This is a genomic window from Levyella massiliensis (assembly GCF_000308275.2).
In the GTDB taxonomy this organism is placed as follows: domain Bacteria; phylum Bacillota; class Clostridia; order Tissierellales; family Peptoniphilaceae; genus Murdochiella; species Murdochiella massiliensis_A.
In genome coordinates this window covers 877,329-934,449 of sequence record NZ_HG529490.1, presented here as the reverse complement: position 1 = coordinate 934,449, position 57,121 = coordinate 877,329, and the positions used below count along the sequence as shown (strand labels likewise).

Here is a 57,121-nt window from a genome sequence, read left to right as displayed (position 1 = left end):
TTCCAATCTTGTGTAGAGAAACATTCCTCAAGACGGGGAAATAGAATATTTTCTTCTTTGAATACCATTTCTTTGGCGCGTTTGAGATTTTCTTTCATCGCTTGATTCCAGCTCTCCTCGCGCTTTTTTGCTTGGTCCAGGCTGGAGAAGACGGTTCGAATTTCGATATCCACGCCCCACATGACATCGGAGGGGCCGGAGATATGGTATTTGTTCTTGAGAAGCGGATAGATGAGATCGCCTTTTTTATGATAATGGCTGGCAATTTTTTTGAGCTCCTTCGTATCGATGGTTTGGCTTTGGCCGTTAGCCACACTTTTATCCGCTTGATGCAAGAGTTTTTGGATGGCGATGTTTTCCAAATGAAGAATATGCAGCGGATGATCGGCAATTTCATAAGAGGGAAGGGATACGGCCTCGTGCGATACACAGTCATGAAAAAGTGAAGAATGAATATCACAGAGCTTTTGCACCTCTTCAATCGGCGTTCCGGATTCGAGAATTTCCTGCTCGGCTTGCATGATTTCACCGCTGTCGACGTTAGCAAATTTTTCATTGAAATCTGCCTGTACCTTCTCGAGCGATTCGCCGTCATTCACGCGCTGCAAGTATTCTTTAATCGTATTTACTCTTTCTCGTCGCTCGAGATCTTCTTCTCCTTTCACGATCGTAAAACCGGCATTTTCAAGACCAGCTTGAATGCGTTGTGGGTCCAGCTTCATAAAGGCGATTCCTTTCTCCAGGGTCATAAATTTTCCGGCCGTTTTCAGCATGAGCGGATTTTTGAGTTGCGTAAAGCCGAGAGAGATCAATACCTCTTTCAATGCGGGATATTTTTCTATTAATTGCGAAACGGGCGTTTGAAAATCCAGTACTTTGCTCATAAGTTTCCCTTTCTGTTAGTGAGCGCTAGCTTATATCTTTATTTTACCCCGTGCAAAAGAAAATATCATTTTTTTAAGGACTAAGAAATGGAAGATAATCACAGGTAGAAAAACGAAAATCTGACGAGTTGCGCAAGTGGATTAAAAAGGGTATACAATAAATTGACTATAGTTCTGTTCTTCTGTTTCAACACAGCGCCTGATGGTGGAGGCGGAGAGGCTAAAGACCTGGTTTTCGGGAACGGATGGTGGAAAAGGAAGGAGGGCGTATGGCAAAAGAGGCAATTCAGGAAGTGCTGGCTGCTGAAAAGGAAGCGGAAACTATTCTCCTGGAAGCAAAGAAACAAGCCGGAGAAAAACTCTCCCGAGGCAGGGAAGACTACCGCAAAGAAGCGGCAGAAGTTCTGGAAAAAGCGGAACAAGAAGCCGCGGACTTGTTGGAAGCGTATGAAAAGCAGGCCAGAGATTCCATGCAAGAGCGATCACAAGCGGCAGAGGCCGAAGTGGAAAAAATTCGCTCGACCGATGCGAAGCACATTCAGGCAATGTCAGATCGCATCGTAGAAGAGGTGTTGCATTATGGCCATCGTTAAGATGTCAAAATTTAAGCTGGCGCTCTTTGCCTCCGAAAAGGATGCGCTGCTGGAACGCTTGCAAACCTTTGGTGCCGTGCATGTCATAGAACAGACAGAGCCTGATAAAGAACTTCTGCAAGAAGCGCCGATATTGCCGGAACGATCCACTTTGCAGGCGCGTCGTGTGCGCCTGGAAGAAGCCATCGATACGTTGCGTGCGACATTGCCGCCACCCGAACATCTGACGGATAAATTGGGCAATGCCTTGCCGAAGGCCGATGTCAAGGAAGAAAAAGCCGTTTCTGTCGGAAAAAAAGATGTTGATGCGGCGCTGGAAGCCGTGCAAGTGGAAAATGAGGCAATGCGTCGGGCCGGCGAGAAAATAAAAAGCAACGCCGAAAAGAAGGTGGAGCTTTCACACTGGAAGAAGTTGGATATTACGCGAGACGACATCAATGCCATGCAAAGCGTCAAAGCGATGATCGGTACGATCCCGCAGCGCTGGGCAGATGAAACCAGACAATTTATTGCGAAAGAAGCGCAAGGAACGTATCTGGAGTTCTTGAGTGGCGATGCCCGCGTGTATTATGTGTTTTTATTGACCGACGGCAGGGATAAAGAACTGGCGAATTGGTTACGCGATGTGAATTTTCAACCCTTTTCTTTAGAAGGGGAGGGAACGATTGCCAAACAAATAGAGGAGCTGGACAAGGACACGCGTGAGCAAGAAAAAGCCATAGCAGACGGCAAAGTACATTTAAAACGACTTTGTGAGTCATCGCTGAAGACGCTGGAAATTGCGTATGAAGAAGATGCTCGTCGCCTGGCCCTGTTGGATGCGCAGGATCAAATGCTCTATTCGCAGTATTTAACGTTCTTGGAAGGCTATGTGCCGACCGATCGAGCGGACGACTTTCGTCAAACGGTGGAAGGGGATATGCCGACATCGCGCTATGCATTGGAAATAGAGGCGGCGGATCCCGAGGATCCGAATGTGCCGATTTTGTTGAAGAACAATGCCATCGCTAAGCCATTTGAATCGATCGTCAAAACCTATTCCTTGCCGCTGTATAAAGAAATGGATCCCACGGGACTCATCGCGCCCTGGTATATTTTGTTTTTCAGTATCATGCTGGGCGATTTCGGCTATGGCGCTCTGCTCTTTTTGGGAACCACGTTGGCGCTGCGCTTTTTTCACTGGAAGGAAGCGACGGAAACATCGCTGCGTTTCTTCCAGGTGCTGAGTGTGCCTACGATGCTTGTCGGCCTGTGCTTCGGCTCCATTTTCGGAGGACTCATCCCGATGAAAGCGTTGATCATCGATCCGACAAAGGACTTTATGACCATGATTGTCGTATCAGTGGCGCTGGGCTTTATCCATATTTTGGTCGGCTTGGGGCTTAAGGGATGGCAACAAATTCGGGAAGGCCATCCGATGGACGTTGTCTATGATGTGATCTCCTGGATGCTGATCTTGGTAGGGCTGGTCATGGTAGCCCTGGTGATGCTCTTTAAGGGACCGGACCTATTGAAGACCATTGGCTTTGTGATGGCCATCGTGGGAGCGGTTCTGATCTTTTTGTTCTCGGCAAGAGAAGAAAAGGGCATCGGTCGTTTCACCTGGGGCCTTTATAATCTCTACGGTGCCACGGGATACATCGGCGATCTTGTCAGTTATACGCGCTTGACGGCGATTATGCTGGCTGGCGCCTATATCGGCTATGCGATGAACATGATCGGCGGCATGCTGACAAGTTTGGGTGTTCCCGGCTATGTATTGGCAGCAGTTATCATTGTGGGCGCGCATTTGTTTAATTTATTTTTAAGTTCCCTCTCCTCATATGTTCATGCGATGCGTTTGATCTATGTGGAGTTTTTCGGAAAGTTTTTTGAAGGCGGCGGGAAACCCTTCCGCGGTCTGCAACCGGAACCGAAATATGTGGATCTCTCCACACAGAAGAAATCATAAGATAAGCACGAATGTGCGGACGTTGAACAAGGACATCCCAGAGGGGAATGAAGGAGGAGAAAATGACGGAGTTTTTCTTACAGCACGGCGGAATGATTTTTAGTTTTTTGGGCATTGCTATTGCGGTAATTTTTTCGGGCGCCGGGTCGGCAAAGGGCGTTGGACATGTCGGGGAGGCGGCAGCAGCGGTAGTTATTGATGAGCCGGAAAAATTCGGTAAGTCCATGGTGTTGCAGCTGCTACCGGGTACGCAGGGGCTTTATGGCTTCGTTATCGGTCTGGTGGTGCTCTTAGGCTTATCCTCGGACATGGAATTAGCCAAGGGACTGCACCTGCTCTTTGCATGCATGCCGGTTGGCTTTGTCGGCTATTTTTCCGCTATTGCACAGGGCAATGTGGCCTATGCCGGTATTGAAATTCTGGCGAAAAATGAAGAGCAATTCACGAAAGGCATTGTTTACGCAGTTATGGTCGAAACGTACGCCATTCTTTCCTTTATCATCTCCTTGATTTTGGTTTTACAGGCGTAATTTCTCCGTGACAGAAAGGGGGAAGTTATGGCCCAATTGGAACAGATCACCGAACAGATTCGAAAGGATGCCAAACAGCAGGCGGAGGCAATTCATGCGGATGCCCAAAAGAAATTAAACGAAGAACGCCAACAGGCGCTCGAAGAAGCGCAGAAAAAGGCGAATGCAATCATTGAGCATGCGAAACGGCAAAAAGGAGCCATTCAGGATCGCGTGTTGGCCGAAACGGAACGCAAGGAACGCAATGCGTGTTTAGCGGCAAAACAGGATTTAGTGCGCCGTGTGTTTGAAGAAGCAGAAGAAAAATTACGACACCCGGATCCGGCTAAGGTCAAGGCGATTCTGGAGGAATACCTCCGGGAGAATCCGCTGGAAGAAGGTGGCGTAGTGGAGCTGCCGGAAGGCTTTCCCGCGTTATCGGATGCTTCTGTGCCGGTCGAATATGCGTCGGACCTTGTGAGTGGTTTTCGCATCCGCAAGAACGGTATGCGAGAGAACTTTGATTTTCCGGAGATTATGCATTATTTGCGTCAATCTTTGGAACAGGAGGTCCTTCAAGCGATGATGGAAGGGGAGGAATGATGGAAAATCAGGCCTTTGCTTCAATGCGCATACACATGTGGGAAAAAGAATTTATTAAACCGGGACAATGGGAACGCATGATCGATGCCGAAAATTATGAAGCGGCACTGGAAATTTTAAAAGAAACGCGTTTCGGTGCGTTGTTTCCAGAAGATGATGCGAACTTTACGCTCTCGGAGGTATTGAAGCGTGAGTTGCAAAAGCAGGCGGATGCCGTATTGGACTTGGTCAAAGAGCCGGCGCTCAAGCGGCTGCTGTTTTTGCGCTACGACTATCATAATTTAAAAATATTGGTCAAAGCGTCGACGGATCCGGATCGCTTTTCGGCCCTGTTTTTTCCGTTTGGCAGTTTGTTTTTGCCTAACGTGAAAAAACAAATTTTAGCCAAAAAAACCTTTGGGAAAGCTTCACGCGCTGAAGAGGCTACGGTTCATGCCGCAAAGATATGGGACGAAACCGAAGATGCGCAGAAGGTGGATAGCATTTTGGATCGCGCCTATTTTGAAGATATGCACGAGTTGAGCGCGAAAACCGGCAGCGTATTTTTCAAAGCCTATGCGCGAGAAATAACGGATTTTACGAATCTGCTCTCCTTCTTTAGGGCTCGATGGCAGAATCAGCCGCGTCATTTTTTGACCGAAGTGTTTTTGCCCGGCGGCAGCATCTCTCTATCGGATCTATTGTCATCGCGACTGGCCAGTCCGGCGCAGGACGATGGCAAAGATAGCTTAAGTGGGGTCTCCATGGAAAACTTGTTGGCCATGCTGCATCGTGGTGGGGCTTCTACGGTGACGACCCAGGCCTGGGAGCAATTCGGACACGATGGCGACATCAATGCTTTGGAAAAAGCGCGCGATCGTGTGGCGTTGCAGTTGGCGGAAGCAGGCGGTCGCCGAGAATCCGGCGAAGCGCTTTTGTTCGCCTATATTGTAAAGGTGCGAACAGAAATACAGGATTTAAATATTATTTTTGGCGGCAAACGCATCGGTCTATCCCCGGAAGAAATCACTTCTCACGTGCGCTGTGCGGCATCCGCCATGCAGATAGAGAGGAGCAGTCATGCATAAGGTAGCGGTGATCGGTGATCGCGGATCCGTTTTGGCCTTTCAAGCGCTGGGCGTGGACGTATTCACGCCGGAAGAGGATCATGAGATTCGCAACACCATTGAACACCTGGCTCGGCAGGACTATGCGGTAATTTTTATGACGGAGGAACTGGCAAAGCGCGCGTCAGAGACCGTCGAGCGATACCAGACGGCGGCCGTGCCCGCCATTATCATGATTCCAAATAGTCGCGGCTCTCAAGGCATTGGTATGGCAGAGATTTCCGCCAATGTTGAGAAGGCCGTCGGTATGAATATCTTTTAGATCGGAGGGCACATTGAAAGAGGGAACGATCATTAAGGTCTCCGGACCGCTGGTAGAAGCCGGCGGTATGGAAGACGCCAACATTCAGGATGTTGTGGAAGTATCAGAAAAAGGATTGATCGGCGAAATCATTGAAATGAAACGCGATGTCGCCTTTATTCAGGTCTATGAGGAGACCACGGGGATCGGGCCAGGTGAGCCCGTCACGTCTTTGGGATCCCCCCTGTCCGTCGAATTAGGTCCGGGTCTGGTGGGGCAAATTTACGACGGCATTCAGCGACCGCTGGACGATTTAGCAGAGATTGCCGGTGATTTTTTGGAACGTGGCGTTTCAGCGCCGGCCATTTCGCATGAAAAGAAATGGGATTTTACCGCCACAGCTGCCGTCGGTGATGTCGTAAGCGGTGGCGATGTGTTGGGCACGGTGCAGGAAACGGAAGTGGTACAGCATAAAATCATGGTGCCGCCGCAGATGAAGGGCAAGATTACGGCGATCTCCTCCGGCGCCTATACCGTTAAAGAAACCATCGGCACGCTGGAAGATGAAAACGGAGAAACACAGGAACTGCACCTGTCGCATCGCTGGCCGGTGCGTTCGGCGCGTCCGGTGAAGCAAAAAATGGACCCCGAAGTCCCGCTCATTACGGGCCAACGTGTCATCGATATGTTTTTCCCCGTTGCGAAAGGCGGTACCGCTGCTATCCCGGGCCCCTTCGGCTCCGGCAAAACCGTCATTCAACATCAGCTCGCCAAGTGGGCCAATGCGGATGTGATCGTGTATGTCGGTTGCGGTGAACGTGGAAACGAAATGACCGACGTATTGAATGAGTTTCCTGAAATTATTGATCCGAATACCGGGAAAAGTTTGATGCAGAAAGTCATTTTGATTGCCAATACCTCCAATATGCCGGTGGCCGCCCGTGAAGCGTCCATTTATACCGGCATGACCATTGCCGAATACTATCGCGACATGGGCTATTCCGTCGCATTGATGGCGGATTCGACGTCCCGCTGGGCAGAAGCCTTGCGCGAAATGTCCGGCCGTTTGGAAGAAATGCCCGGCGATGAAGGCTATCCGGCGTACTTGGCCTCGCGTATTGCCAGCTTCTATGAACGCACGGGCATCGTAAAGTGCCTGGGCGCTGAGGATCGCGAAGGCTCATTGACGGCTATCGGTGCTGTGTCGCCCCCGGGCGGCGATCTTTCCGAACCGGTCACTCAATCCACGATGCGCATCGTCAAGGTGTTCTGGGGGTTGGATTACGATCTTTCCTATGCCCGTCACTTTCCGGCAATTAACTGGCTGAAGAGCTATTCGCTCTACCAGGCTAAGATGGATGAATACTTTAGTCGAGAGATTCACCCCGATTTTGCTAAGAATCGTCAGCAGGCCATTGCGCTTTTAACGGAAGAGCAAAGCCTGCAGGAAATTGTCCGTTTGGTCGGCCAGGATGCGCTGTCAGCGCAAGATCAGCTGAAACTCTTTACGGCAAAGTCTTTGCGCGAAGATTTTCTGCAACAAAACGCGTTTGATGATATTGATACCTATTGCTCGGCGAAAAAACAGTATGCAATGCTGGATGTCATTTTGGCATTCCACGACAAAGCGGCAGAGGCATTGGAGCACGGCGTGTATCTGCGTGAAATTGAAGCCATGCCGATTCGTCAGCGCATTGTGCGTATGCGCCAGATTCCCGAGGATAAACTGGAGGAGATCGACGCCATTTGCGAAGAGCTGGCAAAGGACTTTCAGGCGTTGATACAGGAGCAGGAGGTCACCAATGATTAAGGATTATAAAACCATCCAGGAAATTTCCGGCCCCATCATGCTGGTCTCCGGCGTCGAGGGCGTGAAATACGAAGAACTGGTAGAAGTACAGATGCAGGATGGAACGCTTCGCCGCGGCAAGGTGCTTGAAGTGAGCAAAAGGGCCACTTTGGTGCAGCTGTTTGAGGGATCATCCGGTATCAATATGCGGGATACCTCGGCGCGCTTTTTGGGGCATCCGCAGGAGATCGGTGTGTCGAAGGATATGATTGGTCGTATCTTTAACGGCATGGGCGAGCCCATTGATGACGGACCGCAACTGCTGCCAGAGAAACGGCTGGATATCAACGGCTCCGCCATTAACCCGTACTCGCGTCTGTATCCTTCCGAATTTATTCAAACCGGCGTATCCGCCATTGATGGCTTAAACACGCTGGTCCGTGGTCAGAAGCTGCCGATTTTCTCCGGCAACGGTTTGCCGCACAATCAACTGGCGGCACAGATTGCCCGTCAGGCGACGGTGCGCGGCACCAATGAAAAATTTGCGGTTGTCTTTGCCGCCATGGGCATCACCTTTGAGGAAGCGCAGTTCTTCATTAAAGACTTTCGGAAAACCGGGGCGATTAACCGAGCCGTATTATTTATGAATCTGGCAGACGATCCGACGATCGAACGTATCTCAACACCGCGTATTGCCTTAACAGCGGCAGAGTATCTGGCTTTCGAGCAGAATATGCACGTCTTGGTCATCCTGACCGACATGACCAACTATGCGGAAGCTCTGCGTGAAGTGTCGGCAGCCCGTAAGGAAGTGCCTGGACGCCGTGGTTTCCCGGGTTATCTTTATACGGACCTTTCCCAGCTCTATGAACGCGCAGGTCGTATCAAAGGCCGCGAAGGCTCCATCACGCAGCTGCCCATCCTCTCTATGCCGGAGGACGATATCACCCATCCGATTCCGGATCTGACCGGCTATATTACCGAAGGCCAGATCATTCTGAATCGATCGCTGTATAATCGCGGCATCAATCCGCCCATCGATATTCTCCCGTCGCTGTCGCGTTTGAAAGACAAGGGGATTGGTGAAGGAAAGACGCGAGTGGACCATGCTGCCACGATGAACCAAATCTATGCGGCCGTCGCGCGCGGACGCAACGCCAAGGAATTATCGACGATTCTGGGTGAAGCGGCATTGTCGGATGCGGATATTGCATTTGCTCATTTCTCGGATGCCTTTGATGCGGAGTATGTGAACCAGGGATTCCAAACCAATCGCTCGATTGAAGAAACACTGGACCTCGGCTGGAAACTGTTGCGCATGTTACCGCGCGAAGAATTGAAGCGTATTAAAGACGACATGCTCGACGCTCACTTGGGCAAGGAGGCCGAAGCATGACCCGTCTGAATGTCAATCCGACGCGTATGGTGATGACGGACCTGAAGGGGCGCCTCACCACCGCAAAGCGCGGCCACAAATTGCTCAAAGATAAGCAGGACGAGCTCATGCGCCGCTTCATCGCTTTGGCAAAGGAGAATCGTTCGCTACGGGAGCAGGTGGAACAGGAATTACAGGAAGCCTTTCATGCTTTTTCGATGGCCAGTGCCGTCATGTCCGATCCCATGCTGGAAAATGCGCTGCTTAGTTCCAAGCAGCGTATCGGCGTGGAGGTGAAAGTGGACAACGTGATGAGCGTGCGTATTCCGGATTACACGTTTCGACGCACAGGACGCGAGAAGGGGGAAGAAGCCAATGTGTTTCCCTACGGCTTCGCGCAAACATCGGTAGAATTGGATGTGGCTTTACAAAAATTAAATGCAGTTATGGATCGTCTGTTACAGCTGGCCAAATTAGAGAAAAGCTGTCAGTTGATGGCAAAGGAGATTGAGTCAACAAGGCGTCGTGTCAATGCGTTGGAGTATCGTACGATTCCCGACCTGGAAGAGACCATCACGTACATTCGGATGAAACTCGAAGAGGAAGATCGTGCCACGATCACGCGCCTGTTAAAGATCAAAGATTTGATTTCCGAGGCACGCACGGAAGGGCGGCATGATATTGATGTACTTCTGCAGACGAATCAATAGCGGGGTGGCCTCATGCGCGCTTCGGAATTAGGACGAGCGTTGCTTTGGGCACTCGGATGGCTGTTGACGGATCTTTTGGCATGCGCCATGCTGAAGGATCCGTTTGTCTGCTATTGCCTGTCCCTGGCAGTGCTGACGCTCTCTGTGTACTTTCTCAGTGGTCTAACCATGCTTGCTATGACCGTGTTTCATCTTTTCATGGTGGAGGCGGTGTCCTTTACTGTGCCCGGATTTTTCTCGGATACCACGCTGGCCTGGCTTGCCGTGGGGCTTTTTTCTCTCTGTGCCCGTCTCATGGATCGCGAGAAAGTCGCTTGGAAACGGCATTTTCTTTGGCCGGGCATCAGTGCCATCATTGCTTTGGCAGTAACCTTATTGCCGTTACGCTAGCGATGGCTTTTTCATCGTTTCAAATCGTCTTCTACGTTTTTTTATGGCGTTCATGCACGCTTCATAATTGCATGATATAGTAGTACGGGATCGAGAAAAGAGCCACGAAGTGCTCTTTCGGATCGCCGGAAAGGAAAGCTATGAGAATTGCTTGTATCGGTGACGTGCATTATACTTCGATGCTGTTGCACGGCGCAGCCAAGAGAAAATTAAATAAGAGCTTTTATACAAAATTTTTTCAGACCTTCTTTTCGATTGAGGCAGATCGTTATGTGTGTTTAGGCGATTTTACGCATTTTGGTACAAAACGTCAGTTGCGTGAAATCTTTTCGATCATTCGCGAAACCAAACGCGAGGATCAACGCTTTGAGCCGGTCATCGGGAACCATGATATTCTTTTCGGTGGGAAAGAAAATTTTCGTCAGATCAGCGGCTTGCCGTCCCTGTATCGCGCCGATGATTTGGAAGAGGTGCGTCTGCTGTACTTAGATACGGCGCGTGTCGCCGCGTTTCGCAAGAACTCATCCTATATGGGCATTGAACAGTCGCGTTGGATTTGCGACCAGTTGCTCAGTGCGGAGGATAAACCGGTGGTGGTATTTGCCCATCATCCTTGCAATAATGTGCGCATGACCGACAGTGAGGGGCGCTATCTTACGCATATGTCTTTGAATGACGTTTTGGCGTTGAAGAAGGGCACTGCCATTTATATCAATGGTCATAAACACCGCGATCACTTTCATGTGGATAAGAACTGGGCATTTTTGCAGTTCAGCGATATTTTGGACGAGCCCGTGATCCGTGTACTGGATCTGGACAAGGGCAATTTGAGCATGGAATCCGTTGCCATTACGGATCCCAACATGCTGCGTGCAGCAAAAACCATCATTCGTTCGGTGGGGACGTTCATGAAAAAGAAAAATGATGCCTCCTTTGCGGATGTGGATGATTTGATTTTGCAGCAAAATAAGGATGAGAGTGGTTTTCAGTTGGACTTATCGCCTGATCCGGCAGTACGGCTGCCAAAGATGTTATAAAAGATATCGCGCTGCGGCGCGATTTTTTTCGGAAGGAAAGAAAACGTTATCCAAACGGAAGAGCGGGTATAACCATGAGGGAAGATATCCTATAGGAACCAGAGGAGTGCTTATGATCGGACAACACATCAATGCGAATGACGAAGAAAGGGATACGGCAGAGACAGCTGAAACCGCTACGATTGCACAGCAATGGGAGCATCGCTCGATTCGTCGATTCACAAATGAAGCTGTGGATTTGGCATTGCTGAAACAGATACGGGAGGTAGCCGATCGGACGGCTACGTCCATGGGCATGCAGATGGCAAGCGTTGTGCGCGTTACGGACACGGAGATTCGTCAGACTTTTGCCGCGGTTACCGGACAGGATTATGTGGCCGAAGCCCCGGAATTGTGGGTTTTCCTGGTAGATGGCCATCGCAATGCCGCAATCTATCGACAAAAAACACAAAAAGGGGCATCACTTGGCATGGGAACCTTCTTTCAGGGCTTTTCCGATGCTGTTTTGATGGCGCAAAATGTAATGAATGCCGTAGAATCCGCCGGGCTGGGTGGGGTATTTATCGGCAGCATTTTAAATGATCCCGCGCGCATCGCGGAAGCGTTGCGTTTGCCTCGACTAGTTTTTCCGGCGCTGGCGATTTTGTTCGGCAAACCCGCGGAAAAGCCGACGCTCAAACCGCGCTTGCCGAAGGCAGCACGATTTTTCGAAAACATCTATCCGACGGACGAGGTACTGTTAGCCGATCTTGAAAGTTACGATGCAGCCATGCGACAATATGTGGATTTACGCCATCCTGAGCGAACGTTGCCTTCCTTCACGGAGCAGGTGGTGCCGTATTTGGAAACGCGCACCAAAAGCCGTGACGCTCTGCTCTTAGCACTGAAGGCGGTTGGCTTTCGTATTGATGTGGATACGCCGGAGGAAGCGCAGTGATGTGGTCGGATACCCCGCATACTTATACGATGGGAAAAGACACGGCAACGGAGGCGATACGCGCTCTTCCGCAAAAGAAACGGGCGGAGGCGTTTCGGCATCGTGCTGCGAATCTGATCGGAGAGCAATACTGGCGAGATTATGCCGTATTCATGCCGTGGGTCAATACGCCTAAGGGCCCCTGCCTTATTTTGGAGAAGCGCGCGCATCATCTCCATGCACAGCCGGGAGAAATTTGCTTTCCAGGCGGCGCTGTGGAGAATGGGGAAACATTCTTGGAAGCCGCCGTGCGTGAGACCTGTGAAGAACTGCTGGTGGACCGCACACAATTGGAAGTGATCGGACCGGGAGAAATCTTTATTACGCCGACACAGAAGCGCTTGGATTCGTTCTTGGGGATTTTGCATGATTTTGACGGGCGATTCAGCACAGCAGAAGTCGCATCCCTGTTGTGGGTGCCGGTATCGGATCTTTATGGCCTAACGCCCGAAGTCTATGAGCACACATTGCATTTGGAGCAGGACCCCTCCTTTCCGTTGGGGGATGCGAATCGGCCCTATACCTGGAAAACGGGCAGCTATCACACGCTCCTCTATCGATGGAAAGGCCATTGCATATGGGGCATAACCGCACGTCTTCTGGAAGCCGCGTTAGCCCTGATCCGTGATTACGAGTTGGAATCTATCCTTGTAAACGAAGGAGAAAGCAGTGAAAATACCTCTATTCAGCTATATTGATGATGCCATTGCTTTGAAACATGAATTGCGTTTTGAGATTGAAGAAGCGCAGCACGCATTGGATTCGTTTTTCGAACAAAGCTTTGAACACAAGGATTGCTTTGTGAATTACACCTCACGCGTTAAAGCAGACGACAGTTTAAAGGAAAAGATTATTCGGCAAAATTTATTACATATGGTCTCGGCAGAAGGCCTTTTTGCCCATATTTCCGATCTGATCGGCAGCCGTATCGAATGCCGTTTTATCAGCGATGAAGAAAAAATCTATCGGGAATTGTTCAAACTGTTTCCGAAAAAGCGTTCGGACGGTTTCTACCAATGCGATCGCGACCCGCGCATTGAATTGCGCTTGGACGAGCCGCAACCCAAGAGTCAGAAAAACGGCTATCGTTCCTATCGCATTGACGGGCATTTTTTGGGCGAACGTGTCTTAAACTTTGAGTTACAGATTAAAAGCATTGTCAATGTATTTTGGAATGAAATCGATCATAAAATTTTATACAAAAACTACAACTATGTGCTGACGGAAAAATTTGTGCATGACATCATGGATTCCATCATGGGCGATCTTGTGATCATTGATCGTCAGATGGAAATGCTCTATGATCAGCTCCGCACGCTGGACTCGCCCCAACAGTTTCAAGCCAGGGATCAGTTGAAGATTATGATCGGACGACTGGTACAGGATGCGTATTTATTGCCGCTTCGCGAACAATACGGGGTGAGCTTTGATTTTCGCTTGGCCATTGATCTCATCACGGATTTTTTGTTCGCTCGTGTAGAGTATGAATCACGCGAACAGTATGCCACAGAGTTTTTGCGTATTATGAACGATGCGTTCAGCGGCCAACGTGTGTTAGAACTTTTCGGTGAAAAGATCGTTTTTGATCCTCCGGTGCATTATCATGATCCTATGACCCAAGATTTCGGCAAACGCCTGGAGACCGTTGCCAATGAGGACATTCTGTGGAATCTGCTCGTACATATTCTGCTTGACCTGAATACGCATATGAAGCCGCGCTATCTCTATCGCACGTTCGTGGATTACTTATATTTCCGCGTGATTGATTCGGTGCGTGAGGCGTTTCGTGAGGAAGGGATTTCGATCGAAGAACAAGAAGCGCTCATTGATGCGATGACAAGCGGTTATCTTGAGCATGCCACGGCGTATCGTCTCTTGCCGCAGGATTTTACAGCGGCAGGCACGGCTTCCCTCAAACGCAATGTGGCGGTTACGCTACGTACAGAAAGCGTAGAGGATCCGGAAGCCGTATTATCCCACTTCCGCCGTTTTTATCCCTTACGTCGTAAGAAAATGACAACGGAGGAAGAAAGGGAAGAAGCACCAAAAGAATCGGAGAATTCGGCTGAGGCCGGCTCCGAAAAGGATTTGAACCAAAAGGAATAAGCATGAAAACACGATTTCAAAATGCTACCGTTTTAACCATGAATCATGCAGGCGATATTCTTCATCATGCGCAAGTGGACGTGACGGACGGAATCATTACCGCGATTTCGCAAAACGCAACGGAAGAGGATGCCGTCGATCGCGTCATTGATTGTAGGGAAGATGTTCTGATGCCTGGCTTGATTAATGCGCACACGCATATTTCCATGAGCTTGTTTCGCAATTTCGGAAATGATGTGGCGTTAAAATCGTGGCTGGAAGACTATATCTGGCCGCTGGAAGATCGCATGCAACCCGAGGACATGGTTGCAGGGGCAAAGCTCAGTATGCTGGAGATGCTGCGCAGCGGCACCACAACCTTTGTGGATATGTATATGGAAGAAGATGCCATCGCCAAGGCGGTGAAAGAAATCGGGATGCGAGCGGTACTTTGTCCTGGTTTTACGGACAACAGTGTCCAAGAAGAACGTCCGGCCGAAGTGAAGCGCCTCATGGCGTACCATCATGGTGCGGAGGATCGCATTCGTGTATTATTAGCCCCGCATGCGGTCTATACCTGTTCTCCGGATACATTACGAAAGGTCAAAGCGTTGGGCGATGCCTTGGGCGTTGGCTTTCACATCCATGTTGCGGAAACCAGACAGGAGGATGAAGCGTGCCGTGCACGCTACGGCGTATCGCCCACGACATTACTGCACGAAGCGGGGCTATTAGGTCCGACGACGATTTTGGCGCATGCTGTATGGCTGGATGCGCGGGATCGCGACCTCATTGCCGAAAGTGGTGCCACCTGCGTCTACAATCCCGTGAGCAACATGAAATTAGCCAGCGGCTTCATGCCGTTCATGGAACTAGCCGAGCGAGGCATTCCTTTGGCGATCGGCACGGACGGCGCCAGTTCAAATAACACACAGGATCTGTTCCGCGATATGATGGTCGGCTCTCTGCTGCAAAAGGGGCATACGCTGGATCCGACAGCAGCATCGGCGCATCAAATGCTCTACTTGGCTACCAGAGGCGGGGCGCATGCCATCGGCCAGGAGGATGCCCTAGGAAGTATTGAAGTGGGCAAAAAAGCGGATCTCATTCTGGTTGATTTTAATAATGTGCGTCATACCCCGCGACCGGAGGACGTGGAAGCGGCACTGGTCTACGCCACGTCTTCTGCGGATGTCCGTTTAACGATGGTAGATGGGCGTATCCTGATGCAAGACGGTGCCTTTCCGAACACGGATGTGGAAGACATTCGTCAGCGCGCCGAAGCGTCGCGTCATGCCTTACTGCAAAGGAAGGAAGCGCAGGCATGATTGGCGTCGATGTTGTACAAATTGCGCGTATGGAAAAAACGTACGCTAAGCCGCACTTTCAACATAGCATTTTCACGGAAGCGGAACGGTGCTATATTGAACATAGCCCGCATCCGATCGCCGCTGCCGCGGGGATTTATGCGGCTAAGGAGGCCCTTGCTAAAGCGCTTGGCGTCGGCATGTATCCGCATCTTTTTAGCGATGTGGAGGTAATGCATGCGAATAACGGGCGTCCGGCACTACAGGCGAAAGGCGTTTTTGGCGACATGTTAGCGAAGGAAAACAAAACGGCAATGCTTTCCATCACCCATGATGCAGGCGTGGCCGTAGCCGTGTGCGTTTTGGAGAATAAAAACAAGGTACAAATGCTACCGGCACCTTTTGTGCAAGCAAAAGATCTAATCTATCATCAGGAATTGGCGCTCTCCTTGCTGCGAAGGGATCGCCGCGGGTATAAAACACAATACGGCAAAGTGGCTCTGGTAGGCGGTTCACGCGGCATGGCTGGCTCAATTTGCCTAGCAGCCTATGCGGCTTTGCGCAGCGGAGCGGGGCTGGTGTATGTGGTCGTACCCGAAAGTTTAGTGCCGATTGTGCAAAACAAGATGCTTGAAGGCATTGTAAAGGGCGTCTCGGATGAAGGAACCGGGCATTTTACGCAAGCGAGCTTGCCGGACATCCTTGCTGCTATCAACGATTGCACCAGTGTGGCCATCGGTCCGGGCATGGGTCGTTTCCCGGACGCCAGCAATTTGATTGCCACTCTCTTGCAGGAACAAAAGGCACCGTTCGTCCTGGATGCCGATGCGTTAAATGCCATTGCGAAACAAACGGCAGCATTACGAACGGCTTCGCAAGCGGTTGTCTTAACTCCGCATGAAATGGAGATGAGTCGCTTGATCGGCCTTTCGGTCAAGCAGGTACAGGAAGCGCGTGATACGGTTGCGTCTCGTTTTGCCAAGGATTATGCTTCTTATGTGGTGCTAAAAGGGGACCATACCGTCATTACCGACGGCAATAGTCTACATCATAATCCGTCGGGGACGCCGGGCATGGCTACGGCAGGTGCCGGTGATGTGTTAACCGGCATGATGGCTGCCTTTTTAGGCTATGGCTATCCGACGATGACTGCCGCGCGTTTAGCCTGTGACTTTCATGGCATAGCGGGGGAGTTTGCTGCAGCGGACAAGGGAGAAGAAAGCATGATTGCGTCAGATATTGTGGCGCATATTCCGAATGCGTTTCGATGGTTTGAGGCTTTGCGAGCCGAAGGAGAGAAAGGGGAAGAGCATGCAGAAAGTGATGCGAGGGGATCTCTTTTTTGCCGATCTTGACCCCGTGGTGGGTTCCGAACAGGGAGGCATACGCCCGGTGGTGGTACTGCAGAACAACATCGGGAACAAATATAGTCCGACGCTGATCGTTGCCGCCATCACCTCACAAACCAACAAAAACCGCATGCCGACACATGTCCGCGTATCGGATCGGACGGATTTGCCGAAAAACTCGGTTGTTCTGTTGGAGCAGCTGCGCACCATTGATAAAAAACGCCTGCAGCAAAAGCTGGGGGCTTTTGATGAAGAAACTATGGAAAAGATTGATGAGGCATTGGGCGTATCCATTGGCCTGGTGTCCATGAATCAACGCAAACGATAGGAAGTCACATGATTACGATTAAAACAGAAGAACAGATTCGAGGAATGAAAGAAGCAGGGGTTATTCTCTGCAAAACGCATTTGGCCTTGAAGCGCATTTTGCGACCGGGCCTTCGAGCATTGGACGTGGATGCTTTTGCGGAGGCATTCATGCACTATAAAGACGCCACACCAGAGCAAAAAGGGTATGAAGGTTTTCCCTATGCCCTTTGCATGAGCGTTAACGACGCCGTGTGCCACGGATTTCCGGATGAGCGCCGATTAGAAGATGGCGATATTCTTTCCATCGATAACGTTGTACGCTATCACGATCATTTAGCTGATTCTTGCTGGAGCTACGGCATTGGCAAAATGTCGGCGGAAGACCAAAAACTGATGGACGTGACCAAGGAAGCGTTGTATCGCGGCGTTGATGCGGTACGTGCCGGCAATCGCCTGGTGGCCATTGGTCAGGCCATTCAGCCCTTTGTGGAAGCGCAGGGATTTTCGGTGGTGCGTGACTTTATTGGTCATGGTATCGGTAAAGAGATGCATGAAGATCCACAGGTACTGCATTACGTGACCAAACATCGCGGCATTCGTCTGCAACCCAATATGGTGCTGACAGTGGAACCGATGATTAATGCAGGGACTTGGCATGTGAAAATGGATGATAACGGCTGGACGGCGCGTACGGCAGACGGCAAAAAATCTTGTCAGTATGAGCACACTATGGCCGTACGTCCTGACGGCCCGCCGGAAGTCCTGACGGAGCAGTCCGAGACTTCGCTTACCGATGAGGAAATAGCCTGGATCGATTCCTATCCTTTCGATTGAAAAATCGAGAGGGAAAGGAAACGGATTCGCCTCGAGAGGACAACAAGAAAAAAGAGTCGGCATGCCGACTCTTTTTTTATTTGCTTTTGCCGTGGTACAACAGTGGCTGCATTTGTTGTTTTACTCTTCTGATTTAGCAAAGGGCAAGTCTTTTCCCATGCCTTCAAAGCGATGAAAGAGGCGCATAAAGGTTTGTATATCTAAAACGAGCCCATTGCGTTCGTTGTAGATATTGCGAATCATATCGCCGATTTCAAACAAGGCTTCACTGCTGAGAAAGTTATCACGGATATGGAAGGTATATTCAATCTTATCTCCGCTGAGGTTCGGGTGTGAAAAATTTGTGATGAGCAAATCAATCGTTTTGGGCGCTCCCGCTTCTTCCAAAGCATCGGTATACAATTCAAAATCGGCAAAGCTGTTGAAGAAGCGCAGTAGCGTCTCCTTTACGAAATGTTCATGCGCCGGTCCTAGGTGACTTTCGATCTTAACATGTAGTTTTTTATATTTAAGACGCAGATTGCGTAACAGATCAGGCCATGACCCAAGTAGGATATAAAACAGATAAATGGAGCTAGCCTGGTTGCTCGTTTTGTTAATTTTCTCTTGTAAGTCTTGGAGATGGCGCAGGGCGCTTTGTGCAAAAACTTTATGATTATGCCAGGCACTCATGCATAAAATGGCAGCCCCATTAAAAATGATTACCGGATGAAAACAGCCATAATTTGCCAAGAAGAGACCATTGCTGATGCTGTTGGCAAGCTCTGTTGTCCTTGTTAGAGGAATATCATTCTCTTGCGCTAAGTCATTGAGCATCTGTTTGATGATCTGATCCGCCTTGGTCTCTTTGTTCGGATGATTTTGCAGGCGATACCCCTCATTGAGCGTAGGATAGAAAATATCAACTAAACTTTCCTCTGTGATTTTAATTCCCAAGCAGCGCTCATAGTGATTCTGAATCGCTTCAAAATCCGGCTTGTTAGAGAATTCTGCATACAGTTTTCTAAAATCTTGCGATGGCTTCAGATCTTTGATGCGATGCCCTTGCAGGATGCGAGTGACGGCGGTTGCAATCATAAATCCTAGCGTCATGCGTGGACACAGATGTGTCAGTTCCTGCAGGAAAGGGGAGAAGTCTTTGATAAACTCTCGACAGGCATGCAAGATATCCACGGAAAACGGCTGACTTTCTCCCGTATAGACCTCCAAAAAGAAATCGCGATAGAAGGCACGAATGGCGTTTTCGGTGCCTACCATGTGGCATGGGTTGTTCTCAATATGTACCTGATATTGCTTTTCGGCAATAGCATTAAAGTCATGCACCACACGATAGGCTGAAGAAACCGAAGCGTGTTCCTGGACGGCCAGTGTCGTTAGCGACAGATTCTCTTCGAAAAAGATGCGTGTTACCAATCGAAAGATCAACTTATTCTGTGTAATCGGAACATAGATTGACGGCGCTTGAAAAGTGGGTGCAAAATAGGCCCGAATCTTGCCGTCGGAAATACTGAGCGAGAGATCCGGATACATGGCTTTCATTTTCTCAATGTCGGCAATTAAGGTGCTGTCCGACATGTTTAAGGTTTTTTTGAGATCTTCTACAGCGACACACGGGCTTCCATAAATAAAGTATTCCAATAGAAATAAACGCCTGTTTTCGGCGTTTGAAATCAACTCTCGCATAACTTACCTCCCCGTAATGTATTCGGTGGTATAATTTACATTTCAATATGTATTTACTCGCGCATTATTCCCGTTCATTATATCAAGGCGTTATGTAGAGAACAATAATTTCATAATTTGATGAAATCAGTAGAATAAGCAGGAAATAATACGCATAAATATCTAGTTTTGATAATGTCACCCGATGTTCTAAAAAAAGAACGCGTAAAAAAGACATAAAAAAATTTTGACAACCTGCCATCACATTGCTATACTGTTTGAGTAACTTTAATTGAGGCCCTATGGTCAAGCGGTTAAGACATCGCCCTTTCACGGCGGTATCCCCGGTTCGAATCCGGGTAGGGTCAATTAATGGGCGCTTAGCTCAGTCGGGAGAGCATCTGCCTTACAAGCAGGGGGTCACAGGTTCGAGCCCTGTAGCGCCCATTTTCAATTCAATTTTGGCCCGGTAGTTCAGATGGTTAGAATGCCAGCCTGTCACGCTGGAGGTCGTGGGTTCGAAGCCCATCCGGGTCGTTTTCATTTGCGGGTGCAGATGAAATGCTGGTGTAGCTCAATCGGTAGAGCAACTGACTTGTAATCAGTAGGTTGAGGGTTCAAGTCCTTTCACCAGCTTTTGATGATGTAAGGCGTAAGTCTCCATCAGCAAAAGACAATGGGCAAAGGAATGAATCGACCGATGGCCTTTCATCTTCCTATGCGCCCATAGCTCAGTCGGATAGAGCAACGGCCTTCTAAGCCGTGTGTCCGAGGTTCGAATCCTCGTGGGCGCGTTGATGGGGTATAGCCAAGCGGTAAGGCACCAGACTTTGACTCTGGCATTTCGTAGGTTCGAATCCTGCTACCCCAGTTGACAATTAAACAGTCTCAATGATGGGGTATAGCCAAGTCGGTAAGGCACTAGACTCTGACTCTAGCATTTCGCAGGTTCGAGTCCTGCTACCCCAGTATGATCCATTAGCTCAGCCGGTAGAGCACCTGACTTTTAATCAGGGTGTCCGGGGTTCGAATCCCCGATGGGTCAGCCTTGGAGAGATACCGAAGCGGTCATAACGGGGCGGTCTTGAAAACCGTTAGGGCGCAAGCTCACGGGGGTTCGAATCCCTCTCTCTCCGCCATTCGGAGAAGTACCCAAGTGGCTCAAGGGGCTCCCCTGCTAAGGGAGTAGACCGTGATGAGCGGTGCGAGGGTTCGAATCCCTCCTTCTCCGATGTTAGGGCCATTAGCTCAGTTGGTTAGAGCAGCCGGCTCATAACCGGTTCGTCCCGGGTTCGAGTCCCTGATGGCCCAAATTGATATCCATTCGCGTTGCTTGCCCCTCGGCAGAGCACGTGGTAAAATACAACAGATATTTGCCCAGATAGCTCAGTCGGTAGAGCAAAGGACTGAAAATCCTTGTGTCGCTGGTTCAATTCCTGCTCTGGGCATAAGGAAAAGCTCCGCTTCGGCGGAGTTTTTTTCGTACTCGGATAGCTCACCAGACGGCGTTAAGCTGTCTAGGCTTTGCAGGCTGGCCTTCACGAGCGGTATTCACATCAGACCTGTCGGCTTAATCTGTTGTGCGGTCCAAATTACGGGGGGGCAAATGGGAAAAGCGCGGAAAGCCGCCGTAAAAGCTGCCTCCCGATTACGGCGGTAAAATGCATAATTTCGAAAAGCCGTCGTAATGCGCGTTCCGAATCTTCATAGATTTTTAACAAGAGGGTATGATAATCATAGAAAGATTAAGCCGATAAAGATCGGGCAGGCGGACGATAGAAATGAGGACGATTTGATTTTATTAATCGCATGCGACAATCGATTTGCCATTGGTAATAAGGGCGATATGCTCTTTCACATCCCCGATGATTTGCATCATTTTAAGAACACGACGATGGGCCATATCGTGGTGATGGGGAGAAAGACACTGGAATCTTTGCCTGGCGGTAAGCCATTGCCGGGCAGGCTTAATGTGGTGATGACACGTCAGGAACGTGAGGAGAGCGAAAACTTGCGTGTGGTGCATGATCGGGAGGCATTAGAGACGTTGTTGGCGGAGGAAAATCCGGACGAAACGAGAAAAGTGTTCCATGTAGGCGGCGGCGGATTGGTAAAAAGTTTGTGGGATTTGATTGACGAAGCGATTTTGACCCGTGTGGATGCCACTTTCCCTGAGGCAGATACCTGGATTCCCGATTTTGATACCTCGGAAGAATTTCAACTGGTGGATAAAGGCGAAAGCGGAGAATACAAGGGTTTGCACTGGCAAATTTATCATTACAAGCGCATTGCTGTAAAGAACCGGAAAGAAGCCGAAAAAGATCATGGCGTGCCACAACAAGCACAGCATGCCGTCGGAAAGGAGAAGGATGCGGATGAACGATAACGAGAGAATGCAAAAAAGAAAACCGCATGAGAAGTTTACTGCGCGAGCGTTATTTCAAATGTTTGGCCCATATCGCGAAACCATCCAGAAAGACGGATGGCGACTCTGCAAGGTGATACTATCGGCGCTATTATGTGCGATTGGCGTCAATGTATTTCTGCATCCTTCCGGCATGCTGCCCGCAGGATTCGGTGGCGTTTCATTGCTATTGCAGAATATTTTGACCACCTTCTTTCATATCGATATTTCCTTCTTCGTGCTCAATATGTCTCTCAACGTCCTGCCGGCGTTATTGGCATTTTTCATCGTGGGAAGAAAGTTTTTTGCCTTTTCGATCGTGTACATAGTGGCTTTTTCGCTTTTTGTCGACATGCTGCCTAAATTTCACTTGGTGGATGATCTTGTGTTGAATATGATCTTTGCGGCAGTATTTAATGGTGTTTCCGCAGCGCTGGCTCTGAATGCCAATGCCAGTGGTGGCGGTACGGATTTTGTAGCGATGATTGCTTCAACCAAGTACAACATCGCTACCTGGAACTATATCTTCCTGTTCAATGTGTGCATTCTGATTATTTCTGGTGTGCTGTTTGGGGCGAAGCCGGCGATGTATTCCATGGTGTATCAATTCGGCTCCACCATGATCGTGAATCAACTGCATTCACGCTATCAAAGAAAGACGCTATTTATCATTGCGAATGAGCGCGAGCCGATTGCCCGCGATTTACGAGAACTTACGAATCACGGCGTGACGGTGTTTGAAGGCATTGGCAATTACAGCCAGGAACCGCGTTATCTGATCTATATGGTCGTGAGCAAAACGGATATGCCTGCCATTCGTCGCTATCTGAAACAGACGGACCAGACCGTGTTTATGAATATTGCGGATTCGGAGGAGTTGGAAGGGCGCTTCTATATTGAACCGCTCGAGTAACGAACGAGACGAAGGGAACGCTATGGAAAGTGAGGATCGCTTCTACGATCTGGCTGCACAATATGCGGAGACAGGCAGCGATACAGAAACGGATTTCTTAATGCCGGAGGAACTGGCGACGTTTCGAAACATCCAATCCCAATTAAGCTATGCCTCGCCGCGCGTGGTACCGGAGGACGGAGAACGCTGTTGTGTGCATTTTGGCAATGGCGATGCACAACTTGCCGTGCTGGAAATTGTGCCGGATGGTGCGGTGACGCTGCGCCATTCGGATATTTTGGGCGCCTTAATGGGGCTTGGCATTGAGAGACGGGTGGTAGGCGATATTTTTCCGACTGACAAGAAGGCGTATGTGGTCATTAAGCGCGCTATGGCGGATTTTTTTCTGACGCACTGCTTTGCCATCGGCAGGCATGTGGTCCACACGGCGATCCTTCCATCACTGCCGGAGGAAGCCACTCCCAAGTTTGCCGAGGAAGAGGTGGTGTTAAGCTCGCTTCGGCTGGATCGATTTGTCTCCACGGTATTTCATATCGGGCGGGCAGCGGCACAAGAAGCCATTCGGGGAGGCTTGGTTTTCATCGATGGGGCGGAAGAAAAACGCGTTGCTGTCACCATAAAACCGCCGTGTCGCGTCTCCTTTCGCCATCACGGTAAAGTGCAGTGCGGGAGTATTTTGCGACGCACTCGAAAAGAATCGTTTGTGATGGGAATTCGTCGCTATCTGTAAGGTTTTTTCTATCTACGGGAAAACGTTAAGATTTTGTTAAATCCACGATTTCTGCTTGACAGACATCCTATTGGCAGATTATACTCAACTTGAAAATATTATTTAAGCGCAACTTAGAAATCTCATGATAACGAATTATTTGGGTGATAGGTATGGAGTTTTCAAAAGGCGAGTTAACGGTAATGCAAGAGTTTTGGGAAGGGGAGTGCTTAGATGAAAATGGCGAAATTCGCGCATCTGAGCTATATCAATGGCTTAATAAAAAGTATGGATTCCCCAAAACGTCTTGCTATACTTTTTTTGGAAGATTACTAAAAAAAGGAGCCCTTGTTAGACGAAGCCCAAAATACATATTGAAGGCAAGTATTTCAAGCGAAGACGCTTTGAAGAAGCAGAGAACGGATGCCATCCGATTTTTATTTCAAGACTCTCTTTTAAACGTTTGTCAGTCGTTTTTAAACGAAAGAAAAGTCTCGAAGGACGAACTTCAAGAAATGCGACATCTGATTGATCATTTTGAAACTGAAGAAGAATGATATGACTTCAATTATTGTCGTTTCAACATTAAGCAAAGGCATAAGAGGTACATTCCTCATTATTCTAATTCTTTTGCTTAGAAAAAAACTAAATGTAATCAGCTTCAGAAGAGCTAATTGGTTTCTTTGGATGCTTCTGTTCGCATATCTAATTGTGCCATACGAAGTTTTTTGTCGTATTCAAGTTTCAGAAGCAACTTTACCACGACTGTTATTGAACCCACTATTATTGATGCACGAATTTGGGCAGACTATAGAGAGGGTGTTGGGCGGCATATTATCAAAAATGAACAGACTCGTTGTCGCTTCTTTGATGGTGGCATACACCTTCCTTCAGATACGGAAAAGAAATAAGGCGATGGCAGGCGCTTCCATACTCAACGAGGATAGCAGGATAGAGAAGGTAGTAAAACAGTTCCATTTAAGACGGAAGGTAACTCTACTCATTAATGATGATATCAATGTCCCAGTTACATATGGCGTGCTTTATCCAAAAATCGTTCTGCAGAATCAAGTATTAGAGGACAATACTTTATTACAGCATGTATTGATGCATGAGCTAATACACATAAGAAACTTTGACATGGTATGGAAACATTTAAAGAATTTGATTATTTGTTTCTACTGGTTTAATCCGATTATCTGGGCAGCGCTGAGATATATGGAAGAAGATATAGAAATTCTATGTGATAAGTTAGTGATTCAAAATATAGGCGATAGTGTATCTCATCGAAAGCAATACTGCAACTCTATGCTCAATTTGTTGGGAAAAAAAGATTATCTCGCAGAGGGAATGAAATTCCATCCAACAATGGAAAGGATGATAGTCATGAAACAATGGCATGCGACTAGAATAGGAACATACGTTTTCCTTTTTGTGTTTTTAATTTCATCCACCGCCTTTGCTGAAGTAAGCCAAGTAGATAAACATCAGGTTGTATCAATCGTCAAACCTGTAGAAGACCTGAGTCGTGAGAATTCTAGAGTCAGACTAATAAGCGAAGAAGAATATAACAATTTACATTTGAGTCGTGTTTTCTTCACCGAAATCAGAGCGGCAAACATTGACTCCAGTAATACGTTGAAAGGCTTGGCTTATCAATCCTATCAATTTAATATGGACTCTTGGACCGGCTCGAAACACGAAGGTTTTACGGTTAAGATGAGCAACATGAAATGCACGGATGGGCTAAAATATTCACTAATTATTAAAGAAAATGATAATACGATATATAATGAGCGATTCAACAAGGCAACCATCCTTGCTGTAAATGCAGATAATAATAGCGTGTATGAAGTCATCGTTAAAAACGATTCCACATATTCCTTGACTTATCAGATAAAAATCAACAGCTATAGAAAATGAGGGGGGTCAAAAATTATTCTGCTAGTGGATCGCAAGAAAAATGATTTAATCACGCGAATAAAAACAAGAGATGATGCTATTTGAATAGGATCAGAGTCTTATAGACGAATCGACAGCAAGGGAAAAAACGGACGTAACAATTGGCACAGGAAGGTGTTAAAAGCAGAAGCGGGCTTAAAGAGGGAAAAAGTTTTGTGAAATTACTTTTCATACGCAGTGAAGGCTACAAAAAGCAGAAAATCTTCAACTATAAATGAATGGAGAAGTTCTATGTATCGAAAACAAATCAAAAAATTGTTAGTTATTACTTTTACCGTCACATTGTTACTGGGGGGTATAGGAGGGGCATATGCTTTTTCAAAGACTGCTAACGTTCCAAGAGATAAAAGTAACTCTTTGAGTGGGAATAGCATGTATGTGGGATATGACTATGGCACTTGGCGACCCAATGATGATGCTTGGCTGAAGGCGGAAATTTATGGAACTTCGTACAAAAAATCATATTGCCTTGCCATATCAGGAAACTCTAGTGAATCGGACTCCGGGCCACGGGCTATTGTTGAAATTCCAGGCGTCGACTTTTTTGATGACGGCTCTTATGCGGAAACAGTTAATGGCTTAGGAGATTTACATCTTTACGTTAAGTAATTATAAAGGAGGAGGGAGGGGGATCCCCGCCCTACAATTCTATGAAACTGCGATACCGTTATTTTGAGATCTTAGCGCGCCCTCTTTACGTGCCGCTCGTCATAATGCTCAGCTTTTTCATCTCCTATTTTGTACTGCTTTCCTCAACGAATCAGGATATCGTGCATTTTGTCCGGAGCGTGTTGAACGAGAACGGAAATTATCGGTTTCCGGTTCGTTTTACGGTGCCGGATTGGAAGAAGGGAAATCTTGCTAAAATTACGGAGCAAAAGGACATTGCCTATTATGCTTTCGCCGTTGGCGAAATAGCGGAAGGAAGCCAATTTCTAACAACAACAGAGCCTTTATATGAGAGAGAAAATCGCGCCTTGAAAGGGCATTCGGAGGGGATTATTGCGCCCAGAGGGTACAAGAAATTATTTCAAACACAATCTATAGACTTTGGTAAGAAGACGTTAGACATCGTTGGAGAAGAAGGCCTTCGCTCGTTAGACACGAAGGACATGCCCAAGCAATTTTTTATGAGCGGCGCTTTGTTTGATGCCCTTGCCGATGAACCGGTAGCGGTGAAACTGTATCTGGAAGGCTTTCCAACGATGTATCAAATGGAACAGCTTATCGATGCGATCCGGCAGACCGGGGTGACGATAGAAAACGTGGAACTGCCATCGTTTGAGACGGATTTATTGCCGCAATATCAATTGACCATGCTGATGTTCCTATTTTTTATCTTTGGCTTTTTATTGTTGAACTTGCTTTTTGTGTTTTACTACTTTTTGGAATCGCGCAAAAAGAATCTTAACATCTTCCGTCTGGCAGGAATGTCTAAGCGCTTGGCCTCGGCGTTGATTGGGGAAGAGATGACGATTTACAGCATGATTGCCTTTTTGGTGGCAGCGGGCACCAGCTGGATCATAACCCGCGGCTTTTCTCCTTATTTTCCGCTGGCAGAGGTGTTGGTATTGTTTGTGACAAGTACGGCTTTGGTGTATGTGGCAACGCGCATCATGGCAAAAATTGGCCTATCCCGTGGCATGCTACTGGATTTAAAGGAGAATAGCGATGTGTAATTTTCTATCTGTCATTGGACGCCTGATGCGTAAAAATTGGGTGTTTACGATATTGTTTCTCTTGGAAACACTCCTAGCTCTCTTTATGATTATCGGCGCGTATAATCGCTACCGGGAATTAGATGATCGCCTTGCCTTTGTACAAGAAAGGCCGGCTCTGTCGCGCGCGGTTATCGCCTATTCGCCGTCTTCCGATTTGAACCGGGGGCAGGATAACGTAGTGCCTCTGCTTCAAAACGCGCAAGGCTTTCGGGGAATCGCGGAAAATTACAGCGATAATTTACCGCCGGAAGTGGCTGATGCTATGATCAGTATCTATGATTCCTTTACGGCAAAACTCTTTTTCCCGCCGGTTTCGAATGGACGACTTCCGGTTCCGGAGGTAAAAAAAGGGGTGCTCGAAGTGTTAATGGTACGCAATCGTTCAGATGGAAAGAATAATTTTAAGATAGGTGATGTGTTGACGGTGCATCAACCCTATGCAGAGCAATTACGCATTGTCGGAGAAGCCAAGGTCGATGAGGCGTTGCTTTTGGCCGATGGGCGAAGAATGGTCACAGGTTCAGGTTTTGATGTATCCATCCTGTTTGAAAATCGCTTTCTGTATCCAACGTATTTTTTAGCCTGTTCGCAGTCCATTAAGGGCAATAGCCAAGCGTTTCATCTGTATTATTTTGATCCGTCGATAACGCTAAGCGCCTTGAACAAGGTGGTGGAGGCGAGTGATATCCAATTTCCGACGTATTCTATTCCGCAATTGATCGAAAATTCGCACAAAATCATTGCCGATCGTATTCAAACGGATATGCCGCTTATAGCCACGGTTTCCTTGTTGCTGTTTTTCGGCTTCTTGAGCATGACTTTTCTTAATACACGAAGAATCTATGGGGACTTTAAAGTGTATCGGTTGTGCGGTGCATCGCGGCGTCTCTGCGCGTTGGCTTACTTTTTCATGACATTTTTCATCATGCTCTTTGCCATCCTCATTCTTTTTATCGGCATGCAGATCCTATATCACTTGGACACGGCAGGAAGACAGTATCGCTACTTGCTGGATGGCAGTACGTTGCTGCTTCTCGTGATAGGTAGTTTCCTTATGTCTGTTGTTTGTTCCTTACCAATCTATTATCGTTTGCGGGGAGAAAATTATGATCCAATTAGAAAACGTCAATAAAGTATATCATCCGGGAAAACACAATGAAAATCATGTACTGAAGGACATCTGCTGTACCATTCATGATGGTGATATGGTAGCGATCATGGGAAAATCCGGCTCCGGCAAGACCACCCTGCTAAACGTGTTGGGACTCTTGGATAAGCCGACATCCGGTATCGTTCGTTACGGAAAAGAAGATGTCACGCGCTTTAAAGAGCATCAAATGGCCGGTTTTCGCGCCAAACACGTAGGCATCGTTCTGCAGAACTTTGCGCTGTTAGCCAATGAATCGGTAGCGAGCAATGTCACATTGCCACTCCTTTTTGCGCATAAAAAGAAGACACCTGCGCTTAAGGAGGTTTTGAAACTGTGTCAAATTCCCGATTTTCAAAAGCGCAAGGTGCGGGAACTATCCGGCGGGGAAATGCAACGGGTGGCCATCGCTCGGGCGCTCATCACGGATCCCGAAATCATTTTAGCGGACGAGCCCACGGGCTCTTTAGACAGTGCGACCTCACGCGGTATTATGGAATTGCTGTTACGGTTGCATCGTGCCGGTAAGACCATTCTGCTTGTCACACACGATGAGGAAGTAGCCGGTTACTGCGAGCGTATCTGGCATCTGAAGGACGGGCGCATGACCGAAACTGCGGGGAGTCACACCGCGTTTGCAGAGAAAATGTAAATGCTTTGGGGCAACGGCAAAACATCCTCCGTCTTGACAGCAAACCGGGAACTTCGTAAAATACGGGTGTTATCATCACTGTGTTCGAAGGAGGAACCATGGATTATTTGGAAACCGTCATTGATCTTATTTCCAAGAATTTGGAAGTGCCCAAGGAAAAACTCAATGCCGATACGGATATCATCAACGATCTGGATGCGGATTCATTGGATCTGGTTGAGATGGTGATGAATATTGAGGATGAATTTGATATTGAGATTGATGACGACGTGCTGACGAATTTGCATACCATCGGCGATGTGGCCGAGGAACTGGAAAACTTGGACAGCAACCGTTAAATTTTCGTAAAGAAGTCTTGCATGACGTATTAATCTTTGGTATACTCTACAAGTCAACTCAATTGATACGCGGTTGAGAGGCACCTCTTGAGCGGTATAGGGGCATAGTTCAGTGGTAGAACGTCGGTCTCCAAAACCGAATGCCGGGGGTTCGAGTCCTCTTGCCCCTGTCATGGGCCTGTAGCTCAGGTGGTTAGAGCGCACGCCTGATAAGCGTGAGGTCGCTGGTTCAAGTCCATTCAGGCCCATACAGAAATCCTACACCGTACGGTGTAGGATTTTTCTATGCCTATTTTTATTGGCGTAATGGTGCCGACAGGCCGAGGAGCATGGCGTGCAAATTCTCGGCAAAAGCCCCCTCCGGCGAGGAAAGCGTAATAAAGGGCTTCGGAAGGGGAGGATTTGCCACATCCGGAGCATAGTCCGGATGCACGGCGCAGAACCGAAGGGCATCCGGATTGCCGGGATCGGGTATGCGATGCACGGGAAGCGTCATCGTGAGGTGATGCTCTTCCCAAGAGAGCTTTCCAAAGCTATTTTCCAGATCCCAAACCGGTTGTGCTTGCTTTTTGCTGTAATAAATAGCGGTGGCACGATCGCCTTTGATCATAAAGGACTCCAAGAGTGCGTCGAAAGGAGCAGGTGGGCGCAGCCGGCCTTTTTGGGCTTGAAAGAATGGCAAGAGCTTTGTCGTTCCGCGCACATCGTCTGCATTGTGTTTAAGGACAGCGTCACAGGCCGCAGGGTCCTCCAGCGATTGCGCCAGTTTTGCCACTTCGGCGCCGGATAATACATCTTCGCGCGTTACGCCGGCGCACTGCTCCAAGGTTTTAAGCTTTAAATTAGCAAAGCGATAAAAGAGGCGCATTTTTCGGAAAAAGGCATACCAATCCTCGGAGAGACATTCGGGGAACGGCAGTTGCCAATGGGCAGCGCGCTCCTTTAAGAACGGCAAATCAAAGAGATCGCCGTTATAGGTAATGACGGTTTTATCGCGCAGACGGGAAAAGGCAGCTTCAAGTAAGGCGCCTTCATCCTGCGTCGTAGGCGCAAGCCATTGCGTTAACGCCTCATGATCTTGGATACCGATCAGAAAGACGCTGTCCGTTTGGCGACGTAATCCGGTGGTTTCAATATCCAATACAACGTTCGAGACGCCAAGCAATGGATGGGTTTCTTTGTGGGATACAGTTTGAAGCATAAGCACTCCTTCGCTAGAATAGAGGAAAAGAGCCTGTGAGGGATCTTCCTCGTAACGGCGGATACAGTCCGCCCTTGGCATCAGTATAGCCAAACGCGCCAGTGCGTTGAAAGGATTTTATGATTTATTTTGATAATGCCGCCACAACGCCGGTTGCAGCGGATGTAGCAGAAACGATTGAAAAAGCATTTCGGGAGCAATGGGGGAACCCCTCATCGCTCCATCGCGTGGGCTTCCAAGCGGAGAAAGTGCTGGAAGAGGCCCGAGGACGTATGGCGGAAAAACTCGGCATCCCGCTGAAGAGTCTTATTTTTACGTCCGGTGCTTCGGAAAGTTTAAATACTGTCTTGCGCGGCGTGGCTACGCAGGCGCTTCTTTCACAGAAGATGCGTGCGCAAACGGGTAGCCCGACGGATGCTCCGAATATCGTCATCAGCGCCGTGGAACATGCGGCGGTTTATCAAACCGCACAGATACTTGCGTCGTATGGTATTGAGGTGCGGGAAATCCCCGTGGATGCGACGGGACAAGTCACGGTTGAGGATGTTGAAAAACGTGTGGACGCGCATACACTTCTAGTCGCCGTCATGCATGTCAATAATGAGCTGGGTACTATTTTTCCGGTGGCGGAGATTGCAACCATGCTGCATCAGAAATCCCGTGCTCTCTTTTTAGTCGACGGCACACAGGCGCTGGGCAAACTCCCCGTGAATCTGTCTAAAATCGGCTGTGATTTTTATGTGGCCAGCGGCCATAAAATACACGCGCCTAAGGGCATCGGCATGCTCTATGTGCGCCCGGGCGTGACGGTATCGCCCCTCATTACGGGTGGCCCACAGGAATACGGACGGCGCGCCGGCACAGAGAATGTGCCCTATATTTTGGGCTTTGTCCAAGCCTTTTTAGCCATGGAGAAGCGTCGTGGCACTTCGTTTGATCCGGCGATTGTAAAACTGCACGAAAAGGCGCTTGCCCGTGCGAAAGTCATCACCGGCTCGCGCATCAACAGTCCCGCTGCAGGCAGCCCGTATATCCTGAATATCGCTTTTACCGGCATCAAAGCAGAAGTGTTGATGCACTTTATGGAGATGGAAGAAATGTATCTTTCCTCCGGTTCTGCCTGCAGTAAGGGAAAAGTCAGTCGCATTTTGCAGGCCATTCATTTGCCGGAAGCCTACCTGGACGGGGCATTGCGCCTGTCCTTTAGCCGAGAAAATCGAGAAGAAGAGGTCGATCCCTTCTTTGACCGCCTCGAAACATCCATCGCTCAAATTCGCAGTATCACAGGAGGAAACGCATGACAACACCGGCCATGGAATGGGTGGTTTCCGTTTCATACGGAGAACTCATCTTAAAAGGAAAAAATCGCGGTAGTTTCATTGCTGCGGTCAAACGACACCTGCATCACGCATTGAAGGGTATTCCCGTCAAGGAAGAATTAGAACAATTTGGGAAACTTTTTTACGTTGTCGACGAGGCAGATGTGGAACGCACTATCGCCGCCTGTCGCCGCGTCTTTGGATTACTGTATGTCACGCCCAGCCTGCGTGTTCCCTGCGAAGCAGATGCCATACGCAACGCATGTCACTTTTTGGTGCAGCGAAAATTGGATGCTCACAGCAATAAAAACAGCGTAGATCCCCTCACGTTTAAAGCCAAAGTCAAGCGCAGCAATAAAGCCTTTCCGTTGACATCCCCGGAAATGGCGCGCCAGGTAGGTGATTGGATGCTCTCTGATTTTTCGACGCTATCCGTCGACGTGCATCACCCGGAGTTGGTGTTATCGGTGGAAATTCGCGACGACGCCTTTGTTTCCGTCGATCGCTATTCGGGGCAGGGCGGTCTTCCCGCAGGTTCCGGCGGCCGCGGTCTACTGCTGCTTTCCGGCGGCATTGATTCGCCGGTTGCCGGCTATGAAATGGCGCGCCGCGGCTTAGCACTCGGCGCCGTACATTTTCATTCCTATCCTTTCACCAGCGAAAGAGCCCAGGAAAAAGCAACCCGCCTGATGGAACAACTCGAACGCTCCGTTGGTCCGATGCGCCTCTATCGCATCAATTTGGTGAAAATCTACACCGCCATCGCTCGAAACTGCAATAAGAAAAACACCACCGTCCTCAGCCGTCGCATGATGATGCGCATTGCCGATCGCTTGAGCGAGCGCTTCGGCTACGACGCCATGATCACCGGCGAAAGTCTCGGTCAGGTTGCCTCTCAAACCATCCAGGGCATCCATGTGGTCAATAACGCCGCGTTCCGTCCGATCCTCCGACCTCTGATTGCAATGGACAAGACGCAAATCATTTCGATGGCTCGCGATCTTGGCACCTACGATATTTCCATCGAACCCTTCGATGATTGCTGTTCCCTTTTTGCCCCCGATCATCCCAATACGCGTCCGACCCTTGGACAAATTGCACACGATGAAGAAAAGTTGGATATCGATGCCCTCGTCGAAGAAGCCATGGATACGCTGGAGATGATTGACGACAAGGGGAGAGTGCGGGAATAGAGGAAAGAGAGTTTTCTATGCGTTACATGGATGCGCTTGCGATTTTTGAGATGGCTGTTGAGCTTTTTGCGGTTTATTTTTGTGTTTCTTATTTGTTTCGCATGCATAAAGATAAGCCTCTGTATGTTGTCGTTCTTTTGGGCGTTGTTTTTTTGTCTTTTCTTTTTTCACCCGGTTCTCTCACTTCTATTTCAAGAATGGCATCTTCCGGAGAAACCGGCAAGAACAGCCATGATGGCAGCGATGACCGCAGGCATGGTAGACATACTATGGGAAGCGATTAAAAAGAAAAAAGCACAAAAAAATGGAAATGGGCAGAAAAAATAAAAAGCATCGCAGTTTGGCGCATTTTATAGAAAAAGAAGGCGACCCGTTGGGTCGCCTTCTTAATTATGGGTTAAAAACGAAATCGCAAAAAGAATTGTCATCTGCGTCGTCTTACGAAACGATTACTTTAATAACTTCTTTGCCGCCTCCAGTGCTGCGTCATAGTCGGGATGTTCGGTGTTCTGCTTGACGTATTCGACATAGGTGATCGTATTGTCTTCATCCAGGACAAAGATCGAACGGTTGAGCAGCATCAGACCGTCTATCAGTACGCCGTACGCTTTGCCGAAGGAACGCTGCTGATAATCCGAAGCGACGATGGCGTTATCGATGCCCTTGGCAGCGCAGAAACGTGCCTGGGCAAAGGGCAGATCCACCGAGACGGTCAATACGACCGCTTTGTCACCAAATTTGCCGGCTTCCTCGTTGAAGCGAATGGTTTCGAGTTCGCAAACCGAGGTATCGATGGAGGGAACGGCCACAATCAATTTTACTTTTTTGCCGAGATCGGCCAGTGTCAGGGGGCTTAAATCTTGTTTTGCCAGGGTGAAATCCGGCGCGATATCGCCAACTTTACGCTCTTCGCCGAGCAGGGTCAGTGCAGTATCGCCCATTTTGAATCCGGTTCTTGTCATGATGTTCTCCTTATCTGGTTCATTCATTCCTACAACAGGCTTATACCCAGCTTTTAAAAAGAAAAGCTGTGTCACAGAGGACTGTGACACAGCGGCAGGGTCAATACCGAATTCTCACACGATGATGGTAACAAGGGAAGAATCCGAAGAACCACCAAAAATCTTTAGAACACGATCAGCAGCAGAGCACCGGCTAAAATAATACTTAAAATAACACGTTCCACCCAGATCACGAGATAATCTGTGAATTTAATGGGAATATCGGTGCCCATCATGCAAGGGATCGAAGCGGAGAAGAACAAAATCTCCGAAACACTGACGATAGCCACGAGCATGCGTGTGACGATAGCCACGCCCTCACCGGCAACAAGCGGCGCCGGCAGAAGCATTTCTGCAATACTTAAGGACAATGCCTTCGCGGTAACCTGTGCTTCCGGAATTTGTAATAAAGCAGTGAAGGGATAGAAAATATATCCGATGATGTCAAAGACCGGCGTATACGTAGCAATGAGAAGCCCGGTCATACCGACGCCCAAAAGGGACGGTGCAATATTTAATGCCATCTTGAAGCCATCGATAAAGTTGCTTTTAATGACTTCCGCCAGCGACGGAGCTTTGTGGAAAGCTTCCATACCGGCATCCATAGCCGCTTGGAACGTCACTTTTTTCTTCGGCTCCTGAATCATGGGTTTGCCGGAGAAATAAATATCTTTCTTTTTATTCAACGGGTAGATCCGAACGGTAATAGCGGTCACGATAAAGGTAATAATGAGTGTAGCCCAGAAATAGAATAGCCAGTGGTCCATTAAATTCAGCGTTTTGGCAACGATAATCATAAACGTCGCGGAGACGGTCGAAAAGCCGGTAGCAATGATGGCGGCTTCTTTTTGCGTATACGCATCTTCACGATAGACACGGTTTGTAATCAGCAGCGCCAAGGAATAGCTTCCCACGAAAGAGGCAACAGCATCCACCGCACTGCGACCCGGTGTTTTAAAGACCGGACGCATGACGGGCTCCATGAATACGCCAATAAACTCCATCAGACCAAAGCTGACAAGAAATGCCAAAAATATGGATCCGATAGGAACGATGGTGGTGACCGATACCAAGATAGCGTTAAAAATCATCGGAAGCATACCTTTCGCATGAATTGCGGCAGGCCCCCAACCGGTCAGCTGCATCACCAAAAATACCAAGGCAACCAATTTAAGGGCAAAGAATACCTTGCGAACAAGATCGCCCTGCCATTCCTTGTTTTTAATCGCATAAGCAAGACCGGCAAGCACCATAAAAGTCCCAAAAATAATGCCATAATTCGGAATGCCTTTAATCGCATTCACAATGTGGTCAATGGGGATAGTGTTGTTCTTTCCGATTTGAATCGGAACAAAGAACATGAAAATTCCGAACAGTGAGTAGAGGACAAAAAGGCAAACGTCTTTCGTCTTCCATTTTTTGTTTTCCATAATTACCTCCTCTTAAGTTCGACAGTGCGTCTTAAGACCCTGTAATATTATTATACTCGAGTACGACGAATGGGAAAGGTTTTCTCGAAAGAGAACGAGTTGTTAAAGCATGTTTCCAAAAGCCGCAATCTCATATAGAATAGAGCCGATCGCTATCCGTGGCGATGACGCATCCGAACGGATTGTTCCGAGAAAGGAAAGGCATTGAAGCAAATTGAACTCAAACAAATCTGTAAATCTTTTGACGACATGGCGGTCCTGAAAAATTTGGACCTCACGATTGAAGACGAAGAGTTTTTGACCCTTTTGGGTCCTTCGGGGTGTGGAAAAACCACAATTTTACGCATTATTGGGGGATTTGAAGAGCCGGACAGCGGACAGGTTCTGTTTGAGGGGAAGGACATTACGAAGATTCCACCCCATCTTAGACCGATTAATACGGTGTTTCAGCAATATGCCCTCTTTCCGCACATGAATGTGGAAGAGAATGTCGGCTTCGGCTTGCGCATGAAGGGTGTCAACAAAGAGGAGATCGAGAAGCGCGTGGAACGGATGCTTAAGCTGGTGAATTTGGCCGGCTACGGCAAACGGCGCGTGGACCAGCTTTCGGGCGGACAAAAGCAGAGAATTGCCATCGCCAGGGCGCTTGTGAACGAACCGGAAGTGCTGCTGTTAGATGAACCGCTGGGCGCATTGGATATGAAATTGCGTAAGGAAATGCAGTTGGAGCTGAAACGTATGCAGCAAGAGCTGGGCATTACCTTTATTTTCGTGACCCATGACCAGGAAGAAGCGCTCACGATGTCGGATCGCATTGTCGTGATGAATGAAGGTGTGATTCAACAAATGGGCGATCCGAAAGATATCTACGATGAGCCGCAAAATCGCTTCGTAGCGGATTTCATTGGCGATTCCAACATTGTGGAAGGCGTGATGCACGCCGATTATGATGTGAGCTTCTCCGGGCATCGCTTCGTATGCGTGGATAAGGGTTTTGCGCCGGAAGAACCTGTGGATATAGTATTGCGTCCGGAGGATTTGGAGCTCGTTGCGCCGGAGCAGGGCATGCTCGTTGGAAAGGTGGAAAGCTGCTTGTTCCGCGGCGTGCACTATGAAATGGAGATTGATGTGCAAGGTGAAATCTATAAGAGCCAGAGCACTAAATCCATGGAAGTGGGTGCCTTGGTCGGTATTACGATTGCGCCAGATCTCATTCAGGTCATGCATAAATCCACGAAAAAAGGAGCGATGGCATGAAACGATATCGCTCGCTAAGCACGCCCTATCTGCTATGGGCGTTTATTTTCGTGCTCGTGCCACTGGGCATGATTTTCTATTACGGCTTAACCTCCGCGGAGGGGCAGCTGACCTTGAACAATTTTGAGAAATTTTTTGCCGGCCATGCCACAGAGACGTTGCTGAAATCGGTGCGCATTGCGTTTCTGTCGACATTGGTGTGCTTTTTGCTGGGCTATCCCATGGCATACTTCATGGCTAAGAGCAGTCCGCGCCTGCGTCCTTTGCTGTTGATGCTGGTGGTAATTCCCATGTGGATGAACTTTTTGCTGCGTACCTATGCCTGGATTACGATTCTCTCGCGCAAAGGCATCTTAAATACCTTTTTGACAAGTCTGGGCCTGCAACCCATGGATCTACTGTACACCGAAACGGCTGTCATTTTGGGCATGGTTTATAACTTTTTGCCCTTCATGATTCTGCCGATTTTTACGTCGCTTGAGAAGATGGACCACAGCCTCTGGGAAGCCGCAGCGGATCTGGGCGCCAATAAAACACAGACCTTTTTGAATGTCACGCTGCCCTTGTCCTTACCGGGCATCGCGTCGGGCATATCCATGGTTTTCATTCCCGCCATCGCCACCTTTGAGATTACGTCCCTACTTGGTGGCAATAAGATCAATCTCATTGGCAATGTCATACAACAGCAATTCACGGTTACGGGCAACTGGCAATACGGTTCAGCCATGGCCATGATATTGATGGTGTTTTTAATCGTATCGCTACTGTTCGGGCGCGAGAAGGAAACGCATGCGCAGGGCAGTATGCCGACGGCGCAGGATCCGGGCGCGGAAGTGGAAATGGAAGAGGAGGTAGCTGATGTCTAAGGGATTACGCCGCCTGTTTCTTTTTCTCATCTATGCCTTTTTATATGCACCGATTCTCGTGCTGATCGTGTTCTCGTTCAATGAAGGACAAACACGAGGCGCATGGGAAGGCTTTTCGTTGCATTGGTATGCATCCCTGATGGAAAACGAGGCTATTTTGAATGCGCTGAAAAACACGGTAAGCGTTGCCATCTTGGCTACACTCATCGGCACCGTTGTGGCGACTCTCGGCGTCATGGGCGTGCATTATTTTAGTCGGCGGCATCGCACGGAAATGCAGCTCATCAATCAGGTTATCGTCCTAAACCCGGATATTGTGACCGCCATCGGTTTCATGGCGCTCTACGGCTTTTTCCAGCTTACGCCGGGCTATGGCACGATTTTGCTCTCGCACATTGCTTTTGAGATTCCCTACATCGTCCTTTCCATTATGCCGCGTCTGCAGCAAATGCCGCCGGAGCTTGCCGAAGCGGCTATGGATTTGGGAGCAACACCGTGGCAGACGTTGCGCTATGTGATTTTGCCGTTTTTAAAAAGCGGGATTCTTTCCGGCGCCCTTATGGGCTTTACGATGTCCATCGATGATTTTGTCATCACATTCTTCAATGCCGGTAACGGGGTGGAGACGGTTTCGACGATGGTCTATTCCATGGCGCGCCGCGGTATCAATCCGGAAGTCAACGCCCTGTCTACGCTCATGTTTGTCGCCATGTTTATCTTATTGCTGGCCATGAATTGGCGTACCTTGCACGGAAAGGAGGACGTATGAAGCTCGGGAAGTTGTTTCTCATGCTGCTTTTTGTAGCGGGCGTTCTGACCGGATGCGATGCCGGTTCCAGCCGATCGGCGCAGCAGGAAGTAAATGTCTATAACTGGGGCGAATACATCGATCCGGAGATACTGACGCGTTTTGAGCAGGAAACGGGCATTCATGTGGTTTACTCCAACTTTGCCACGAATGAGGACTTGTACGTCAAACTCAAAAACGGAGGCGCCACTTACGATGTGATCGTACCGTCGGAATACATGCTCCAGCGCATGGTGCAGGAAGATATGCTTTTGCCGATGAATTATAAAAACATTCCGAACATGGCAAACATTGATCCGCAATTTATGCATAAGGCCTTTGACCCGGAGCAGAAGTATTCAGCACCGTATTTCTGGGGCACGGTGGGGATTTTATATAACAAAAAACTGGTGTCGGATCCGGTCACATCGTGGGATATCCTCTGGAATCCCAAATACGCACGCCAAATCATCATGCTGGATTCTTCGCGGGATTCCTTTATGATTTCCCTGGTGCGTGCCGGAGTGTCGTCAAATTCCACGAAACGTAGTGATTTGGAAGCGGCCCGCGCCGATCTCATCCGCCAATATCCGCTCGTCTACGCCTATCTGATAGACGAGATTCGCGATCTGATGATCAACGGAGAAAATGCGCTGGCCGTGATGTATTCCGGCGATGCCTTTGCGGCGATGCAGGAAAATCCGAATCTGGATTATGTGGCCCCGCCGGAGGGCGGCAATCTGTGGTTTGACCTCTTTGCCATTCCGAAAGGATGCCGCAACAAGGAAAATGCCGAAAAATTCATCAATTTCATGTTGCGTCCGGACATCATGGCGAAAAACGCGGCATGGGTGGGCTATTCCTTGCCGAGCGAAAAGGGGCGTGCGCTGTTGCCGGAAGAAATCCAGCACTCACCGGTGGCCTATCCGGATCCGTCGGTGTATAAAAATTACGAAGTGTTCGAATACATCGGCGACTTCGTTTCCGTGTACGATCAAATGTGGCAGGATGTGAAGAACCAATAGGTAGGGGGCTACTATGAATTACGTGGACTGGATTCGCCGCGTGGATCGCGGGGATCCTGGACATTATTTGCTTTGTACCATTCAGGAGCCCTATCTTTGGGACGGAATGAAGCAGGTCTTACAGAAAGACGTGCTGGGCGGAAAGCTGCTTTCTTTTAACTATGAACATCTCCAAGCGCGTTCCTTAACACCGGAAGCACTCATTTCTGTATTAGAAACCTACCCTCTGCAGCAGGAACGTCGTGTGGTGGTGCTCGAAAATCTGCCTTTGCAAAAAGAAGAAGTGAGCAAATTTGAGCCGTTTTTAGAAGCGCTGGCGGATTGTGTTGCGCATCCGGCCCCCCATGTGTTACTCGTCTTGGGCTTTGACGGAGAGAAGCCTTTCCGCGGTAAATTGTTGAAGAGCATGGAAACGGAGCTCGAACGCGTGGATTTGGCGCCGCTCTCGGCGTCCGAACTCAACCGTTTTATCACAAAGCAGTTCCAAACCCGTGGCATTGCTGTCCAACAGGGCGTGGTGCCATTACTCATGCAATCAAGCGAATATATGAATCGCTCTGCCGGTAAAACGCTCTATGATGTCGAAAATCTCGTGGCCTCTGTTGCCGGTCTGGCTCGTGACATGCGCCTGTATCTGGCCGATGTCGAAGACGTCATGATTTCGCCTGCCGAGCGCAATATCTTTGCCCTGATGGACGCTATGAATGCGCGCAATGCCTCGGAAGCGCTGCGTCTGGTGCGCGGCTATGAAAGTCTTGGCGATGATCCATACCGTTTGTTTTATATGCTCGTGCGTCAGGTACGCAATATGATTGGCGTAAAACGCGCCCAGAACCACAACACGTCTCCCGGCGATGCCCGCTTGCGCCTCAAACTGTCATCTTTTGAATTTAGTAAGCTGCAACAAGGGGTGCGACACTACGACGAAAAAGAATTGCTCGCGTTGCATGATGCCTTATTCTCCATGGAGCGACGCATGAAAACTGGCCCGTTTCATCTGACGGAGGAATTGGAGCGCTTTGTGCTGCGCATCGCCGGATAGCACAGAAAAACGAAAATTTGATGCGACAATTGCTTCGAATTCCTGAAAAAGAATTGCAAGCCTACGAAGAGTATGGTATACTCGCTTGGTATCGTAAAAAATAATCTCTAACACCGAAGGAGGTGAGCGAATTGGCCAATATTAAATCGGCAAAAAAGAGAATTGACGTGGCACAGCGCAATCGTCTGCGCAATCGCAGCAAACGTTCCGAGATCAAAACTTATATTAAGAAGTTTGATGCAGCATTAGAGGCGAACTCACCTCAGGAAGCACAGGAACTGCTGAAGGTGATTGATCGCAAGCTGAAGAGAGCGTCTTTGCAGAGCGCATGCTCCAAGAACGCTGCCAGCCGTGCTGTCAGCCGTTTGCAGAAACGCCTGAACGTCGCTTCCGCAGAATAATAGCGGATCGTATATAAGAGCAGTTTTCTTTGAAAATTGCTCTTTTTTTATGCTCATTTTCCAAGGCTTGCTGTGCTATACTTAAATATATGAAACTAATCTAGAGAGGCAGTATGCAATGACGAAAGAAACGAACAACAAACGCCCTCTGTCGCTGGATTCCATTTTTATGGGAACAGAGGAGGAACAGGACGATCAGACCGTTGCTCTCTCTGCTGAAGAAATGAGATCGGCACAGAATAGAGAGAATGAGGAAGAAAGCAGTGCATCCGTTTCATCCACAGAGAAAGCCGAGGCGGAAACGGCAATAGAAGCGGATGCGGAGGAAGAAGCCTCTGTTACTGCGGAGGAAGAAGCCCCCGTGGTTGCGGAGGATATTCGCCGGATTCGTCGCTATATTAAAGATCATGTATCGGATCAAACGCGGCAGAAGCTGGAACGGGACGAACGTACGCTGCGCAATGAGCTTTCCTTTGAAGCTATGCAGGAGGAAGCGCCCATTCCGACGGGCTCGTATTCCGACTTTATTAGGGATGACGAAGGGGCGCCGGAGCCCCCTTCGGAAGATACGGAAGATCTAACCAAAGTATTGCCGACGTTGACGACGGAAGAAGAATTGTCGGAGACGCGTGTTTTTCCGAAAGTGAAGAGCAACGAGACGACATGGGATGCGGAGGCGCTGCCGATGCATCGTACGTCAAAAGAATCCAACCATCGGCTTACGAACGAAGAAAAGAAGGAAACCTCCTCCGTACAAAAACCGGCATATAGCGATGAAGATGCCGAAGAGGAACGTAAAAACAAGGGACTCCGCGGCTTTTTTTACAACTGGATTTTGCCCGTTGCCATTGCGATTGTATTGGCGATCATCATTCGTTTCTTCATTGGCGGTGCCACCACGGTGAGCGGCACATCCATGGAGCCAACGCTTAATAACGGGGATTTCCTTTTGGTGAGCAAGATTCCGACGTATTTCAAAAAATATCATCGCGGCGATATTTTAATTATTGATTCGCCGGATTTGGATGAATATTATGTGAAGCGTCTGATCGGTCTACCGGGTGAAACGGTCGAGATCAAAGACGGTAAAGTGTATATCAATGGCAAGTGGATGAAGGAATACTATACGTCCGAAGACACGGCCTCGTATGCTAACACCAAATGGAAACTGGGTAACAATGAGTACTTCGTGATGGGAGATAATCGCGCGAGCGGCGCCAGCAATGACAGCCGTTTGTTCGGACCGATTCCTGCGGAACACATTAAGGCTGTCTCTCGTTTCCGGATCTGGCCCATTACGAAATTCATGTCCATGTATTAATCGTAAGGGGAAGGAATGAAACAACCGATTCCCGGCCATGCACCCAAAGAGCATGCCGCAAAAGAATTTAAAGCGACAGAAGCCTTGCGCATTATTGTCGCGGCGATTCTGATCGCCTTTCTGATTACACATTTTATTGTTGCGAGCACCGTCGTGGAGGGATCTTCCATGGAAGATACCCTTCACAGCGGCGATCGTCTTTTTGTTTTTAAACAGGGGATCACGGCGGATGGATTGCATCGCGGCGACATTGTCGTATTTCACGCACCCGATGAAAACCGGGATTACATTAAGCGCGTTGTGGCTCTGCCGGACGAGTACGTGCAAATTGAAGACGGCATGGTGTATATCAATGGCAAACGTCTCGAGGAATCCTATATCAATACCAGCTTTACGCATGCTGCTAAGAATGCCTCGTGGCTGGTCGGAAAAGATCAACTTTTCGTGCTTGGCGATAATCGACAGGAAGGTGCCAGTCGGGATAGTCGCTACTTCGGCACCATTTCAGTGAAGTCCATCGTGGGGCGAGCTGTATTTCGCTATTTTCCCTTTGATGCATTTGGCGGATTTTAGGAGGATCTATGGGTGATATTCAGGAAAACATCAGAAATTTTTGCATTATCGCGCATATCGATCATGGAAAGTCCACCTTGGCGGATCGCCTGATTGAAACAACCGGTGCGGTAACCTTACGCGAAATGAAGGAACAGCTGCTCGACTCCATGGATTTGGAACGCGAACGCGGCATCACCATTAAATTAAAAGCCGTGCGCCTCTTCTATGAGGCCGATGACGGCATCACCTATACCTTAAATCTCATCGATACACCGGGCCATGTGGACTTTAACTATGAAGTGTCTCGGTCCTTAGCGGCTTGCGAAGGCGCTGTCCTGATTGTGGATGCTTCGCAGGGCGTGGAAGCGCAGACTCTTGCCAACACATATTTAGCCATGGAAGAGGATCTGGAAATTTTACCGGTGATCAATAAAATCGATCTGCCCAGCGCGAACATTCCGATGGCAAAGGAAGAGATTGAAAATGTGCTGGGTTTTGACGCTGAAAACGTACCGCTGATTTCCGCCAAAGATGGCACCAATATCAAGGCGGTTCTGGAAGACATTGTCCAAAACATACCGGCCCCTTCCGGCGATCCGAAAGCGCCGCTGAAGGCGTTAATTTTTGACTCCTACTACGATCCCTATTTGGGCGTAGTGATGTTCGTGCGCATCAAAGACGGCAAAATCGTACCCGGCATGCATATCCGCCTCATGGCGACGGGGAAGGAATACGAGGTCGACGAAGTCGGCTACGATGCCCGTGGCCATATCAAAACGGATGAACTCTCCACCGGCGATGTCGGCTATGTCGTCTGCTCCATTAAAACGGTTGGCGATGCCGAAGTGGGCGATACGATTACCGATGCAGAAAATCCCGCAGCCACACCGCTGCCGGGTTATAAAAAGGTCATTCCGATGGTCTACGCCGGCATCTATCCGAGTACGAACGAAGATGTGAACAGCGTACGCGATGCTTTGGAAAAGCTCCAGGTAAACGACGCAGCTCTAGTGTTTGAAAAAGAAAATTCTGTGGCGCTTGGCTTCGGTTTCCGCTGCGGTTTCCTTGGCATGTTGCACATGGAAGTCATTGAAGAGCGTCTGGCACGCGAATTTAATCTGGATATTTTAGCCACAGCGCCCAGCGTCATCTACCATATTACCTGCAACGACGGTTCGGAATTGAGTATTCAGAACCCGACGGATTTTCCGGACCCCACGGATATTCGAGAAGTGGAAGAACCGATGGTTCGTGCCGATATTATGACGCCCAAGGAATACATCGGTACCATTATGGAATTGTGTCAAGATCGCCGCGGTGTGTACAAGAACATGGAGTATATGGATGAAAGACGTGTCTCCATGCATTATGAGATGCCGTTAAACGAAGTGATCTATGATTTCTTCGATGCGTTAAAGTCCAAGACGCGCGGCTACGCCAGTTTGGATTACGAATTGGCCGGCTATCAAAAGTCGGATCTGGTGAAACTGGACATTCTTGTTAACGGCCAAATGGTTGATGCGCTTTCCCTCATCGTGCATCGCGATAAAGCCTATGAACGCGGTCGTGTGATTTGCGAGCGGATGAAAAAGGAAATTCCGCGCCATCAGTTTGCCGTGCCCATTCAGGCGGCCATCGGCGCCAAGATCATTGCGCGTGAAACCGTATCGGCCTTGCGCAAAGACGTGTTGTCCAAGTGCTATGGCGGCGATATTTCCCGTAAGAAGAAGTTGTTGGAGAAACAGAAGGAAGGCAAGAAGCGGATGAGCCAGGTCGGCAATGTCAGCATTCCGCAAAGTGCATTCCTGAATGTATTAAAATATGATGATGAAAACTGATTACACCTGCGAGGGGGCGCCTGCGTCTGCAGAGCGCTCCCTCGGCTTGTATATCCATATTCCTTTTTGCCTGGAACGTTGCTATTACTGTGATTTTTTGACCTTTCCGCATGCGGAGCGCTTCCATGCGCCCTATGTAGAAGCCCTGAAAAAAGAAATTCGGTGCTTTCCGTTTCCATACACGCAAAAGGAGGGAGCGATGTCGGAAGCTTTCAGTGCTACGTCGTTTTGTGTGGATTCCGTCTACATCGGCGGCGGCACACCCACGCTGCTGCCTGCCGCCTCGTTGCGAGAGATTTTGGATACTCTGCGTGAGCGATTTTGTTTCTCCCCGTCGCCTGAAATTACCGTGGAAGCCAACCCCGGCACTTTTTCCTCGAAAGACATCCAAGATCTGTTGGATGCCGGTGTAAATCGTGTTTCCCTCGGCGTCCAGTCCTTTTCGGATCCCTTGCTTGCGCGGATCGGGCGCACGCATACGAAAGCGCAGGTAGAAGAGGACATTGCGCTCTTACGCGATGCCGGCCTTACAAATTTGAATTTAGATTTAATCTTGGGACTTCCCGGTCAGACAACGGAAGATATTCAGCACGATCTTTCCGCACTCAAGCGATGGCATCCGGAACATGTTTCCTGGTATTCGCTCATTTTGGAAGAAAAAACCTATTTTCATTATCTGGTTCAAAAGGGGCGCCTTGCCCTTCCCGACGACGAAATGCTGGTGAATTGGTTGACATACGTCGTGCGGGGCTTGCAGGAACAAGGCTATGATCGCTATGAAATCTCAAATTTTGCCAAGCTCGGCTATGCCTCGCGCCACAATTTAAAGTATTGGAGTGCGAAAGATTATCTCGGCTTCGGCGTGGGTGCCGCCTCCTATTTTCAGGGGGAGCGCTATCGCAATACAGATGGCATTCATGCTTATGTTGACGGCATTACCGCCGGCACATCACCACGTGCCCTCATTGCCCGTACCTGTGAGGACGACCTCTTTGAGCAGATCATGATGGGGCTTCGTAAAATAGCCGGCATGGACCGTGCCGCCTTCCTTACGCGTAACGGCAGCGATGTCACGGCTTTCGCGCCGCACACCATACGACAAGCCTGTGCAAAAGGCCTCATGACCCTGACCCCGTCGCATCTGGCTTTTACGGAAAAGGGATTTTTTATTCAAAATGATGTTCTGTCGGATATGCTGTTGGAGCATGAAGAGAATTAACACAAATTTAATCAAAGGCGTCTTTTTTTTGCCAAAAACATTCTATATTACTGGTATCAGAGAATTAATACTAAAACGCTCCGATATCGTCTCCATGCACTAAGACGGTTCGGCGTGCAGAAAGAGAGGCGGCTATGAAAAAGAGTGTGCTGCGTACGGCGCTATTGTTATCCATGCTGGGAGTCGTACTGGCGGGCTGCGGGGGAAATCGGAAATCGGACGATGCGGCGAAATCCGAAGTTTCGTCGGAAGTTGCGACTTCGGCATCGGTTTCCGATGCAACGGGAGCTAAGGAGAACACGGAAACGTCCGGGAAAACCGAGGACGCCATGCAAAACGGTGAGGGCATTAACGGAAAACTGCCGGCGCCGACCTATACCTACGAGGGCATTGTGGATGCACCGAGCGGCGTCTATCGCGTGCCCAGCGTCTATGAGAAAAATTATCAGGAAGCGGCAACTGCCTGGCGTAAAAATGTGCAGCAGGATCTGAAGAAAATTACGCATAAATTGACGGATGATGCCTCTGAAGAAGAGATTGAACATCTCTTTCGTCAATATTTGTATTTGGCCGCCTACGATTATGAACCCATTGAATCCATCGATCGCTATTCCTATGTCCTTTATCAAAAAGAGCAAAAGGATCCGTTCACAGGTCTTCCCGTGCAGGCACAGCGACGCATCAATGTAGAAATCGTCTTGGACGCCTCGGGGTCCATGGCACATAAAATAGCGGGTATCTCCATGATGGATATTGCCAAACAGTCCATTCAGGCCGTGATGAAGCAAATGCCAAAGGACGCCAACGTAGGCCTGCGCGTGTTCGGCCACAAGGGCAATAATCAGGAAAGCGGCAAAAAGGAATCCTGCGCTTCCAATGAATCCATCGTGCCGATTGTCGGCCTGGATGCCAATAAGCTGAATCAAGCGCTTTCCGCGATTCAGCCGACCGGTTGGACCTGTCTGGCTTCCGCCATGCAGGAAGGCGTGAGCGACCTGAACACCATTGCACAGCAAAATGCCCTTAAGAGCGATCGCCCCGCTGATACGGATTTAAACATCCTTTACATTATTACCGACGGCCTCGAAACATGCGGCGGCGATCCCATCGCCACAGCGCAGAAGCTCAAGGGCGGTAATACCAAAATCGTGCTGGGCATTATCGGCTTTAATGTAGACGCGCGGCAGGACGAAGCCTTGCGCGCCATTGCCAAAGCGGGGGACGGACGCTATGCCTCGGCCAATGATGCGGCTAAGCTCACGGCCGAATTACAGCAGATTCCTGCCATGTCCTTCTCTGATTATCAATGGAAGCCCCTGTCGAAGGGCATCCTTCAGCAAGTACAGCGCCATCACGACAACGGCCTCTTACACAATGAAATTCGTTCCAAGCGAGGCCCGATGACTGAATACAATGCTTTAAATGAACTCATTCTCTATGGGCAGACGTCAAATATTGACAGTGGCGACTATGCCAATCTCTATCCGGCCAATGGTAAGGTATATCAACGCCTTCAAGCCATGAATACCGAGCGTAAGCAAAAGATTACCGATGTACTGAAAGAAGAGATGCAAAAGCGCAAGCAGCAGTCACAAGACTATATTGCAGCCCTTTCCAAGCGCCTGGGCGAAATCGTAGCCTATATTCCCGCCACCAGCCGTCTCGACCCGGAAAGCGCCTACTGGTCCGGCTTTGCCGAAAAGGGCGGCACGGTACAGCAAATTCAGAACGAAGGCACAGAACTCAGCGAACAGCAGGAGTCAGCGGTGAAACAATAAGATGCGTTCGCTTGGGAGCACATATATTTTCTATTAATTTTTAGCCGCACCGGTTGACAAACGGTGCGGCTTTCTATATCATTATGTTAGCACTCAGGTAACAAGAGTGCTAACAGAGGAAAAACACTTCCTTCTCGAGTACGGCGGCGCATCATTGCGTTGCCTCGTCACCGCATAAGGAAGAGAACATAGCGGAAGGAGGCGACATGGACGAACGAAAGATTTTCATTCTAGGCGCCATTTTGCAGTCGTACATTAAGGAAGGACTTCCCATCGGTTCGCGCACATTGCGGCGTGATTATCGCATGGATGTTTCGGCGGCGACAATCCGCAATGAGATGAGCGATCTGGAGCATATGGGCTTTTTGGAAAAGGCGCACACTTCCTCGGGGCGCATCCCTGTGGAAAAGGCATATCGCTGGTATGTGAATGAGCTGTTGCGTCGTGGGCATGAACCGGAGCCGGTATCGGCGTTGGGCAGTCAGAGCCTGTTGAAACAGTCCTATGATCCGGAAAACTTGCTGGAGCAGGCGCTCACCATATTGTCCGATTTAACGGACAGCGTGGCGTTCGCATTGCTGCCGGGGCGGACAGATGACGTCATTGATAAGATTCGTTTTCTGCCGCTTTCGTCGCACGAATTGCTCACCGTGACCGTGTTCAATACGAAATTCGTTGATACGGAATTGATTCACTTGGACGCGGATTACAGCAAGGAAAGATTGGAACGCCTGGGAGAAATTTTCCAGGAGCTCTTTGAAGGGCATCGCTTACAGGATGTATCGGATTTCCTGCAGTCGGATTATTTCAGCGGCGCTTATGTGCACGGCAATCTGATGAGCGAACTGGTGCCGACGTTACTGGATCGATTAAAAGCCAGTCATGGAGAAAAGGTACTTTTTCAAGGTATGGCCAAGTGGTTGCGCTTTGTTGAGGATGGTGATCTGCCGGATGCGCTGGAATTTCTGGATGACCTCAGAGCCAGTCCGGAATTTGTCGGACTTCTGAATCAGATTTCTCCGCAAGAAGAGGTTTATGTGCGCATCGGCTCGGAAAACGAGATGAAGTTGCTACAAAAAGCGGCCTTGGTGGCCACGCCTTTCCAAGTACACGGCGATGTATACGGCGTGCTCGGCGTCATCGGTCCGATGCGTTTGCATTACCGCAATGTCATCGGTCATGTACGGCGCATGGGAAAATACCTTGATTCGATCACGAATCGAGGCTGATCGATGAGTGCGGAGAATCCGCCGAAAGGAGGAAACGTGAAAGACAAGAATAAGACTCCCGAAGTCAATGATCTGCTTCGAGATGCCGTCAATGCGGCAGAGGAAGCGCAGGAGAAGGAAAGCGTCGCCGATACGAACGGCGATACCGACTCGGTGAATGCTTCCCAAGCGGAGAAAAAGGACGAAACACAGCGAGAGTCGCAAGAAACAGTAGAAAACGAAAAGCAAGAAAATATAAAAGACGAGAGTTCCTCGGAGAGTAAGGACTCGGATGAGACACTGTCCGTACGCTATATGCGTTTGCAAGCGGATTTTCAGAACTTCCGCAGACGTAGCGAACAGGAACAGATCAACACCGTGCGCTATGCGAATGAGCGGTTGATTTTACAACTGCTTGATGTCGTAGATAACTTTGAGCGTGCGTTGGCCACCGAAAAAGAACATGACACTTTTTTCGAAGGCATGGAAATGATTCATGCGCAACTGCGTGAGATTTTAACCAAAAATGGAGTGGAAGCAGTGGAAGCGGACGGCGAAGCGTTCGATCCCAATCTGCATCACGCCATCCTCACGGAGGAGAGCGATACGGTAGAAGAGGGACACGTCATTGAGACCCTGCAAAAAGGATACAAACTCAACGGCAAACTGATTCGGCCCGCTATGGTAAAGGTAGCAAAATAAGGTCGAAGGAACATAGGAGGCATAAAATGGCTAAAATTATTGGCATTGACTTAGGAACAACAAACTCGGCTGTCGCTATTATGGAAGGTGGTCAGGCTACGATCATTCCGAATGCGGAAGGTAACCGTACAACACCGTCAGTGGTGGCATTTACAAAGGATGGCGAACGTCTCGTGGGCGAAACAGCGAAACGTCAGGCCATTATGAACCCGGATCGGACGATTTCGTCCATTAAACGTGACATGGGAACCGACCGCAAGGTGACGATTGACGGAAAAGCCTATACACCGCAGGAAATTTCCGCCATGATCTTGCAGAAATTAAAAGCGGATGCGGAGAGCTATCTGGGACAGAACGTTTCGGAAGCGGTTATCACCGTTCCGGCTTACTTTACGGATGCACAGCGTCAGGCCACAAAAGACGCCGGAAAAATTGCCGGCCTGGATGTTAAACGTATCATCAATGAACCAACGGCAGCTGCTTTGGCCTACGGTGTGGATAAGGATGAAGATTCTTCCAAGATCATGGTCTTCGACTTGGGCGGTGGTACGTTCGATGTATCCATCCTTGAGGTCGGCGACGGCGTTTTCGAAGTGCTCTCGACCCGCGGCAACAACCGCTTGGGCGGCGATGACTTTGATAATGCGTTAATGGACTACATTGCGGAAGATTTTAAGAAACAAAACGGCGTGGATTTGCGTTTGGATCCGACCAGCGATCAACGTCTGAAGGATGCGGCGGAGAAAGCCAAGAAGGAACTTTCGAGCGCAATGACTTCGACCATCAACCTGCCGTTCATTACGGCGGTCAACGGTCAGCCGGTGCATCTCAACATGGACGTCACCCGTGCGAAATTTGAAGAATTGATTGCTCCGCTGGTGAAAAAGACTGAAGAGCCGGTCAACAATGCATTGAAAGATGCCGGCCTTTCGGCGTCGGACCTCAACAAGGTATTGCTGGTAGGCGGTTCCACTCGTGTCCCGATGGTCCAGGAACTGGTGAAGAAATTGACCGGTAAGGATCCGCAGAAGGATATTAATCCGGATGAATGCGTGGCCTTGGGTGCTGCGATTCAGGGAGGTGTGTTGACCGGTGAAGTCAAAGACCTCCTGCTGCTGGATGTTACGCCGCTGTCCTTGGGCTTGGAGACACTGGGCGGAGTTACCACGGTACTCATTCCGCGTAACACCACCATTCCGACGAAGAAGAGCCAGACCTTTACGACGGCTGCCGACAATCAGACTTCTGTGGATATCCATGTCCTGCAAGGCGAACGTGAGATGGCTGCGGACAATACAACGTTGGGCCGCTTCCAGCTCTCCGGTATTCCGGCAGCACGTCGCGGTATCCCACAAATCGAAGTTACCTTTGATATCGATGCGAACGGCATTGTTAACGTCAGCGCCAAGGATCTCGGCACGGGCAAGGAACAGAAGATTACGATTACTTCGTCGACCCATCTGTCGGATGAAGAGATTGATCGCCGCGTGAAAGAAGCGGAACAGTTCGCCGAAGAGGATAAGAAAAAGAAAGAGCTGATCGAAGTCAAGAATCAGGCCGAATCCCTGATTTACCAGACGGAGAATACGCTGAAGGAATTGGGCGATAAAGTTTCGGCAGACGAGAAGAAACAGGTGGAAGATAAGATTACTGCCTTGAAGGATGTCGTTGGCGGAAATGATCCGGACGAAATTAAAAAGCGCACGGAAGCATTGACGGGCGAGCTCAATACGCTGTCACAGAAGCTCTATGCACAAACCGGTGCCCAAGCAGGCGCGCAGCCGGGTGCTGAGGCACAGGCGGGTGCCGGCCAGGCGCAGGGCGATGATGTCGTAGATGCGGATTACGAAGTCGTGGACGACGATAATAAAGAAGAAAAGTAAACAGATTTTCAAGGAAATAAAGAAAAGGGCGCCTCGGTGCCCTTTTCTTTATGTTCAGTTTCGTTTAAAATGTGTCTTTAAGTGTAGGAAAGGAGCCGACTTTGCAAGATCCCTATGAAGTGCTTGGCGTGAGCCGCAATGCCACCCTGAGCGACATTAAAAAATCCTATCGCCAGAAGGCAAAGCAGTATCATCCTGATTTGAATCCGGGCGATGCAGAGGCAGCAAAAAAATTTAATGATTTAAGTGAAGCCTACGGCATTCTCCAAGATGACGAGAAGCGCCGTCTTTACGACACCTATGGCGCAGCTGCGTTTGAAAACGGTGCGGGCGGCGCAGGTGGCGGTTTTGGCTTTGACATGGATGATATTTTCGGAGACTTATTCGGCGACCTGTTCGGTCGTGCCGGAGCGCGTCAGAATCCGAATCGCGCCCGTCGCGGTGCGGACATCCGTAAAGAAGTGCGCCTGACATTTAAGGAAGCGTATTTTGGTGTCGAAAAAACCGTCAACATTCGGCGGGAGCATGAATGCGCACATTGCCACGGAACCGGTGCCAAGGATGGCACTGCCAAGAGAACCTGTCCGACCTGCCATGGCGCCGGCGTGATCAATCGCGAGGTGCATTCGCCGTTTGGCCGCATTGTACAGCAGACGACGTGTCCCAACTGCGGCGGACGCGGAGAGGTGATTGATGAGAAATGTCCGCATTGTCATGGTAATGGCCGTGAAACGGAGAGTGTGAAACTGTCGGTCAAAATTCCGGCGGGCATTGCCGATGGCAATATCTTGCCCATGCGCGGTCAGGGACATAGCGGTGCGAATGGCGGCCCCTCCGGCGATGTATACATTGTCGTACGCGTAGAGGCGTCCGAGCTTTATGAACGCCATGGCAATGATCTCTACTTTGAAATGCCGCTCTCTTTCGTCCAAGCGACGCTCGGCGATGAAGTGGAAGTGCCCACAATGGAGGGGAAGGAAGCGTTCCGCATTCCTGCGGGGACGCAGACCGGCACTCGTTTCACCCTAAAGGGGAAGGGCGTTCGCGATGTACGCACCGGTCGACCCGGCGACTTGCATTTCATCATTGATATTCAAACACCGACGCATTTGAACGAGGAGCAAGCTGATGCTTTGCGCGCCTATGCGAAGACCATGGGCGATGAAGTGGAAGAAAAAGAGAAGAATTTCTGGGAGAAAGTAAAGGATCTGTTTGACTGATGGAAACCAATTTTTTACAAGTGACGCTTGCCTATCCTCCTGAACTGGAGGACACCGTGGAAGCCATGCTGGCGGAAAGCGGTACCATCGGTACGCAATTGATGGACCCTGAGACCATCTCTCAATATGAAGCCAATCATCCGGATTGGCAATTGGCCGATCGCGAAGAGTTGCTGGAAGATTTGCGCCTGCAGGCGGGCGATGCCGTTAAGAGCTTGAACGCCGATGATGAAATTCTGGAATTTGTGTTCTTCTCGGCGGATGCGGAAGGCCGAAAAGCTATGGAGAGCCTGGAACGCCAGTGCTATGAACAGTATGGCGGCGAGATTCGTGTGCTCGACGAAGCCTCCATCGATAATGGCCATTGGGATGTGGAATGGAAAAAGAGCTACCATCCGCTTCCCGTGGGCGAAACCATTGAAATTGTTCCCTCCTGGATGGAACCCGTCGATCCGTCGCGCACGCCCATTTTTATTGATCCCGGGATGGCGTTCGGTACCGGCTCACATGAAACGACCGTGCTCTGCCTTGAAGGCTTGGAGCACATGGCGTTGAAGGGGAAACGCGGATTGGATTTGGGCACAGGGTCCGGTATTTTGGCCATCTATATGAAGCAACAAGGCATGGCAACGGTACAGGCTACCGATATTGATGAAGATGCATTGCAGGCTGCGCATAAGAACGCCGAAGCAAATCACGTTTCCTTGGATATTCGTCCGAGTAATCTCATGCAAGGGGTGGAGGGAACCTTTGATGTGGTGGTCTCCAACTTATTGGCGGAGCTCGTCTTGCGCCTGTTGCCGGACGTACACACCTGTTTGGCAGAGCGGGCCCATCTGATTCTTTCCGGCATACTGACGACAAAAGAAGACGCGGTGAAAAACGCCCTTACGCAGGAAGGTTTTCGTGTGACGTCCTGCCGCCGCATGGGCGAATGGTCCGCCGTGGAAGCAGATTGGAATGTTCATGCCGCGCGTTAAGTTTCATACTCTAGGATGTAAAGTGAATCAATATGAAACAGAAGCCATGGAAGAACTGTTTTTGCATGCCGGTTATGATTTGGCAGCAGAGCAGGAATCGGCCGACGTTTATGTGATTAATACCTGCACCGTAACCCATGCCTCAGACGCCAAGAGTCGCCAGCAGATTCGTAAAATGAAGCGCGAAAACCCCAACGCCATCATTGCTGTGGTCGGTTGTTATGCGCAAGTGGCGCCGGAAGTGCTCGAGGCCATGGAAGGCGTGGACATTGTTCTCGGCACGAAGGGGCGCCGCCGTTTGCCAGCTCTGGTGGAAGCAGTCAAAGAAACCGGAAAACAGCAGATTGCGGTCGAAGACCTGAATCAAGAGTCTGCTTTTGATACGCTGCAGATTGAGACGGAACAGTTTTTAACTCGAGCTACGATTAAGATCCAGGAAGGCTGCGATATGTTTTGTTCGTATTGCATCATTCCGTATGCGCGCGGGCACATTGCTTCGCGCCCATTGGCATCCATTGTGAAAGAAGCGGATGGCTTAGCCAAGAAAGGCTTTCGTGAAATTGTTCTAACGGGCATTCATGTGGCCAGCTACGGCAAAGATGCCCATCGCGCACCGGGCGTGCCACGTCAGGATCTTTGCGATGTGATTGAAGCCGTAGCGGCGATTCCGGGTATCGATCGCATCCGTCTTTCCAGCATTGAACCGCGTTGGGTGACTCCGGAAAAGCTGCAACGCTTGAAGGCTACGGGCAAGTTATGTCCGCATTTCCATTTATCGCTGCAAAGCGGCTCGGATACCATACTGGAAAAAATGAATCGCCACTATACGACAGCGGTATATGCGCAGAAAATTGCCGAAATTCGCGATGTTTTTCCGCTGGCAGGCATTACGACCGATGTGATCGTAGGCTTTCCGGAGGAAGGCGAAAAAGAATTTTTGGAAACCATGGCCTTTACCGAGCGCATCGGTTTTTCGCGCATGCATATTTTCCCGTATTCCAAGCGGCAGGGAACTCCGGCAGCACTTTTCACCGGACAGGTGGATCCGGCCGTGAAAAAGGAGAGGGCTGCCCGTTTGGGAGAGCAAGAAGAGCGATTGCGCTATGCCTTTATGGATCGCATGATCGGGCACACCTTGGAAGTACTGACGGAAGAAAAGCCGGACACGGCCGGTCGTTATTGTGGCTATTCCGGCAACTACCAACGCGTGGCGCTTCTTTCTCAGGATCACGCGAAACCGGCAACAGATGTCTCGGAAGCCAAAGCTGTTGCAGTGTTGCCCAATCGCATTTACGCGGTGCAAATTTTACGGCGTGAGGGCGATGTGCTTGTAGGAGTCCCCGTGGAACGATAGGGGAGGCAACTTGGAGCCGATTAGGCTTTAAGCTGAAGGGAAGTCATAAGAGCCTCGGCTCTTGAAAGGAAGGAAAAATTGAAAGCAAAGGAACATCCAATTCGCGACTATTGGACTAAAGTACTCAACGGTATGGCATGGGGATTATTTTCTTCTTTGCTGATCGGGCTGATTATCAAACAAATCGGGATGCTTGCGCATCTGCCTCTGTTGGTCACCATGGGATCGGTCGCTCAAAAATTGATGGGACCCGCTATCGGCGTCGGTGTGGCAGCGGTTTTGGAAGCGCCGGCACTGGTCGTGCTTTCGGCGGTGGCGCTTGGTGCGCTCGGCGCCGGTAGTGTTGTGATCAGCGCTACGGGAGTAGCTACGATTGCTATCGGTGAGCCGGTGGGCGCATTTGTGGCCGCTCTGGCCGGCGTAGAGGTAGGGCGTCGCGTAGCCGGCAAAACCCCGGTAGATATTGTGCTGGTGCCCTTTGTCACCATTATTTTCGGCGGTCTTGTCGGTCATTTTCTGGCCCCACACATTGCTAACCTGATGAATGGCCTGGGCGCTCTGATCAATGCCGCGACGGAACTGCAACCGATTCCGATGGGCATTGCTTTAAGCGTGCTCATGGGTATTATCCTGACTCTGCCCATTTCCAGCGCTGCCCTCTCCATTTCTCTCGGCCTTTCCGGTCTTGCCGCCGGCGCTGCCACCGTCGGTTGTTGCTGCAATATGATCGGCTTTGCTGTGATTTCCTTCCGCGACAACGGTTTTGGCGGCAGCTTGGCACAGGGCATCGGCACCTCCATGCTGCAGATGCCCAATATCATTAAAAAGCCAACCGTTTGGCTTCCGGCCATTGCTTCTTCTGCGATTTTAGGTCCGGTTTCTACCGCTGTGTTGGGCATGACCTCTAATGCATCCGGCGCCGGCATGGGCACCAGTGGCCTCGTTGGTCAATTTGCCATGCTCGAAGTCATGGGCAATTCGCCACAAGTGTTGCTTCAAATTGCCATCATGCATTTCCTTGCGCCGGCGATTGTATCGTATCTGGTGTATCGCTTGATGATGAAGTGGCACTGGTTGGAAGACGGTGATCTGCGTCTGCAAATGGCGAAATCCGGTAAGAATTGAGCCCATGAGCCAGCGATCTTGCCAGTTCTCTATTTGCGAAATCGCTGTAAGTTGGATAGAATAAAAACAATTCAATATCGACTGGGGGTGCTGCACTTTTGTTGCGGCTGAGAGGTTGATCCAACCCTACACCTGATCTATGTAATGATAGCGGAGGGAAGTCTTTGAATTCTGTTGGAATTCATCAGCGCCGCTTTGCGGCGCTTTTCTTTTTCTCGGATATTGAACGGCAAAGATCCGGCCTTGCCGGATGAACCTGGGAGGAATTATGTCTTACAATTTGCAAAGCACCAAAACGCCCCGTTCTTTTACAACGCGTATGGTGGCAGAGGCCGGCGTATTGTTGGCCTTAGCAAAAATTTTATCGTTCATTAAACTTTTTGAAATGCCCTTGGGCGGCAGCATTACTCTGGCTTCCATGGCGCCGCTGTTTCTCTTTGCCATTCGTTGGGGCTTGGCACCGGGGCTTGTCGTCGGCTTCGTCTACGGCATCCTAGACTTTATCCTGGGCGGTTACAGCGTTCATCCGCTGCAAGTCATGCTTGATTATCCCATTGCTTATATGATGCTGGGTTTTGCAGGGCTCCATCGCACCACCCCGGATGCCTCCTTCTTCTCCCATCTGCCGGCAATGATCCTTGCCGTCGTGTTACGTCTCGCGATGCATGTGCTCTCCGGCTGCATCTTTTATTCTACGATCGACTTTACGAAAGCCGGCGCAAGCCTTGGTCAGGCTTTCACGCTCTCCAATCTGAGTTCCGGTTTTGTCTATAGCGTAGAATACAATGCGTCTTTCTTGGGCGTAGACTTTCTGATCTGTGTTGTGGTCTTGGCGTTGGCCTGGGCACCACTCAAGAAGC

General features: G+C 49.4%; 55 protein-coding genes and 14 tRNA genes (1 of these 69 running past the window's edge). 64 read left to right on the top strand and 5 right to left on the bottom strand.

The annotated features are described in order from the left end of the window. Nucleotides 1-884, bottom strand: partial view of a DUF438 domain-containing protein gene (locus tag BN98_RS04315; protein ID WP_019189555.1) — the 5' portion only. The gene continues 508 nt to the left of window position 1, outside the view; the window shows 884 of its 1,392 coding nt (coding positions 1-884); the start codon lies at nt 882-884; its stop codon lies beyond the left edge, outside the window. 269 nt (nt 885-1,153) lie between these two features. Here BN98_RS04315 and BN98_RS04310 point away from each other — a divergent pair, with 269 nt between their 5' ends. The 18 genes from BN98_RS04310 (at nt 1,154) to map (ending at nt 18,048) form a co-directional block, all read left to right on the top strand. Continuing rightward, a complete protein-coding gene (locus tag BN98_RS04310) occupies nt 1,154-1,477 on the top strand; it encodes a hypothetical protein (RefSeq protein WP_019189556.1) in 324 nt (107 codons plus the stop codon). Next, nucleotides 1,464-3,428, top strand: a complete 1,965-nt coding sequence (locus tag BN98_RS04305; protein WP_019189557.1) for a V-type ATP synthase subunit I — start codon at nt 1,464-1,466, stop codon at nt 3,426-3,428. Before BN98_RS04310 ends, BN98_RS04305 begins: the two co-directional genes overlap by 14 nt. A 62-nt stretch (nt 3,429-3,490) precedes the next feature. Continuing rightward, nucleotides 3,491-3,958 (top strand): V-type ATP synthase subunit K, encoded by a 468-nt coding sequence (locus BN98_RS04300; protein WP_019189558.1) that lies wholly within the window; start codon nt 3,491-3,493, stop codon nt 3,956-3,958. Nucleotides 3,959-3,985: 27 nt separating this feature from the next. After that, a complete protein-coding gene (locus BN98_RS04295) occupies nt 3,986-4,540 on the top strand; it encodes a V-type ATP synthase subunit E (RefSeq protein ID WP_019189559.1) in 555 nt (184 codons plus the stop codon). Next, nucleotides 4,537-5,607 (top strand): V-type ATPase subunit, encoded by a 1,071-nt coding sequence (locus BN98_RS04290; protein WP_019189560.1) that lies wholly within the window; start codon nt 4,537-4,539, stop codon nt 5,605-5,607. The genes BN98_RS04295 and BN98_RS04290 overlap by 4 nt, the downstream gene beginning before the upstream one ends. Beyond that, entirely contained in the window at nt 5,600-5,908 is a 309-nt protein-coding gene (locus BN98_RS04285) for a V-type ATP synthase subunit F (RefSeq protein WP_019189561.1), read from the top strand. The genes BN98_RS04290 and BN98_RS04285 overlap by 8 nt, the downstream gene beginning before the upstream one ends. Before the next feature lie 13 nt (nt 5,909-5,921). Beyond that, nucleotides 5,922-7,697, top strand: coding sequence for a V-type ATP synthase subunit A (locus BN98_RS04280; protein ID WP_019189562.1), 1,776 nt, complete (start codon nt 5,922-5,924; stop codon nt 7,695-7,697). Then, the gene (locus BN98_RS04275) at nt 7,690-9,072 is read left to right on the top strand and encodes a V-type ATP synthase subunit B (RefSeq protein ID WP_019189563.1); all 1,383 of its coding nucleotides are present in this window, start codon (nt 7,690-7,692) and stop codon (nt 9,070-9,072) included. The genes BN98_RS04280 and BN98_RS04275 overlap by 8 nt, the downstream gene beginning before the upstream one ends. Further along, on the top strand, nt 9,069-9,761 hold the full coding sequence (locus BN98_RS04270) for a V-type ATP synthase subunit D (protein ID WP_019189564.1): 693 nt from the start codon (nt 9,069-9,071) through the stop codon (nt 9,759-9,761). The genes BN98_RS04275 and BN98_RS04270 overlap by 4 nt, the downstream gene beginning before the upstream one ends. A gap of 12 nt (nt 9,762-9,773) precedes the next feature. Continuing rightward, nucleotides 9,774-10,151 (top strand): hypothetical protein, encoded by a 378-nt coding sequence (locus BN98_RS04265; protein WP_019189565.1) that lies wholly within the window; start codon nt 9,774-9,776, stop codon nt 10,149-10,151. Nucleotides 10,152-10,291: 140 nt separating this feature from the next. Then, the gene (locus BN98_RS04260; RefSeq protein WP_019189566.1) at nt 10,292-11,188 is read left to right on the top strand and encodes a metallophosphoesterase family protein; all 897 of its coding nucleotides are present in this window, start codon (nt 10,292-10,294) and stop codon (nt 11,186-11,188) included. Between the two features lie 112 nt (nt 11,189-11,300). Further along, a complete protein-coding gene (locus BN98_RS04255) occupies nt 11,301-12,125 on the top strand; it encodes a nitroreductase family protein (protein ID WP_019189567.1) in 825 nt (274 codons plus the stop codon). Next, on the top strand, nt 12,125-12,862 hold the full coding sequence (locus BN98_RS04250) for an NUDIX hydrolase (protein ID WP_019189568.1): 738 nt from the start codon (nt 12,125-12,127) through the stop codon (nt 12,860-12,862). Before BN98_RS04255 ends, BN98_RS04250 begins: the two co-directional genes overlap by 1 nt. Next, on the top strand, nt 12,834-14,270 hold the full coding sequence (locus BN98_RS07900; RefSeq protein ID WP_019189569.1) for a GTP pyrophosphokinase: 1,437 nt from the start codon (nt 12,834-12,836) through the stop codon (nt 14,268-14,270). Before BN98_RS04250 ends, BN98_RS07900 begins: the two co-directional genes overlap by 29 nt. A gap of 2 nt (nt 14,271-14,272) precedes the next feature. Further along, a complete protein-coding gene (locus tag BN98_RS04240; RefSeq protein ID WP_019189570.1) occupies nt 14,273-15,577 on the top strand; it encodes an amidohydrolase family protein in 1,305 nt (434 codons plus the stop codon). Then, nucleotides 15,574-16,911 (top strand): NAD(P)H-hydrate dehydratase, encoded by a 1,338-nt coding sequence (locus tag BN98_RS04235; protein WP_019189571.1) that lies wholly within the window; start codon nt 15,574-15,576, stop codon nt 16,909-16,911. The genes BN98_RS04240 and BN98_RS04235 overlap by 4 nt, the downstream gene beginning before the upstream one ends. Further along, on the top strand, nt 16,868-17,233 hold the full coding sequence (locus BN98_RS04230) for a type II toxin-antitoxin system PemK/MazF family toxin (protein WP_019189572.1): 366 nt from the start codon (nt 16,868-16,870) through the stop codon (nt 17,231-17,233). The genes BN98_RS04235 and BN98_RS04230 overlap by 44 nt, the downstream gene beginning before the upstream one ends. A gap of 8 nt (nt 17,234-17,241) precedes the next feature. Then, the gene (gene map, locus BN98_RS04225) at nt 17,242-18,048 is read left to right on the top strand and encodes a type I methionyl aminopeptidase (protein WP_019189573.1); all 807 of its coding nucleotides are present in this window, start codon (nt 17,242-17,244) and stop codon (nt 18,046-18,048) included. 120 nt (nt 18,049-18,168) lie between these two features. Here map and BN98_RS04220 read toward each other — a convergent pair whose 3' ends face one another. Next, nucleotides 18,169-19,731 carry an AcpB/EbpR/MafR family transcriptional regulator gene (locus BN98_RS04220; RefSeq protein ID WP_019189574.1) on the bottom strand — a complete coding sequence of 521 codons (1,563 nt, stop codon included), beginning with the start codon at nt 19,729-19,731 and terminating at the stop codon, nt 18,169-18,171. A gap of 275 nt (nt 19,732-20,006) precedes the next feature. On the opposite strand from BN98_RS04220, the gene BN98_RS04215 reads away from it, so the two are divergent. From BN98_RS04215 to BN98_RS04100, 24 genes are all read left to right on the top strand, one after another. Then, a tRNA-Glu gene (locus BN98_RS04215) sits at nt 20,007-20,078 on the top strand. Nucleotides 20,079-20,084: 6 nt separating this feature from the next. Further along, a tRNA-Val gene (locus BN98_RS04210) sits at nt 20,085-20,157 on the top strand. Nucleotides 20,158-20,173: 16 nt separating this feature from the next. After that, a tRNA-Asp gene (locus BN98_RS04205) sits at nt 20,174-20,247 on the top strand. A 26-nt stretch (nt 20,248-20,273) separates the two neighbouring features. Continuing rightward, nucleotides 20,274-20,346, top strand: a tRNA-Thr gene (locus tag BN98_RS04200). Nucleotides 20,347-20,430: 84 nt separating this feature from the next. After that, nucleotides 20,431-20,504 (top strand) — tRNA-Arg (locus BN98_RS04195). A 4-nt stretch (nt 20,505-20,508) separates the two neighbouring features. After that, nucleotides 20,509-20,581 (top strand) — tRNA-Gln (locus BN98_RS04190). A gap of 24 nt (nt 20,582-20,605) precedes the next feature. After that, nucleotides 20,606-20,679: transfer RNA gene (locus tag BN98_RS04185), tRNA-Gln, on the top strand. Between the two features lie 3 nt (nt 20,680-20,682). Next, a tRNA-Lys gene (locus BN98_RS04180) sits at nt 20,683-20,755 on the top strand. Between the two features lie 5 nt (nt 20,756-20,760). Next, nucleotides 20,761-20,849, top strand: a tRNA-Ser gene (locus tag BN98_RS04175). A gap of 3 nt (nt 20,850-20,852) precedes the next feature. Further along, nucleotides 20,853-20,941: transfer RNA gene (locus BN98_RS04170), tRNA-Ser, on the top strand. Nucleotides 20,942-20,947: 6 nt separating this feature from the next. Beyond that, a tRNA-Ile gene (locus BN98_RS04165) sits at nt 20,948-21,021 on the top strand. Nucleotides 21,022-21,085: 64 nt separating this feature from the next. Next, a tRNA-Phe gene (locus BN98_RS04160) sits at nt 21,086-21,158 on the top strand. Nucleotides 21,159-21,502: 344 nt separating this feature from the next. After that, nucleotides 21,503-22,096: a dihydrofolate reductase gene (locus BN98_RS04155; protein WP_052332298.1), complete on the top strand. Its 594-nt coding sequence runs from the start codon at nt 21,503-21,505 to the stop codon at nt 22,094-22,096. Then, nucleotides 22,086-23,027, top strand: a complete 942-nt coding sequence (locus BN98_RS04150; protein ID WP_019189576.1) for a YitT family protein — start codon at nt 22,086-22,088, stop codon at nt 23,025-23,027. Before BN98_RS04155 ends, BN98_RS04150 begins: the two co-directional genes overlap by 11 nt. A gap of 22 nt (nt 23,028-23,049) precedes the next feature. Continuing rightward, on the top strand, nt 23,050-23,757 hold the full coding sequence (locus BN98_RS04145) for a YlmH/Sll1252 family protein (protein ID WP_019189577.1): 708 nt from the start codon (nt 23,050-23,052) through the stop codon (nt 23,755-23,757). Nucleotides 23,758-23,909: 152 nt separating this feature from the next. Next, nucleotides 23,910-24,293, top strand: coding sequence for a BlaI/MecI/CopY family transcriptional regulator (locus BN98_RS04140; RefSeq protein WP_019189578.1), 384 nt, complete (start codon nt 23,910-23,912; stop codon nt 24,291-24,293). Between the two features lies 1 nt (nt 24,294). Further along, nucleotides 24,295-25,659 (top strand): M56 family metallopeptidase, encoded by a 1,365-nt coding sequence (locus tag BN98_RS04135; protein WP_019189579.1) that lies wholly within the window; start codon nt 24,295-24,297, stop codon nt 25,657-25,659. A 270-nt stretch (nt 25,660-25,929) separates the two neighbouring features. After that, nucleotides 25,930-26,307, top strand: coding sequence for a hypothetical protein (locus tag BN98_RS04130; protein WP_019189580.1), 378 nt, complete (start codon nt 25,930-25,932; stop codon nt 26,305-26,307). A gap of 41 nt (nt 26,308-26,348) precedes the next feature. After that, the gene (locus BN98_RS04125) at nt 26,349-27,377 is read left to right on the top strand and encodes a hypothetical protein (protein ID WP_019189581.1); all 1,029 of its coding nucleotides are present in this window, start codon (nt 26,349-26,351) and stop codon (nt 27,375-27,377) included. Next, nucleotides 27,370-28,551: a hypothetical protein gene (locus BN98_RS04120; RefSeq protein WP_019189582.1), complete on the top strand. Its 1,182-nt coding sequence runs from the start codon at nt 27,370-27,372 to the stop codon at nt 28,549-28,551. Before BN98_RS04125 ends, BN98_RS04120 begins: the two co-directional genes overlap by 8 nt. Next, complete coding sequence (locus BN98_RS04115) at nt 28,526-29,218, top strand: ABC transporter ATP-binding protein (protein ID WP_019189583.1); 693 nt, start codon at nt 28,526-28,528, stop codon at nt 29,216-29,218. Before BN98_RS04120 ends, BN98_RS04115 begins: the two co-directional genes overlap by 26 nt. A 98-nt stretch (nt 29,219-29,316) precedes the next feature. Beyond that, nucleotides 29,317-29,556, top strand: a complete 240-nt coding sequence (locus BN98_RS04110; protein WP_019189584.1) for an acyl carrier protein — start codon at nt 29,317-29,319, stop codon at nt 29,554-29,556. 98 nt (nt 29,557-29,654) lie between these two features. Further along, nucleotides 29,655-29,726: transfer RNA gene (locus BN98_RS04105), tRNA-Trp, on the top strand. Nucleotides 29,727-29,730: 4 nt separating this feature from the next. Continuing rightward, nucleotides 29,731-29,804 (top strand) — tRNA-Ile (locus BN98_RS04100). Nucleotides 29,805-29,851: 47 nt separating this feature from the next. On the opposite strand, the gene BN98_RS07895 is transcribed toward BN98_RS04100, so the two are convergent. Continuing rightward, a complete protein-coding gene (locus BN98_RS07895) occupies nt 29,852-30,757 on the bottom strand; it encodes a ribonuclease H-like domain-containing protein (protein WP_019189585.1) in 906 nt (301 codons plus the stop codon). A 119-nt stretch (nt 30,758-30,876) separates the two neighbouring features. Between BN98_RS07895 and BN98_RS04090 the strand changes: the two genes are divergently transcribed. From BN98_RS04090 to BN98_RS04080, 3 genes are read left to right on the top strand one after another with little or no spacing between them, the layout of a single operon-like run. After that, nucleotides 30,877-32,058, top strand: coding sequence for a cysteine desulfurase family protein (locus tag BN98_RS04090; protein ID WP_019189586.1), 1,182 nt, complete (start codon nt 30,877-30,879; stop codon nt 32,056-32,058). Further along, complete coding sequence (thiI, locus tag BN98_RS04085; RefSeq protein WP_019189587.1) at nt 32,055-33,269, top strand: tRNA uracil 4-sulfurtransferase ThiI; 1,215 nt, start codon at nt 32,055-32,057, stop codon at nt 33,267-33,269. Before BN98_RS04090 ends, thiI begins: the two co-directional genes overlap by 4 nt. 26 nt (nt 33,270-33,295) lie before the next feature. Continuing rightward, complete coding sequence (locus BN98_RS04080; protein WP_207636716.1) at nt 33,296-33,553, top strand: hypothetical protein; 258 nt, start codon at nt 33,296-33,298, stop codon at nt 33,551-33,553. Nucleotides 33,554-33,718: 165 nt separating this feature from the next. Here BN98_RS04080 and tpx read toward each other — a convergent pair whose 3' ends face one another. Both tpx and BN98_RS04070 read right to left on the bottom strand, forming a co-directional pair. Next, entirely contained in the window at nt 33,719-34,231 is a 513-nt protein-coding gene (gene tpx, locus BN98_RS04075) for a thiol peroxidase (protein WP_019189589.1), read from the bottom strand. A 164-nt stretch (nt 34,232-34,395) separates the two neighbouring features. After that, complete coding sequence (locus BN98_RS04070) at nt 34,396-35,700, bottom strand: YjiH family protein (protein ID WP_019189590.1); 1,305 nt, start codon at nt 35,698-35,700, stop codon at nt 34,396-34,398. Nucleotides 35,701-35,949: 249 nt separating this feature from the next. Between BN98_RS04070 and BN98_RS04065 the strand changes: the two genes are divergently transcribed. The 19 genes from BN98_RS04065 to thiT form a co-directional block, all read left to right on the top strand. Then, a complete protein-coding gene (locus BN98_RS04065) occupies nt 35,950-36,957 on the top strand; it encodes an ABC transporter ATP-binding protein (RefSeq protein WP_084765312.1) in 1,008 nt (335 codons plus the stop codon). Then, nucleotides 36,954-37,823, top strand: a complete 870-nt coding sequence (locus tag BN98_RS04060; protein WP_019189592.1) for an ABC transporter permease — start codon at nt 36,954-36,956, stop codon at nt 37,821-37,823. Before BN98_RS04065 ends, BN98_RS04060 begins: the two co-directional genes overlap by 4 nt. Continuing rightward, the gene (locus BN98_RS04055; RefSeq protein ID WP_019189593.1) at nt 37,816-38,592 is read left to right on the top strand and encodes an ABC transporter permease; all 777 of its coding nucleotides are present in this window, start codon (nt 37,816-37,818) and stop codon (nt 38,590-38,592) included. The genes BN98_RS04060 and BN98_RS04055 overlap by 8 nt, the downstream gene beginning before the upstream one ends. Continuing rightward, the gene (locus BN98_RS04050) at nt 38,589-39,635 is read left to right on the top strand and encodes an ABC transporter substrate-binding protein (RefSeq protein ID WP_019189594.1); all 1,047 of its coding nucleotides are present in this window, start codon (nt 38,589-38,591) and stop codon (nt 39,633-39,635) included. Before BN98_RS04055 ends, BN98_RS04050 begins: the two co-directional genes overlap by 4 nt. A gap of 13 nt (nt 39,636-39,648) precedes the next feature. Further along, complete coding sequence (gene holA, locus BN98_RS04045) at nt 39,649-40,677, top strand: DNA polymerase III subunit delta (protein WP_019189595.1); 1,029 nt, start codon at nt 39,649-39,651, stop codon at nt 40,675-40,677. A 131-nt stretch (nt 40,678-40,808) separates the two neighbouring features. Beyond that, nucleotides 40,809-41,078: a 30S ribosomal protein S20 gene (rpsT, locus tag BN98_RS04040; protein WP_019189596.1), complete on the top strand. Its 270-nt coding sequence runs from the start codon at nt 40,809-40,811 to the stop codon at nt 41,076-41,078. Nucleotides 41,079-41,196: 118 nt separating this feature from the next. Further along, on the top strand, nt 41,197-42,399 hold the full coding sequence (gene lepB / locus BN98_RS07890; RefSeq protein ID WP_019189597.1) for a signal peptidase I: 1,203 nt from the start codon (nt 41,197-41,199) through the stop codon (nt 42,397-42,399). 15 nt (nt 42,400-42,414) lie between these two features. Beyond that, entirely contained in the window at nt 42,415-42,972 is a 558-nt protein-coding gene (gene lepB / locus BN98_RS04030) for a signal peptidase I (protein WP_019189598.1), read from the top strand. An 8-nt stretch (nt 42,973-42,980) separates the two neighbouring features. After that, on the top strand, nt 42,981-44,792 hold the full coding sequence (gene lepA / locus BN98_RS04025) for a translation elongation factor 4 (protein ID WP_019189599.1): 1,812 nt from the start codon (nt 42,981-42,983) through the stop codon (nt 44,790-44,792). After that, nucleotides 44,776-46,011, top strand: a complete 1,236-nt coding sequence (hemW, locus tag BN98_RS04020; protein ID WP_052332297.1) for a radical SAM family heme chaperone HemW — start codon at nt 44,776-44,778, stop codon at nt 46,009-46,011. The genes lepA and hemW overlap by 17 nt, the downstream gene beginning before the upstream one ends. A gap of 134 nt (nt 46,012-46,145) precedes the next feature. Further along, nucleotides 46,146-47,789, top strand: coding sequence for a vWA domain-containing protein (locus tag BN98_RS04015; RefSeq protein ID WP_019189601.1), 1,644 nt, complete (start codon nt 46,146-46,148; stop codon nt 47,787-47,789). Nucleotides 47,790-47,995: 206 nt separating this feature from the next. After that, complete coding sequence (gene hrcA / locus BN98_RS04010) at nt 47,996-49,018, top strand: heat-inducible transcriptional repressor HrcA (RefSeq protein WP_019189602.1); 1,023 nt, start codon at nt 47,996-47,998, stop codon at nt 49,016-49,018. Between the two features lie 36 nt (nt 49,019-49,054). Then, nucleotides 49,055-49,699 (top strand): nucleotide exchange factor GrpE, encoded by a 645-nt coding sequence (gene grpE, locus BN98_RS04005; RefSeq protein ID WP_019189603.1) that lies wholly within the window; start codon nt 49,055-49,057, stop codon nt 49,697-49,699. A gap of 26 nt (nt 49,700-49,725) precedes the next feature. Next, the gene (gene dnaK, locus BN98_RS04000) at nt 49,726-51,582 is read left to right on the top strand and encodes a molecular chaperone DnaK (RefSeq protein WP_019189604.1); all 1,857 of its coding nucleotides are present in this window, start codon (nt 49,726-49,728) and stop codon (nt 51,580-51,582) included. Between the two features lie 101 nt (nt 51,583-51,683). Next, complete coding sequence (gene dnaJ / locus BN98_RS03995; RefSeq protein WP_019189605.1) at nt 51,684-52,802, top strand: molecular chaperone DnaJ; 1,119 nt, start codon at nt 51,684-51,686, stop codon at nt 52,800-52,802. Beyond that, nucleotides 52,802-53,782 carry a 50S ribosomal protein L11 methyltransferase gene (prmA, locus tag BN98_RS07885; protein ID WP_019189606.1) on the top strand — a complete coding sequence of 327 codons (981 nt, stop codon included), beginning with the start codon at nt 52,802-52,804 and terminating at the stop codon, nt 53,780-53,782. Before dnaJ ends, prmA begins: the two co-directional genes overlap by 1 nt. Beyond that, nucleotides 53,763-55,136: a tRNA (N(6)-L-threonylcarbamoyladenosine(37)-C(2))-methylthiotransferase MtaB gene (mtaB, locus tag BN98_RS03985; RefSeq protein WP_019189607.1), complete on the top strand. Its 1,374-nt coding sequence runs from the start codon at nt 53,763-53,765 to the stop codon at nt 55,134-55,136. The genes prmA and mtaB overlap by 20 nt, the downstream gene beginning before the upstream one ends. Nucleotides 55,137-55,214: 78 nt before the next feature. Further along, nucleotides 55,215-56,261 (top strand): PTS sugar transporter subunit IIC, encoded by a 1,047-nt coding sequence (locus BN98_RS03980; RefSeq protein ID WP_019189608.1) that lies wholly within the window; start codon nt 55,215-55,217, stop codon nt 56,259-56,261. 268 nt (nt 56,262-56,529) lie between these two features. Next, nucleotides 56,530-57,121, top strand: a 592-nt coding sequence (gene thiT / locus BN98_RS03975; RefSeq protein ID WP_052332296.1) for an energy-coupled thiamine transporter ThiT, incomplete at its 3' end; no start/stop codon positions are given.

Excerpts from the sequence above, each read along its gene's own strand:
- BN98_RS04310 (WP_019189556.1), top strand. The coding sequence starts at position 1,154 with ATGGCAAAAGAGGCAATTCAGGAAGTGCTGGCTGCTGAAAAGGAAGCG.
- BN98_RS04305 (WP_019189557.1), top strand. The coding sequence starts at position 1,464 with ATGGCCATCGTTAAGATGTCAAAATTTAAGCTGGCGCTCTTTGCCTCC.
- BN98_RS04300 (WP_019189558.1), top strand. The coding sequence starts at position 3,491 with ATGACGGAGTTTTTCTTACAGCACGGCGGAATGATTTTTAGTTTTTTG.
- BN98_RS04295 (WP_019189559.1), top strand. The coding sequence starts at position 3,986 with ATGGCCCAATTGGAACAGATCACCGAACAGATTCGAAAGGATGCCAAA.
- BN98_RS04290 (WP_019189560.1), top strand. The coding sequence starts at position 4,537 with ATGATGGAAAATCAGGCCTTTGCTTCAATGCGCATACACATGTGGGAA.
- BN98_RS04285 (WP_019189561.1), top strand. The coding sequence starts at position 5,600 with ATGCATAAGGTAGCGGTGATCGGTGATCGCGGATCCGTTTTGGCCTTT.
- BN98_RS04275 (WP_019189563.1), top strand. The coding sequence starts at position 7,690 with ATGATTAAGGATTATAAAACCATCCAGGAAATTTCCGGCCCCATCATG.
- BN98_RS04270 (WP_019189564.1), top strand. The coding sequence starts at position 9,069 with ATGACCCGTCTGAATGTCAATCCGACGCGTATGGTGATGACGGACCTG.
- BN98_RS04265 (WP_019189565.1), top strand. The coding sequence starts at position 9,774 with ATGCGCGCTTCGGAATTAGGACGAGCGTTGCTTTGGGCACTCGGATGG.
- BN98_RS04260 (WP_019189566.1), top strand. The coding sequence starts at position 10,292 with ATGAGAATTGCTTGTATCGGTGACGTGCATTATACTTCGATGCTGTTG.
- BN98_RS04255 (WP_019189567.1), top strand. The coding sequence starts at position 11,301 with ATGATCGGACAACACATCAATGCGAATGACGAAGAAAGGGATACGGCA.
- BN98_RS04250 (WP_019189568.1), top strand. The coding sequence starts at position 12,125 with ATGTGGTCGGATACCCCGCATACTTATACGATGGGAAAAGACACGGCA.
- BN98_RS04240 (WP_019189570.1), top strand. The coding sequence starts at position 14,273 with ATGAAAACACGATTTCAAAATGCTACCGTTTTAACCATGAATCATGCA.
- BN98_RS04235 (WP_019189571.1), top strand. The coding sequence starts at position 15,574 with ATGATTGGCGTCGATGTTGTACAAATTGCGCGTATGGAAAAAACGTAC.
- BN98_RS04230 (WP_019189572.1), top strand. The coding sequence starts at position 16,868 with ATGCAGAAAGTGATGCGAGGGGATCTCTTTTTTGCCGATCTTGACCCC.
- map (WP_019189573.1), top strand. The coding sequence starts at position 17,242 with ATGATTACGATTAAAACAGAAGAACAGATTCGAGGAATGAAAGAAGCA.
- BN98_RS04220 (WP_019189574.1), bottom strand. The coding sequence starts at position 19,731 with ATGCGAGAGTTGATTTCAAACGCCGAAAACAGGCGTTTATTTCTATTG.
- BN98_RS04150 (WP_019189576.1), top strand. The coding sequence starts at position 22,086 with ATGAACGATAACGAGAGAATGCAAAAAAGAAAACCGCATGAGAAGTTT.
- BN98_RS04145 (WP_019189577.1), top strand. The coding sequence starts at position 23,050 with ATGGAAAGTGAGGATCGCTTCTACGATCTGGCTGCACAATATGCGGAG.
- BN98_RS04140 (WP_019189578.1), top strand. The coding sequence starts at position 23,910 with ATGGAGTTTTCAAAAGGCGAGTTAACGGTAATGCAAGAGTTTTGGGAA.
- BN98_RS04135 (WP_019189579.1), top strand. The coding sequence starts at position 24,295 with ATGACTTCAATTATTGTCGTTTCAACATTAAGCAAAGGCATAAGAGGT.
- BN98_RS04130 (WP_019189580.1), top strand. The coding sequence starts at position 25,930 with ATGTATCGAAAACAAATCAAAAAATTGTTAGTTATTACTTTTACCGTC.
- BN98_RS04125 (WP_019189581.1), top strand. The coding sequence starts at position 26,349 with ATGAAACTGCGATACCGTTATTTTGAGATCTTAGCGCGCCCTCTTTAC.
- BN98_RS04120 (WP_019189582.1), top strand. The coding sequence starts at position 27,370 with ATGTGTAATTTTCTATCTGTCATTGGACGCCTGATGCGTAAAAATTGG.
- BN98_RS04115 (WP_019189583.1), top strand. The coding sequence starts at position 28,526 with ATGATCCAATTAGAAAACGTCAATAAAGTATATCATCCGGGAAAACAC.
- BN98_RS04110 (WP_019189584.1), top strand. The coding sequence starts at position 29,317 with ATGGATTATTTGGAAACCGTCATTGATCTTATTTCCAAGAATTTGGAA.
- BN98_RS07895 (WP_019189585.1), bottom strand. The coding sequence starts at position 30,757 with ATGCTTCAAACTGTATCCCACAAAGAAACCCATCCATTGCTTGGCGTC.
- BN98_RS04090 (WP_019189586.1), top strand. The coding sequence starts at position 30,877 with ATGATTTATTTTGATAATGCCGCCACAACGCCGGTTGCAGCGGATGTA.
- thiI (WP_019189587.1), top strand. The coding sequence starts at position 32,055 with ATGACAACACCGGCCATGGAATGGGTGGTTTCCGTTTCATACGGAGAA.
- BN98_RS04080 (WP_207636716.1), top strand. The coding sequence starts at position 33,296 with ATGGATGCGCTTGCGATTTTTGAGATGGCTGTTGAGCTTTTTGCGGTT.
- tpx (WP_019189589.1), bottom strand. The coding sequence starts at position 34,231 with ATGACAAGAACCGGATTCAAAATGGGCGATACTGCACTGACCCTGCTC.
- BN98_RS04070 (WP_019189590.1), bottom strand. The coding sequence starts at position 35,700 with ATGGAAAACAAAAAATGGAAGACGAAAGACGTTTGCCTTTTTGTCCTC.
- BN98_RS04065 (WP_084765312.1), top strand. The coding sequence starts at position 35,950 with ATGGCGGTCCTGAAAAATTTGGACCTCACGATTGAAGACGAAGAGTTT.
- BN98_RS04060 (WP_019189592.1), top strand. The coding sequence starts at position 36,954 with ATGAAACGATATCGCTCGCTAAGCACGCCCTATCTGCTATGGGCGTTT.
- BN98_RS04055 (WP_019189593.1), top strand. The coding sequence starts at position 37,816 with ATGTCTAAGGGATTACGCCGCCTGTTTCTTTTTCTCATCTATGCCTTT.
- BN98_RS04050 (WP_019189594.1), top strand. The coding sequence starts at position 38,589 with ATGAAGCTCGGGAAGTTGTTTCTCATGCTGCTTTTTGTAGCGGGCGTT.
- holA (WP_019189595.1), top strand. The coding sequence starts at position 39,649 with ATGAATTACGTGGACTGGATTCGCCGCGTGGATCGCGGGGATCCTGGA.
- lepB (WP_019189597.1), top strand. The coding sequence starts at position 41,197 with ATGACGAAAGAAACGAACAACAAACGCCCTCTGTCGCTGGATTCCATT.
- lepB (WP_019189598.1), top strand. The coding sequence starts at position 42,415 with ATGAAACAACCGATTCCCGGCCATGCACCCAAAGAGCATGCCGCAAAA.
- lepA (WP_019189599.1), top strand. The coding sequence starts at position 42,981 with ATGGGTGATATTCAGGAAAACATCAGAAATTTTTGCATTATCGCGCAT.
- hemW (WP_052332297.1), top strand. The coding sequence starts at position 44,776 with ATGATGATGAAAACTGATTACACCTGCGAGGGGGCGCCTGCGTCTGCA.
- BN98_RS04015 (WP_019189601.1), top strand. The coding sequence starts at position 46,146 with ATGAAAAAGAGTGTGCTGCGTACGGCGCTATTGTTATCCATGCTGGGA.
- hrcA (WP_019189602.1), top strand. The coding sequence starts at position 47,996 with ATGGACGAACGAAAGATTTTCATTCTAGGCGCCATTTTGCAGTCGTAC.
- dnaK (WP_019189604.1), top strand. The coding sequence starts at position 49,726 with ATGGCTAAAATTATTGGCATTGACTTAGGAACAACAAACTCGGCTGTC.
- prmA (WP_019189606.1), top strand. The coding sequence starts at position 52,802 with ATGGAAACCAATTTTTTACAAGTGACGCTTGCCTATCCTCCTGAACTG.
- mtaB (WP_019189607.1), top strand. The coding sequence starts at position 53,763 with ATGTTCATGCCGCGCGTTAAGTTTCATACTCTAGGATGTAAAGTGAAT.